Annotated in this window: 48 protein-coding genes, 1 tRNA gene, 2 rRNA genes, 1 other RNA gene, 1 pseudogene and 1 riboswitch (1 of these 54 running past the window's edge); of the genes and pseudogenes, 32 read left to right on the top strand and 21 right to left on the bottom strand. The window is 42.5% G+C overall.

Going from position 1 to position 57671, the window contains the following annotated elements:
* Nucleotides 1-24: 24 nt before the first annotated feature.
* From rrf (EES38_RS03755) to rrf (EES38_RS03765), 3 genes are all read left to right on the top strand, one after another.
* A 5S ribosomal RNA gene (gene rrf / locus EES38_RS03755) occupies nucleotides 25-140 on the top strand.
* A 54-nt stretch (nucleotides 141-194) separates the two neighbouring features.
* Nucleotides 195-270: transfer RNA gene (locus EES38_RS03760), tRNA-Thr, on the top strand.
* 7 nt (nucleotides 271-277) lie between these two features.
* Nucleotides 278-393: ribosomal RNA gene (gene rrf / locus EES38_RS03765) — 5S ribosomal RNA — on the top strand.
* A 134-nt stretch (nucleotides 394-527) separates the two neighbouring features.
* On the opposite strand, the gene leuD is transcribed toward rrf (EES38_RS03765), so the two are convergent.
* The 7 genes from leuD to EES38_RS03805 form a co-directional block, all read right to left on the bottom strand.
* A complete protein-coding gene (leuD, locus tag EES38_RS03770; protein WP_124935860.1) occupies nucleotides 528-1130 on the bottom strand; it encodes a 3-isopropylmalate dehydratase small subunit in 603 nt (200 codons plus the stop codon).
* A gap of 14 nt (nucleotides 1131-1144) precedes the next feature.
* Nucleotides 1145-2551: a 3-isopropylmalate dehydratase large subunit gene (gene leuC, locus EES38_RS03775; protein WP_124935861.1), complete on the bottom strand. Its 1407-nt coding sequence runs from the start codon at nucleotides 2549-2551 to the stop codon at nucleotides 1145-1147.
* 62 nt (nucleotides 2552-2613) lie between these two features.
* On the bottom strand, nucleotides 2614-3705 hold the full coding sequence (gene leuB / locus EES38_RS03780; RefSeq protein ID WP_124935862.1) for a 3-isopropylmalate dehydrogenase: 1092 nt from the start codon (nucleotides 3703-3705) through the stop codon (nucleotides 2614-2616).
* Nucleotides 3706-3780: 75 nt separating this feature from the next.
* On the bottom strand, nucleotides 3781-5334 hold the full coding sequence (gene leuA, locus EES38_RS03785; protein ID WP_124935863.1) for a 2-isopropylmalate synthase: 1554 nt from the start codon (nucleotides 5332-5334) through the stop codon (nucleotides 3781-3783).
* Nucleotides 5335-5632: 298 nt separating this feature from the next.
* On the bottom strand, nucleotides 5633-5962 hold the full coding sequence (locus tag EES38_RS03795; protein ID WP_208020397.1) for a DUF2149 domain-containing protein: 330 nt from the start codon (nucleotides 5960-5962) through the stop codon (nucleotides 5633-5635).
* Nucleotides 5940-6416, bottom strand: a complete 477-nt coding sequence (locus EES38_RS03800) for a MotA/TolQ/ExbB proton channel family protein (protein ID WP_124935864.1) — start codon at nucleotides 6414-6416, stop codon at nucleotides 5940-5942. Before EES38_RS03800 ends, EES38_RS03795 begins: the two co-directional genes overlap by 23 nt.
* 3 nt (nucleotides 6417-6419) lie before the next feature.
* Entirely contained in the window at nucleotides 6420-10718 is a 4299-nt protein-coding gene (locus EES38_RS03805) for a cobaltochelatase subunit CobN (protein ID WP_124935865.1), read from the bottom strand.
* A gap of 108 nt (nucleotides 10719-10826) precedes the next feature.
* Nucleotides 10827-10988: riboswitch (cobalamin riboswitch) on the bottom strand.
* A gap of 136 nt (nucleotides 10989-11124) precedes the next feature.
* On the opposite strand from EES38_RS03805, the gene EES38_RS03810 reads away from it, so the two are divergent.
* The 5 genes from EES38_RS03810 (at nucleotide 11125) to ilvN (ending at nucleotide 16636) form a co-directional block, all read left to right on the top strand.
* Nucleotides 11125-11652, top strand: coding sequence for a phosphatase PAP2 family protein (locus tag EES38_RS03810; RefSeq protein WP_124935866.1), 528 nt, complete (start codon nucleotides 11125-11127; stop codon nucleotides 11650-11652).
* A 5-nt stretch (nucleotides 11653-11657) separates the two neighbouring features.
* On the top strand, nucleotides 11658-12704 hold the full coding sequence (locus EES38_RS03815; RefSeq protein ID WP_124935867.1) for an MJ1255/VC2487 family glycosyltransferase: 1047 nt from the start codon (nucleotides 11658-11660) through the stop codon (nucleotides 12702-12704).
* 360 nt (nucleotides 12705-13064) lie between these two features.
* Nucleotides 13065-14018: a transcriptional regulator LeuO gene (gene leuO, locus EES38_RS03820; RefSeq protein WP_124935868.1), complete on the top strand. Its 954-nt coding sequence runs from the start codon at nucleotides 13065-13067 to the stop codon at nucleotides 14016-14018.
* Nucleotides 14019-14420: 402 nt separating this feature from the next.
* A complete protein-coding gene (locus EES38_RS03825; RefSeq protein WP_124935869.1) occupies nucleotides 14421-16142 on the top strand; it encodes an acetolactate synthase 3 large subunit in 1722 nt (573 codons plus the stop codon).
* Nucleotides 16142-16636, top strand: coding sequence for an acetolactate synthase small subunit (gene ilvN, locus EES38_RS03830; protein ID WP_124935870.1), 495 nt, complete (start codon nucleotides 16142-16144; stop codon nucleotides 16634-16636). The genes EES38_RS03825 and ilvN overlap by 1 nt, the downstream gene beginning before the upstream one ends.
* 71 nt (nucleotides 16637-16707) lie before the next feature.
* Here the strand turns inward: ilvN and pdxR are convergent, their stop codons facing one another.
* The 3 genes from pdxR to EES38_RS03845 all read right to left on the bottom strand — a co-directional run bounded on the left by pdxR (nucleotide 16708) and on the right by EES38_RS03845 (nucleotide 21863).
* Nucleotides 16708-18486: a MocR-like pyridoxine biosynthesis transcription factor PdxR gene (gene pdxR, locus EES38_RS03835; RefSeq protein ID WP_124935871.1), complete on the bottom strand. Its 1779-nt coding sequence runs from the start codon at nucleotides 18484-18486 to the stop codon at nucleotides 16708-16710.
* Between the two features lie 519 nt (nucleotides 18487-19005).
* On the bottom strand, nucleotides 19006-20388 hold the full coding sequence (locus EES38_RS03840; protein WP_208020398.1) for an aspartate aminotransferase family protein: 1383 nt from the start codon (nucleotides 20386-20388) through the stop codon (nucleotides 19006-19008).
* Nucleotides 20389-20435: 47 nt separating this feature from the next.
* On the bottom strand, nucleotides 20436-21863 hold the full coding sequence (locus EES38_RS03845) for an NAD-dependent succinate-semialdehyde dehydrogenase (protein ID WP_124935872.1): 1428 nt from the start codon (nucleotides 21861-21863) through the stop codon (nucleotides 20436-20438).
* A 220-nt stretch (nucleotides 21864-22083) separates the two neighbouring features.
* Here EES38_RS03845 and EES38_RS03850 point away from each other — a divergent pair, with 220 nt between their 5' ends.
* The 3 genes from EES38_RS03850 to EES38_RS03860 are packed head-to-tail and all read left to right on the top strand — an operon-like array spanning nucleotide 22084 to nucleotide 25089.
* Entirely contained in the window at nucleotides 22084-23103 is a 1020-nt protein-coding gene (locus EES38_RS03850; RefSeq protein WP_124935873.1) for a TRAP transporter substrate-binding protein, read from the top strand.
* Nucleotides 23104-23153: 50 nt separating this feature from the next.
* The gene (locus tag EES38_RS03855) at nucleotides 23154-23774 is read left to right on the top strand and encodes a TRAP transporter small permease subunit (RefSeq protein ID WP_124935874.1); all 621 of its coding nucleotides are present in this window, start codon (nucleotides 23154-23156) and stop codon (nucleotides 23772-23774) included.
* Entirely contained in the window at nucleotides 23764-25089 is a 1326-nt protein-coding gene (locus tag EES38_RS03860) for a TRAP transporter large permease (protein ID WP_124935875.1), read from the top strand. Before EES38_RS03855 ends, EES38_RS03860 begins: the two co-directional genes overlap by 11 nt.
* A gap of 121 nt (nucleotides 25090-25210) precedes the next feature.
* Here the strand turns inward: EES38_RS03860 and EES38_RS03865 are convergent.
* The 6 genes and pseudogenes from EES38_RS03865 to EES38_RS03890 all read right to left on the bottom strand — a co-directional run bounded on the left by EES38_RS03865 (nucleotide 25211) and on the right by EES38_RS03890 (nucleotide 29970).
* Nucleotides 25211-26544: pseudogene (locus tag EES38_RS03865) on the bottom strand (IS4 family transposase).
* Between the two features lie 133 nt (nucleotides 26545-26677).
* Entirely contained in the window at nucleotides 26678-27907 is a 1230-nt protein-coding gene (gene serA, locus EES38_RS03870; RefSeq protein WP_124935876.1) for a phosphoglycerate dehydrogenase, read from the bottom strand.
* A 242-nt stretch (nucleotides 27908-28149) separates the two neighbouring features.
* On the bottom strand, nucleotides 28150-28806 hold the full coding sequence (gene rpiA, locus EES38_RS03875) for a ribose-5-phosphate isomerase RpiA (RefSeq protein WP_124935877.1): 657 nt from the start codon (nucleotides 28804-28806) through the stop codon (nucleotides 28150-28152).
* 55 nt (nucleotides 28807-28861) lie between these two features.
* On the bottom strand, nucleotides 28862-29455 hold the full coding sequence (locus EES38_RS03880) for a 5-formyltetrahydrofolate cyclo-ligase (protein WP_124935878.1): 594 nt from the start codon (nucleotides 29453-29455) through the stop codon (nucleotides 28862-28864).
* Between the two features lies 1 nt (nucleotide 29456).
* A non-coding RNA gene (gene ssrS / locus EES38_RS03885) (6S RNA) lies at nucleotides 29457-29639 on the bottom strand.
* Between the two features lie 19 nt (nucleotides 29640-29658).
* The gene (locus EES38_RS03890) at nucleotides 29659-29970 is read right to left on the bottom strand and encodes a cell division protein ZapA (RefSeq protein WP_124935879.1); all 312 of its coding nucleotides are present in this window, start codon (nucleotides 29968-29970) and stop codon (nucleotides 29659-29661) included.
* 237 nt (nucleotides 29971-30207) lie between these two features.
* Between EES38_RS03890 and EES38_RS03895 the strand changes: the two genes are divergently transcribed.
* The 3 genes from EES38_RS03895 to EES38_RS03905 are packed head-to-tail and all read left to right on the top strand — an operon-like array spanning nucleotide 30208 to nucleotide 33220.
* Nucleotides 30208-30786 (top strand): YecA/YgfB family protein, encoded by a 579-nt coding sequence (locus tag EES38_RS03895; RefSeq protein ID WP_124935880.1) that lies wholly within the window; start codon nucleotides 30208-30210, stop codon nucleotides 30784-30786.
* A gap of 12 nt (nucleotides 30787-30798) precedes the next feature.
* On the top strand, nucleotides 30799-31983 hold the full coding sequence (gene ubiH, locus EES38_RS03900; RefSeq protein ID WP_124935881.1) for a 2-octaprenyl-6-methoxyphenyl hydroxylase: 1185 nt from the start codon (nucleotides 30799-30801) through the stop codon (nucleotides 31981-31983).
* Nucleotides 31984-32002: 19 nt separating this feature from the next.
* Entirely contained in the window at nucleotides 32003-33220 is a 1218-nt protein-coding gene (locus EES38_RS03905) for an FAD-dependent 2-octaprenylphenol hydroxylase (RefSeq protein ID WP_124935882.1), read from the top strand.
* Nucleotides 33221-33267: 47 nt separating this feature from the next.
* On the opposite strand, the gene EES38_RS03910 is transcribed toward EES38_RS03905, so the two are convergent.
* The 3 genes from EES38_RS03910 to ygfZ form a co-directional block, all read right to left on the bottom strand.
* Nucleotides 33268-33477 carry a DUF1107 domain-containing protein gene (locus EES38_RS03910; protein ID WP_124935883.1) on the bottom strand — a complete coding sequence of 70 codons (210 nt, stop codon included), beginning with the start codon at nucleotides 33475-33477 and terminating at the stop codon, nucleotides 33268-33270.
* Between the two features lie 283 nt (nucleotides 33478-33760).
* Nucleotides 33761-34225, bottom strand: a complete 465-nt coding sequence (locus tag EES38_RS03915) for an aminoacyl-tRNA deacylase (RefSeq protein ID WP_124935884.1) — start codon at nucleotides 34223-34225, stop codon at nucleotides 33761-33763.
* Between the two features lie 10 nt (nucleotides 34226-34235).
* Nucleotides 34236-35198: a tRNA-modifying protein YgfZ gene (gene ygfZ / locus EES38_RS03920; RefSeq protein ID WP_124935885.1), complete on the bottom strand. Its 963-nt coding sequence runs from the start codon at nucleotides 35196-35198 to the stop codon at nucleotides 34236-34238.
* Nucleotides 35199-35351: 153 nt separating this feature from the next.
* On the opposite strand from ygfZ, the gene EES38_RS03925 reads away from it, so the two are divergent.
* Nucleotides 35352-35612: an FAD assembly factor SdhE gene (locus tag EES38_RS03925; protein ID WP_124935886.1), complete on the top strand. Its 261-nt coding sequence runs from the start codon at nucleotides 35352-35354 to the stop codon at nucleotides 35610-35612.
* The gene (locus EES38_RS03930) at nucleotides 35584-35997 is read left to right on the top strand and encodes a hypothetical protein (RefSeq protein WP_124935887.1); all 414 of its coding nucleotides are present in this window, start codon (nucleotides 35584-35586) and stop codon (nucleotides 35995-35997) included. Before EES38_RS03925 ends, EES38_RS03930 begins: the two co-directional genes overlap by 29 nt.
* A 4-nt stretch (nucleotides 35998-36001) precedes the next feature.
* Here EES38_RS03930 and nadB read toward each other — a convergent pair whose 3' ends face one another.
* A complete protein-coding gene (gene nadB, locus EES38_RS03935; protein ID WP_124935888.1) occupies nucleotides 36002-37603 on the bottom strand; it encodes an L-aspartate oxidase in 1602 nt (533 codons plus the stop codon).
* Between the two features lie 419 nt (nucleotides 37604-38022).
* On the opposite strand from nadB, the gene rpoE reads away from it, so the two are divergent.
* From rpoE to acpS, 11 genes are all read left to right on the top strand, one after another.
* The gene (gene rpoE / locus EES38_RS03940; RefSeq protein ID WP_124935889.1) at nucleotides 38023-38595 is read left to right on the top strand and encodes an RNA polymerase sigma factor RpoE; all 573 of its coding nucleotides are present in this window, start codon (nucleotides 38023-38025) and stop codon (nucleotides 38593-38595) included.
* A 32-nt stretch (nucleotides 38596-38627) separates the two neighbouring features.
* On the top strand, nucleotides 38628-39221 hold the full coding sequence (locus tag EES38_RS03945) for an RseA family anti-sigma factor (protein WP_166434206.1): 594 nt from the start codon (nucleotides 38628-38630) through the stop codon (nucleotides 39219-39221).
* 14 nt (nucleotides 39222-39235) lie between these two features.
* A complete protein-coding gene (gene rseB, locus EES38_RS03950) occupies nucleotides 39236-40201 on the top strand; it encodes a sigma-E factor regulatory protein RseB (RefSeq protein WP_124935891.1) in 966 nt (321 codons plus the stop codon).
* Nucleotides 40198-40677 carry a SoxR reducing system RseC family protein gene (locus tag EES38_RS03955; RefSeq protein WP_124935892.1) on the top strand — a complete coding sequence of 160 codons (480 nt, stop codon included), beginning with the start codon at nucleotides 40198-40200 and terminating at the stop codon, nucleotides 40675-40677. Before rseB ends, EES38_RS03955 begins: the two co-directional genes overlap by 4 nt.
* Before the next feature lie 153 nt (nucleotides 40678-40830).
* The gene (gene lepA, locus EES38_RS03960) at nucleotides 40831-42624 is read left to right on the top strand and encodes a translation elongation factor 4 (RefSeq protein ID WP_124935893.1); all 1794 of its coding nucleotides are present in this window, start codon (nucleotides 40831-40833) and stop codon (nucleotides 42622-42624) included.
* A gap of 92 nt (nucleotides 42625-42716) precedes the next feature.
* Complete coding sequence (gene lepB, locus EES38_RS03965; protein ID WP_124935894.1) at nucleotides 42717-43613, top strand: signal peptidase I; 897 nt, start codon at nucleotides 42717-42719, stop codon at nucleotides 43611-43613.
* A 33-nt stretch (nucleotides 43614-43646) separates the two neighbouring features.
* Entirely contained in the window at nucleotides 43647-44324 is a 678-nt protein-coding gene (rnc, locus tag EES38_RS03970; RefSeq protein ID WP_124935895.1) for a ribonuclease III, read from the top strand.
* The gene (gene era, locus EES38_RS03975) at nucleotides 44317-45285 is read left to right on the top strand and encodes a GTPase Era (protein ID WP_124935896.1); all 969 of its coding nucleotides are present in this window, start codon (nucleotides 44317-44319) and stop codon (nucleotides 45283-45285) included. The genes rnc and era overlap by 8 nt, the downstream gene beginning before the upstream one ends.
* Before the next feature lie 82 nt (nucleotides 45286-45367).
* The gene (gene recO / locus EES38_RS03980) at nucleotides 45368-46099 is read left to right on the top strand and encodes a DNA repair protein RecO (RefSeq protein ID WP_124935897.1); all 732 of its coding nucleotides are present in this window, start codon (nucleotides 45368-45370) and stop codon (nucleotides 46097-46099) included.
* Nucleotides 46096-46827: a pyridoxine 5'-phosphate synthase gene (gene pdxJ / locus EES38_RS03985; protein WP_124935898.1), complete on the top strand. Its 732-nt coding sequence runs from the start codon at nucleotides 46096-46098 to the stop codon at nucleotides 46825-46827. Before recO ends, pdxJ begins: the two co-directional genes overlap by 4 nt.
* Before the next feature lie 23 nt (nucleotides 46828-46850).
* Nucleotides 46851-47231, top strand: coding sequence for a holo-ACP synthase (gene acpS / locus EES38_RS03990; protein WP_124935899.1), 381 nt, complete (start codon nucleotides 46851-46853; stop codon nucleotides 47229-47231).
* On the opposite strand, the gene barA is transcribed toward acpS, so the two are convergent.
* Nucleotides 47228-50014 carry a two-component sensor histidine kinase BarA gene (barA, locus tag EES38_RS03995; RefSeq protein ID WP_124935900.1) on the bottom strand — a complete coding sequence of 929 codons (2787 nt, stop codon included), beginning with the start codon at nucleotides 50012-50014 and terminating at the stop codon, nucleotides 47228-47230. The genes acpS and barA overlap by 4 nt on opposite strands.
* 178 nt (nucleotides 50015-50192) lie before the next feature.
* Between barA and rlmD the strand changes: the two genes are divergently transcribed.
* The 5 genes from rlmD to eno form a co-directional block, all read left to right on the top strand.
* Complete coding sequence (gene rlmD, locus EES38_RS04000) at nucleotides 50193-51506, top strand: 23S rRNA (uracil(1939)-C(5))-methyltransferase RlmD (RefSeq protein WP_124935901.1); 1314 nt, start codon at nucleotides 50193-50195, stop codon at nucleotides 51504-51506.
* Nucleotides 51507-51584: 78 nt separating this feature from the next.
* A complete protein-coding gene (gene relA, locus EES38_RS04005; protein WP_124935902.1) occupies nucleotides 51585-53807 on the top strand; it encodes a GTP diphosphokinase in 2223 nt (740 codons plus the stop codon).
* A gap of 67 nt (nucleotides 53808-53874) precedes the next feature.
* A complete protein-coding gene (gene mazG / locus EES38_RS04010) occupies nucleotides 53875-54684 on the top strand; it encodes a nucleoside triphosphate pyrophosphohydrolase (RefSeq protein WP_124935903.1) in 810 nt (269 codons plus the stop codon).
* 191 nt (nucleotides 54685-54875) lie between these two features.
* Nucleotides 54876-56513 (top strand): CTP synthase, encoded by a 1638-nt coding sequence (pyrG, locus tag EES38_RS04015; RefSeq protein ID WP_124935904.1) that lies wholly within the window; start codon nucleotides 54876-54878, stop codon nucleotides 56511-56513.
* Nucleotides 56514-56591: 78 nt separating this feature from the next.
* On the top strand, nucleotides 56592-57671 hold the 5' portion of the coding sequence (eno, locus tag EES38_RS04020; protein ID WP_124935905.1) for a phosphopyruvate hydratase. Its footprint extends 216 nt past the window's final position; only the first 1080 of its 1296 coding nucleotides appear in the window; the start codon lies at nucleotides 56592-56594; the stop codon falls past the right edge of the window.

Below are 57671 nucleotides of genomic sequence, written 5' to 3' on the forward strand. Positions count from 1 at the left end.
CAGCTTTCTGAATTAACAAATTTGCTTGGCGACCATAGCGATTTGGACCCACCTGATTCCATGCCGAACTCAGAAGTGAAACGAATTAGCGCCGATGGTAGTGTGGGGTCTCCCCATGTGAGAGTAGGACATCGCCAGGCTTTTATTTCTAAAGAGCCCGTTATATTAACGGGCTTTTTTAATGCATTCTCTATGCTGATATAGCTCAGGTGGTAGAGCGCATCCTTGGTAAGGATGAGGTCCCCAGTTCGAGTCTGGGTATCAGCACCAGTTTTTGCTTAGCGACCATAGCGATTTGGACCCACCTGATTCCATGCCGAACTCAGAAGTGAAACGAATTAGCGCCGATGGTAGTGTGGGGTCTCCCCATGTGAGAGTAGGACATTGCTAGGCTTTTATTCAAAACCCAGTCATTTGACTGGGTTTTCTCGTTTCTGTCATCTGTAATTCTTCAGTCTATTTAGACATAAAAAAGCCCGATTTTGAATCGGGCATTTATTACTAGTTTTTTGTGGTCAAGTGGTTACTTAAGCAAGAAACGCTGGAATGTTAGCTTCATATTCAGCAATTTTTTCTTCATGTTGCAAAGTTAGACCGATGTTATCTAGGCCATTTAGCAGACAATGACGACGAAATTCGTCGATTTCAAAGCCATATTCTTTACCATTCGCAGACACTTTCATTGCTTCTAGATCAACAGTGATTTCAGCACCTTCATTTGACTGAACAAACTGGAATAGTTCATCTACTTCTTGTTCTGTAAGTCTAACTGGGACCATCTGGTTGTTGATAGAGTTACCGTAAAAGATATCCGCAAAGCTTGGCGCAATCATAACTTTGATACCATAGTCAGCCAATGCCCATGGAGCATGTTCTCGAGATGAACCGCAGCCAAAGTTTTCGCGGGCAAGAAGAATGCTGGCACCTTTGTAGCGAGGCGCATTTAAAACGAATTCTGGATTCGCTTGTTGGCCTGCATCGTCAAGGAAGCGCCAATCATGAAATAGGTGCTTACCAAAACCAGTACGAGTGACTTTTTGTAAAAACTGTTTTGGAATGATAGCGTCAGTATCGACGTTCGCTGCATCAAGAGGAACGACTAGACCTGTGTGTTGTTTAAAACCTGCCATGGAAAAATCCTCTCTTACTTGAATGTACGAATGTCAACGAAATGACCTGCTACTGCCGCTGCCGCAGCCATTGCCGGACTTACAAGGTGCGTACGACCGGCTCGACCCTGACGACCTTCGAAGTTACGGTTAGAAGTCGAAGCACAACGCTCTCCAGGCCCCAAGCGGTCGTTGTTCATCGCTAAACACATTGAACATCCAGGTAAACGCCACTCAAACCCAGCTTCTAAGAAAATTTTATCCAGACCTTCGGCCTCGGCTTGCGCTTTTACTTGCTCTGAGCCAGGAACAACCAATGCTTGCACATGTGAAGCCACTTTCTTACCTTTTGCTACTTCAGCGGCTGCACGCATATCTTCAATACGTGAATTAGTACAAGAACCAATAAAGACTTTATCAATCGGGAAGTCGGATAGCGATTTGCCAGCTTCTAGCCCCATATAGGCGAGAGCTTTTTCAGCTGAGGCTTTCTCTACTGGATCAGAGAAACTACCAGGAGAAGGAATGATAGCGTCTACAGCCATAACCTGACCTGGGTTGGTACCCCATGTAACTTGCGGTTTAATGTCGGCCGCATTTAGAGTGACTACTGTGTCAAACTCAGCATCAGCATCTGATTTTAGGGTTTTCCAATATTCAACAGCGGCATCCCAATCAGCACCTGTTGGAGCGAATTTACGGCCTTTAACGTAGTTAAATGTGGTGTCGTCCGGCGCAATAATACCTGCTTTAGCGCCTAGTTCGATTGCCATGTTACAAACGGTCATACGACCTTCCATTGACAAGTCAGTAATAGCTTCACCACAGAACTCAACAACATGCCCTGTACCACCAGCTGATGTTGTCTCTCCAATAATAGCAAGCACGATATCTTTTGCTGTAATACCCGGAGCTACCTTACCTTTAACTTCAATCTTCATTTTTTTAGCACGAGCTTGTTTCAGAGTCTGCGTTGCTAAAACGTGTTCTACTTCTGAAGTACCGATACCAAATGCCAATGCACCAAAAGCACCATGAGTTGCTGTATGTGAGTCTCCACAAACGATAGTCATACCTGGTAGCGTAATACCTAGCTCAGGGCCCATAACGTGAACGATGCCCTGGTATTTGTGGTTTAAGTCATAAAGGGTGACACCAAATTCCTGGCAGTTCTTAGATAGGGTTTCCATCTGGATACGCGCCATTTCACCAGAAGCATTGATGTCTTTGGTGGTAGTTGAAACGTTGTGATCCATTGTCGCAAAGGTTTTGCTTATTTGGCGAACAGGGCGTCCTTTCTCTCTCAGACCATCAAATGCCTGAGGGGATGTAACTTCGTGCACTAAGTGGCGATCGATATATAAAATCGGGTTCTCGCCTTCTGCTGCAACAGCGATGTGTGCATCGTATAATTTTTCGTATAAAGTTTTTGCGTTTGACATTGCTTCTTCCTTGAGCCCGAAATGGGCCATTGGGAGTGCAGGGAAGTACCCTGCACAAACGTTTATGCGTTTTTAATGTATTCCGCGATCTTGTCGCCCATTTCAGATGTCGATAGTGCTGGGTTACCAGCTGAAAGATCGGCAGTTAGCTCGCCATTTGCTAGGGCTTTGCTGACTGCTGCTTCAATATCTTGAGCTGCAGCTTCTTCACTAAGGCTATAACGCAGCATCAGAGCCGCAGACAGAATCTGAGCTACTGGGTTGGCGATATTTTTGCCTGCGATATCAGGTGCAGAGCCACCCGCAGGTTCATATAAACCAAAATTGCTTTCGTTTAAGCTAGCAGAAGGTAGCATACCCATAGAGCCAGTGATCATCGCACATTCGTCAGATAAGATGTCACCGAAGATATTGGAACATAGCATAACATCGAACTGTGCTGGATCTTTGATCAACTGCATGGTTGCGTTATCAATATACATATGGGTTAGTTCAATATCAGGATAGTCTTTTGCTACAGACTCAACGACCTCACGCCACAGAATTGAGCTTTGCAGAACGTTTGCTTTATCAATTGAACACACTTTTTTACGGCGCAGACGAGCTGACTCAAAGGCAATTTTAGCGATACGTTCAATTTCATAGCGGTGGTAGACTTCTGTATCAAAGGCTTTTTCGTTCGCCCCTTCACCTTCACGTCCTTTTGGTTGCCCAAAGTAGATACCGCCAGTCAGCTCACGCACGACAACAATATCAAAACCTTTCGCGCTGATATCGGCTCGTAGTGGAGAGAACGCTTCTAATCCACTGTGGATTTGAGCTGGGCGAAGGTTACAGAATAGCTGGAAATGTTTACGTAAAGGAAGAAGTGCGCCACGCTCAGGCTGCTCATTTGGTGGCAGGTGTACCCATTTAGGTCCACCGACAGAACCGAACAGAACGGCATCAGCCTGTTCACAACCTTTAAGGGTATTATCTGGTAATGGCGTGCCGTGGTTATCTATCGCGATACCACCCACATCATACTCTTCTCGCTCAAAAGTAATGTTGTGTTTGTCTTGAATTGCATCAAGAACTTTGTGTGCCTGTTGCATTACTTCCGGTCCGATACCATCACCAGGTAGGACAGCGATTTTATACGTTTTGTCTGTCATGGGAGTCCTTCACTCTTTTATCTTGGGTCCTGTCAGGTGTCCCGTTTGAGTGGGACACCACTGACTTAGGAAAATTTATACTGTCTGTATTTTTTCTTTATTTTGTTTGATTTCTTCGATCTGATCTGCGCGGTGAATGCTATTGATTACATGCAATAATGCTTCACCAGAGGCTTCAATAATGTCGGTGGAGATACCCGTACCGTGATATTTACGTCCTTTGTAATTGGCGATGATATCTGCTTGGCCCAAACCATCTTCACCTTCGCCTTTAGCGGTAAGGTCAAATTTGTCGAGTACAATATCATAACCTGTAACTCGATAGATACATTGATACAATGCGTCAACAGGGCCATTACCCACAGCCGCTTCAGCTTTTTCTGTATCACCGCACTGCAGTTTGATACTGGTTGTCGCCATTACACTACCTGACTGGACGCTTATATAATTTAGTTTGTAATAATCGTCTTCATCTTTGATGTTAGAAAAGTACATTAAAGACTCAAGATCGTAATCGAACACTTGTCCTTTGCGATCTGCTAGCTTTAAGAAGTCTTGGTATAGAGTATCCAGATTATAATCACTTTCGTTATAACCCATCGATTCCATATGACTCTTCACGGCTGCGCGGCCACTGCGGCTAGTCAAGTTGAGCGCTTGGTTTTTAAGGCCAATTGACTCAGGAGTCATGATCTCGTAGGTATTTTTATTTTTAAGCATTCCATCTTGGTGAATACCTGACGAATGACTAAAGGCGTTAGCACCCACGATGGCTTTGTTGCTTTGGATAGGCATGTTACAAAGCTGACTTACCATTTTACTTGTACGGTAAATCTCTTCGTGTTTCAGGCCTGTATGAACACCTAGTAGCTCTTGACGAGTTTTGATGATCATTGCTACTTCTTCAAGAGCCGTATTTCCCGCTCTCTCACCAATACCGTTGATTGTCCCTTCGACTTGTCGAGCACCAGCCTGAACAGCTGCGATTGAGTTAGCAACAGACATACCCAAATCATCGTGACAATGTACAGAAATCACTGCTTTATCGATGTTAGGAACACGATTAAACAGAGTTTGAATAATACCACCAAACTCTCCGGGTACAGTATAACCGACGGTGTCAGGTATATTCACAGTTGAAGCACCAGCATTGATCGCAGCCTCAACCATACGACATAAGTTATCGATTGGTGTACGGCCTGCGTCTTCGCACGAGAATTCAACATCATCAGTGTATTTTCTTGCGTGTTTTACCGCATTGACACCCATCTCAACAACCTGATCATAGCTGCGGCGTAATTTATCCTGAACATGAACTGTTGATGTTGAAATAAATGTATGGATACGAAATGCTTCAGCCACTTTTAATGCTTCGGCTGCTGCATCGATATCTTTCTCAACAGCGCGAGATAGAGCACAAACACGACTATTTTTAAGGTGACGAGCAATGGTTTGAACCGATTCAAAATCACCAGGAGATGAAACAGGGAAACCTGCCTCGATAACATCAATACCTAAACGCTCGAGAGCAAGAGCAATCTGCAGCTTTTCCTTTACTGTAAGGCTTGCTTGCAATGCTTGTTCACCGTCTCTCAAGGTGGTATCGAAGATAATGACCTGATCGTTCATGTTTGCTCCCTAGACCGCTAAGTTAATCGTTTACTTCCAGATTTTGGCTATAAAAAAACCCGCATTTGAATGCGGGTTTGTGTATTTCTTGTTGTGGTGTTTTTCGTCCACAGCCTACCCGCGCGATTTTTTCACGATAAGGAGGAGGCCCAGCAGGAGAGAAAAACGAGAAGTCATGTTGTTACTTACTTTCCACAATTTTAAAACTAATGAATTAGTACCGTACTTGGCTGTTGACGTCAACCCTAAAGTTGATTTTTTGCTCATATTTATTCAATTCACAGCCATATACTTTAGATTATTGGCCGATGAGTATGAGTTTTCCTGTTTTAGCGTCACGATACACGGTACCTACCGATTCCATTCCATTAGCATCACCTTTCTGCCCATTTATACTTTGGGGTAGGTCTATGAGCTCTTCGCTGTTGTCTACTTCAACTTCAGTTAGATTGAAATGTTGTTGGATATCTTTACTCTGACTGATAAGAGCAACCAATAATCCCAGAGCAAATACCAACATAACATCCATGATATTAGCAAAGCCGGTTAGGGGGTCAGTGTCTTCGTTTTGAAAACGTCCACCATGCATAAGGCGTTTAGTCGTTTTAACTGGCTGTGATTGTTTCATTGTTCACTCTCTCTTCCAGTGCATCTTCCATTGATAACAACAATAACTCGTACCAGCGTCTGCGAACCCTACCTAATATATAGCCAACCAGACCTATCGTCAGGCCCAGCACCGTTGTATCAAAGGCAACCGTCATTGCTGTAGATAATTGACTTAGCTCTCCATTGGAAAGCGCAGCCAATCCGGGACCAAGAGGGATAAGGGTCCCCATTAACCCTAAAATAGGGCCACTTCTAGCGAGAAGATCGACTCTTTCTAGCCGTTTAGCCGCATAACTTTCGACGGTAAGAAGTTCGAGGTGTGACAATTTACTTAGTGCGCCAAATCGTTCGCCAATAAAGAGCCCTAATTCCCAAAGAATCAGAATGATGCATACCGCTAACGCTACTAGCACCGGGTAGAGTAACCAACCAACAATATGGTGAAGAATACCGATCGTCATACCATGAAACATCTATTATTTCCCTTTTAATCGTTGGTGATTAGTCATACTGCGATAAAAACCGAAAGCAACAATGACCAACATTATAAAAGCAAGAGCAAAGAAGAGTATGTTGGGTTCTGTTTGCTGACTTGTTTGTTGCTCCTTACCTTCATTCTCTGCGGGCTTCGCTTGTTGTTTGACCGTAATCTCTTTCGCTGAGTGTACTTCTTGCGTGTGTTCCGGAGTGCGTTTCTCTTGTTCAAGCAATTTGCTGAGATATTGCCAGTCTTCTGCCGACAAGTGCTGCTCTAGCCATGGCATCATTGGATGTTCTGGTGTGGTGTGCCCGCTTCCCGGTAGTCCATTTTTCTTTACCAAATCAACAAATTGCTTTGCAATCTGTTGGGTTGTTGTTTCATCGGCATGCCAGAAGTCTTTATAAATTGCCACTAACATAATCGCAAGCATATTGGCTTTTACATGCGCATTATTGCCTTGTTCAAGAAACTGGTTAAGTTTGAGGTTGTATCGATCGTCAAGATAGACGGATTTAACCTCTTCCCACGCCCAGTCGCCAACTAAAGTTGGATTAGTCACTTGCCAGCCCCAAAGGTATTCTAAAAATTCACTCCCCATGGTTCTTGCGCCTGCGTAGCCGTGCTGCATTAGACCTTTAAGCCACTCTGGGTTAAGGAATCTTCCACGAAGCTCCTGACGTAAAGCTGTACCTAGTTTCTCTGTGGTGACATGATCGGGATTTGAATGATCAATAACATAATTATTTGGAGCTTTGCCCGATAAGGTTTCGACCGCTAAACTCAAGCCTCCCAAATAATCAAAAGCGTCATTGTTGTCGATCAAACCGTACAAGTTACTCGAGCGACCGAAGTAGGTATTATCGACATTAGACAATAAATGGCGAAAAGTATCTTCAGCTGCAACGCCAAATTCGCTTTGTGAATAGCCATGCCCGAGTCGGCGCATGTAAACATCCGCCAGTTCTTTTCTTTGCTGCCAGGCTCCTGAACGCTCAACTAATCTGTTCACACCTGCTCCATAACTACCTGGTGCGTCGCCAAAAATTCTCAGAGTCGAAAGTTGAGCAACCTCATTTATTGGAAAGCCCGATGCTAATTGCTTTCTGGCGTCGGAAACCCAATGAGCGGCAACTAAGTTCTGTTCTAGAGGCTCTTCACCATCTTTTCTCACTTTACCAAGAGGCTTAAGCGACAAGTTCAATAATTCAGTTAACGCTGGATATTGTTGAATGATAGTTTTTGCTGAAGCATCGAGGGCCATCAAAACCGCATTGTCCAGTAAGTGCATTTGCTGACCATAAAGATCTCGGAATAAACCTGACGTCGTGAATAAGAAGTCTCGACGTTTTCTGCCATCAGTCAAAGCTTGCCATTTAAGGCTTTTTACTAGCCCTCGACTGTTCCACTGAGGCTCAAGACCCAGCATATCAAGTGCAAACGCGATCATAACTCCTTCATCCCTAACGACATCAGATGCCCATAGAATCAGAGCTTCACGTTTGTCTGCAGCGATTGGGTTCGCCTGTCTTGATTCTTCAGCCATTTGCTTTCCAAGCTTCCAGGCAATCTGACTAGGAATTAAGCTATTATCAAGAGCGTAAAAATTGCGACCTGTTGGTAAACTTTCTGGACTGCGAATGGGATCATTGCCTTTGCCAGGCGCAATAAAGTGGCCGTTTAATCCATTGAGCAGGGCCTTCATTTCTTGTTCTGGCGAGGAAATCAAGTTGTGTTTTGTTTGGTCTGAGAGCTGTTGCCCTTTGGGCGTCATCGATGACAACATCATATTTATGGCCTTTTCATGCCAAGGCTGACCAAAAATATGCAGCCCATACGGCATAAACTGTTCCTGTAAGTTTGTCAGGTAGTGTCCAATTTCGTGGACCAGCATTGCGTCATCGACTTCGTCAAAACTGATTCCTCTCACTTCTAACTCAGCAGACATAGACTGAGTTAATTCTTCTTTGAGGTTAAGGCTATCTACCTTACTTCTTATTTGAGTGATTAAGCTTTGAGTCAGTGCTTTATTGTTACTGTCATGATTCGCTTCATAACTTTCAACTAATTGTCTGAGCTGCAGAAGATCATCGTACAGCGGGGTACTTTCCAGAGGAGGAGTGAGGTGATCAATCATTACCGCCAATCCGCGTCTTTTCGCTTGAATGCCTTCACCTACACCATCGACGATATAAGGATAAATGCCTGGAACATCGCTCGCTATTATTCGTGAGTAGTCATCGTTTGCCAGTCCGACAGAGCGATGCGGTAAAAATTCATAAGTTGAATGACGACCAAGATGCACAAAAGCATCAGCTTTGAATTCATCGCGTAGAAAATGATAGTAGGCTAGGTACTGATGTGTTGGGGGAAATGCGAGATTTGCGTGCAGCAGTTCTTCATTGATCTCCCAACCTCGTGGCGGTTGCGGGCTAATAAAAACATTACCAAACTGGATTCCGGGAATCAGAATATCCGTATCCATAACCATTACATTGCCAGGTACTTCTCCCCAGCCACCTAACGCTTCAATACCAGTTGTTCTAAGCGATGTGATTATTTTTTCTGCTGTCGTCCAACATGGTAACTGATCGGTTTTATCAATCATGGACTGATAACATTGGCGAAGTCTGCCGAGTAACTCAAGCGCTCTTTTTCTGGCTGGATGATTAACGCCTTCTACCAGATGGAACATTTCCTCCATCGTATTGGATAGTAACTGTTGAGCGTAATGCGTTGAACCGGAGCGGACTGCAGATTTCATTTGTTCATTGAGTCTACCGAATGGGCCTTCAATCATTTCTTTTTGGATGACACTGGGGAGTGTCGAAAAATAATGATTGTAATCATCCTGAGTGACATGGGTAATTTTAGGACTCATTATTTTCAGAGCATGATGGTCGTTAGGTAAGTTGACCGCACGATCCTGAATTTCGTCCAGAAGTGCTTCTTGTGATTCGGGTAATTTACCTACGTTATACCCCTCTTTTTTTAGTCTCTGGAGAATGTTCCAGAGACTAGCGGGGACATCTAAATTATCCGCTCCAATGTTGTGTCTTCCTGGTGGATGATTGTAATAAATCAGTGCAATTTTTTTGTCGCTGTTAGGCTTCGTTTGTAACGTATACCATTTGTTAATACGCTCAACAATCGTGTTAATTCCATCAATATTGTTACTGATCGGTTGGATCTCTAGACCAGATTGGGGATCGATTGTCTTCTTACCAGCGAAAGCCACGATAAGAGGTTGGCTGGCACCTTGCATTTCTGGCATAGCGACTTGGTAGTAAACTTTATCTACTGCGATACCATCAGATGACTGGAGCCATTGTTGATGAGTCCTATCGCGAAGCTTTATTCCTTTTATTATCGGTACATTCAACTCTTCTAGGATATGGGTCGCTTTTTCTCTTCCTTCTCCTCCACCGATAACAAAGTCTTGAAGCATGACTATGGCAGATAAATTCTGTTTAAACTCGCTTAGAGCTGATATTGCTTCCACGCTAGGATCGCCCCATGAAGCAAGTGCAACTAAACACTGGATATTGTTTACTGTGAGCTGCTTACAGAGCTGCTTAAAAACTTGAGAGTCACTGGGTCGGACTGATCCTGAGTGATCAATAAGAGCAACGATTGGCTGAGATGGGTTGAGCTTGGGGAGCGTCTCTGAGTAGTTGTCAGCAAACCACCATTGAAGTCTTGGATTCAGCTCCGGCTGTTGAATCTCAACGTGGTTATTGACTTGATGAGCCATCCACATAAGTAATTTGGCTGTATTTGAAACGCCTCCTGCTTGCCAATAGCTACGTGCATCTATCCATCCCGCTTGTTTAGGGTAGTTGAACAGGAGTTTGGCTTTCCATTTCATTAAATTATCGCTGGGTCTTGTCGCGGCTAAGTGACGCAGAACGTCATCACTCGTAAATAGTTGCGTTCCTGAGGATTGGCTGAGCTGTATCAAACGATGATCACTACTGAATATCATGAGGTGATTTGGCTTTACTGTACGGATGTCGTTGGTCAGTTCGGCAACGATAGCCCCGAAAAGGCCAATACCAATCGTGTAATCAGCGTTCGCTAACAAGCTGTGTCTGTCATTAGCGGATAATGACAACCACTGATTGTCTGTTCTTGCTTGAATAGCGGTATTTTTGTGCTGATTTTTGAACTGTGCTATTGCCTCTGAGACCGTTTCTGCATTCCGTTGAGATATGATCAGTAGCAGATTGGGGGATGACAGTTTTGCATGGACTCCGATACTCCACATTATTACTATCAGCATACAAAAATAACGCATTTAAGATCCTTAAGGGTAACCGCCTCAAGGGAAACGTGACTGAAAACTGACTTCGCAAAATTGAAGAAAAAGGTAGGCGAAACAGCGCCAGGTATTCCCGCCCGGTTTGTAGAATTTGAATATGTGCCGAGTATCTGACTCACGGTATTGTGCCGTTTACAGTTGCGGGTACAGTATCGGAATTTCACCGATTTCCTCGGGAATAACTATTTTATTAACTGAATCGTCAGTTATAGAAGTTTCAATAAAAACAGTCAATGTATAATTATTATGATTTTCATTACTTTCTTATATCGTAAACGCTTCTTTGCTTAATTCGTCTGAATTCATCAACAAGAAAGAAAATAGTCACTTGGCTGTCATGATTCCTGTTTAGCTTCTATTCCAAGATAGAGGAGAAATGAGTATGAGAGTCATGGAACCGATCGTTAGATTTGATCTGGCATTTTCATTGTTTTGTTTGCGGCATCGCTGCTACCAAAAAATTGCAGTAACTAGTAAATGGGTCTCGCGTTCAGGTGATGGTCACATCTATGCTTTATTAGGAGTAAGTGCTTACTTATTCGATGGTTCAAGAGGAATGGAATTCCTCTATTCAGGGCTTGTGGCATTTGCAATTGAATTACCGGCTTATGTACTGCTGAAACGTTCCTTTCAGCGAAGACGGCCCCATGAGTTTTCATCGCTGGTTACCGCTTTTATCACCCCTTCCGATCGCTTTAGTCTGCCATCAGGCCATACGACGGCCGCCTTTTTAATGGCTTCTCTCCTTAGTTTCTATTATCCAACGCTATCTATGTTGTTTTTCTCATGGGCTAGCTGCGTCGGTTTGGCCAGGATTTTATTGGGAGTCCATTTTTTTACTGATGTAGCGATTGGCTGTGCGTTGGGCTTGATCTGTGCTCAGTGTGGTTTATTGCTTGTTGTGGGGTAAAGTGATTGAAAATTTTGTATGGCGTTCAAGGTACAGGTAACGGGCATATAGCCAGGGCTCGGGCGATGAGTTTATCACTCAGATATCATGGAGTTGACGTTGACTTTTTTTTCTCTGGTCGGTCGCCTGAACGCTATTTTTCTATGGAGTGCTTTGGTCAATATCGAGCAAAAAGTGGCTTATCTTTTGTGTCTAGTGGTGGAAAAGTTGATTACGTAAAGACAGCGATGAAGAGTCGCTTTTGTCGTTTTTTACTGGATATTCATCAGCTTGATTTATCGAGTTATGATTTAGTTCTCAATGATTTTGAACCCATCTCGGCATGGGCTGCAAAACGTCAGAAAAAACCATGTATTAGTATTAGCCATCAAAATGCATTTCGATATCAGGTACCCCTGAAAGGGGCGAGTTGGCTAGATCGAAAAATCATTACTAACTATGCGCCAGCAGACCATTATGTTGGGCTTCATTGGTATCACTTTGATCAGATGATTCTTCCTCCAATCGTTCATCATGCTCAGTATCGAAATGAAAATAAAGGGTTTGTTCTTGTTTATCTGCCTTTTGAAAATGTAGACGACATTTATGAGTTGCTCTTTCGCTTTTCAAATTATCAGTTCATTTGCTTCCATCCAGACATTAAGTCGAGTGAAATGCAAAATAATGTCCATTTTTATCCGCCTTGTCATGATGATTTTCAACGGTATCTGTATGCATGTTCTGGCGTTATCGCTAATGGAGGATTTGAACTGCCGTCTGAAGCCATGTCTCTCGGTAAAAAGCTGTTGCTTAAACCGCTTTCTGGTCAATTTGAGCAACAGAGTAATGTTGCGACATTAGAAATGCTAGGGTTAGCGAGTACGATGGATAAGTTAGATCCTTCGGTTGTTCGGCATTGGTTAGACGAGCAATCGGGCGAGAAAGTTTCCTATCCGGATGTTGCAAATGCGATTACTGAATGGGTGTTATCAGGTCATTGGGATAATCATCAGCAACTCTGTGAGTCACTTTGGAAACAAGTCGACTTTCCTAGCTATGTTTCAATCAACTGAATAAATAATATTTAATTGGCATATCTATTGATATTTGATTATTTGATGTGTGAATGTCGTAAGTTGCCACGGTTGATGAAGTATTTGTTGTGTGAATTATTTTCTATTTAAACATAAAATCCAGCTTTTTATATTTTTTTATATTTTATCAATGTATTGATTTTTATGGTTTTATTTTTTAAATTTATAAAAAGTGATGACTTTTTGTCAATCGAGTTGCTTATCACTGACTAATTGAAAGATAGTAGATTTCACTCGGGATATATCAAAGCAGTCAATATATCCCAGTTGAAAATAACTACATTATTCAGATTGTGAATTTAATTTGTAATTCGCATATTCTAGTGAGGAGCATCTCGGATGTTAGACAAAAATGAAGTCGCACAGTCGCTAAATAGTCATCGTATGGAAAGCACACTAAGAAGTGTGGATCTTAACTTATTAACCGTATTTGATGCAGTTATGCAAGAACAGAATATTACTCGTGCAGCACATAACCTGGGTATGTCTCAGCCAGCGGTAAGTAATGCCGTGGCACGTTTAAAAGTTATGTTTAATGATGAACTGTTTATGCGTCAAGGCCGAGGCATTCAACCTACTCAGCGTGCTCGTCAGTTGTTTGGTCCTGTGCGTCAAGCTTTGCAGCTTATACGTAATGAACTACCAAGTTCTATTTTCACTCCTGAGTCATCTACACGAGCGTTCAACTTAGCGATTTGTAGTCCAAATGACTTACGATTTGCACCAAAAATCTTTTCAACACTGCACGAACAGGCTCCTCATGTGAAAATGCATCTAGAAGCCGAATTTGACAGCCATTTGATAGACCGTCTTCGCTATCAAGAAGTCGATTTTGTTATCGACTACGCTAAGTTTGATCAAGAAGGCTTTGCAAGTTCTGAGTTATTTATAGACGAGCTTGTGATTGTGGCTTCTAAAGTGCATCCCCGCATTCAAGGACAAATTACAGCTGAGCAGGTTGTCTCTGAAAGTCATGCTATGCTCTCTCAGACATACGGCATAAGAAGCTTTAGTGAACAGGCTTATAGAGATATCGATTGCCATGCTCACTACGAAGGAACCAGTCTAAGTAATGTATTGTACGTGGTGAGTCAATCTGAACTTATCACAATTGCACCTCGTTGGTTAGTTGAAGGTTCGCCAAATCGTAACTCACTGCAAATCATCGAGTTACCATATAAAAATAACTCTATCTCGGGTTATTTGAACTGGCATCGTTCGAGCGAAAAAGATAAAGGACATTGTTGGTTGAGAGATCAATTATTGACCATCTGTAGCGAGCTCGTTAAATAACGATTCAGACTCATTGTTTAAAGCAGGCTAAGAGCCTGCTTTTTTTGTTTTTAAAACCTTATTTATTTTAATGGTTTATCTTATTTGGAAGAAAAATATAAAAATTTTTAACTTTATTAACTGTCTGTATCGAAATTTAAATCTGATTACTTTTTATTTTATGGAGTTAAGTTTTATTCAATCCAATATTTACGAGATTACAGAGAAAATGTGATAAATGTTGCATTAGATTTATACTTAATATCGAGTTAAAGTCACATCCGAATTCCTTGGATTTACTGCCTTGGAATGCATAGCTGATGAAGTAACAACATTTCATTTAGGCTACGAATAAGCCCTAGACTATGAATCACCAAGCTCACTGGCTAACCATGCTTTTTGGGTATTTGGTAAGGAGACAATATGGCAAAACTATCCGGTGCGGAGATGATTGTTCAATCTCTGATCGAAGAGGGTGTAGAGCAGATCTTTGGTTACCCAGGCGGCTCAGTCCTTGACATTTATGATGCACTTCATGCGAAGAGAGATGAAATCAAACATGTTCTCGTTCGTCATGAGCAAGCAGCAACACACATGGCCGATGGCTATGCCCGAGCTACTGGTAAGCCAGGGGTTGTGACTGTTTGTTCTGGTCCTGGCGCAACTAATACCGTTACTGGTATTGCGACTGCGTACATGGATTCTATTCCAATGATTGTTATTTCGGGTAACGTTCCAACCAACCTGATTGGTAATGATGCTTTTCAGGAATGTGATATCGTTGGTGTATCTCGACCTATCGTTAAGCATAGCTTTCTAGTCAAGAAAGCAGAAGATATCCCTGAAACAATTAAAAAAGCGTTTTACATCGCGAGTACAGGACGACCTGGACCGGTTGTCATTGATGTACCAAAAGACGTGATGAATCCGCAAATCAAGTTTCCTTACGAATATCCTAAATCGATTAAAATGCGTTCTTATAACCCAACAACAACAGGTCATAAAGGACAAATTAAGAAAGCACTGTCAGCGTTATTAGAAGCGAAGAAACCAGTACTTTACATCGGTGGCGGTGCGATTATTTCTGGTGCGGATAAGCAAATTCTCAAGTTATCAGAAACGTTGAATCTACCTGTTGTTAGTACTCTAATGGGACTAGGTGCTTTCCCAGGAACGCACAAGAACGCGCTAGGAATGCTCGGTATGCACGGTGTGTATGAAGCTAATATGGCCATGCATAACGCCGATCTTATTTTTGGTATTGGTGTTCGTTTTGATGATAGAACAACGAACAATATTGAAAAGTACTGCCCAAATGCCAAAGTGATGCATATAGATATCGATCCTTCGTCAATATCGAAAAACGTTCGAGCGGACTTACCTATCGTTGGTTCAGCGGATAAAGTTCTCGATACGATGCTTCGCCTATTGGTGGAGCAAGGTGGAACTAATGACGCAAAAGCGTTGGATTCATGGTGGACGGACATCGAACAATGGCGAGATCGCAACTGTCTTGCTTATGAGCAAGATTCAGAAACAATTAAACCTCAGCAGGTAATCGAAACTTTATACAAACTGACCAATGGTGATGCCTATGTAGCGTCAGATGTTGGTCAGCACCAGATGTTCGCTGCGTTGTATTACCCATTTAATAAGCCTCGTCGTTGGATTAACTCTGGTGGCCTGGGAACGATGGGATTTGGCCTTCCAGCTGGAATGGGTGTGAAGTTTGCCAAGCCTGAAGAAGAAGTGGTTGTCGTGACTGGTGACGGTAGTATTCAAATGAATATTCAAGAATTGTCTACGGCACTTCAGTACAATATCCCAGTAAAAATTATTAATCTCAATAACCGTTTCCTTGGAATGGTTAAACAGTGGCAGGACATTATCTATCAAGGTCGCCACTCAAACTCTTATATGAGTTCTGTACCTGATTTTGCAGCAATAGCTGAAGCTTACGGTCACGTTGGTATCCGTATTAATAAGCCTGAAGAACTTGAAGATGGCTTGAAGAGAGCACTCGAGCAAAAAGATCGTTTGGTGTTTGTGGATATTAATGTTGATGAGACCGAGCATGTCTACCCTATGCAAATTAAAGGCGAGGGTATGGATAAAATGTGGCTAAGCAAAACGGAGAGAACCTAATGAGACATATTATTTCACTATTATTAGAAAACCAGCCTGGTGCATTGTCTCGAGTTGTTGGTTTATTTTCTCAGCGTGGTTTCAACATTGAAACACTGAACGTCTCTCCGACAGAAGACTCAACGTTGTCTCGTCTGAATATTACGACTAAGACAGATGAAATGCAGTTAGAGCAGATTCAGAAGCAGTTGCATAAGTTGATTGATGTGCTCAAAGTTCAGGAAGTATCTGAGTTCGATTATATTGAACGAGAATTGATGCTTGTTAAAGTAAAAGCATCTGGTGCATTAAGAGCTGAAGTCCAACGTACGTCTGATATTTTCCGTGGACAGATAGTCGATATAACGGCGAATCAATACACAGTTCAGATGACAGGTGATACTGCTAAGTTAGATGCATTCGTACAGGCAATGTCTGAAATAACCGAAGTTATTGAAGTAGCGAGAAGTGGTATTGTTGGTATTTCTCGTGGTGATCGTGGTTTAAAAGCTTAACGCTTGCGATTGGTTCAACAAATTAAATGTAAATGATGAGGAAGCCAGAATTTGATTCTGGCTTTTTTTATCTAAAGAAACGTAGCATCACCGATATAAAAACCCTCTTCATCAAAGCGTTTCAATTTTCCGTCGTCTACAACAATGGTGATTCTTCTAATATCCGCAAATTGCCAATTACGCCACTGGTAGACAAATTGATTGTTTTCTACCCACCAATAGCCCTCATCTTCGTCATTTGGTCGATCAGATAAGCCGGTCATTTTCCCATCTGGCTGAAATGAAATACGATAGGGAATATTGAAGCAGTCTTTGGTGAGCATTGTTTTATCGGTTAATAGCTCCTTTATTTCGTTACTATCTAGGGCAGGAGCCTGGCATTCTTCCAGCCGTTCAATCGGCATAACTTTTTTAGCCAGACTAGACAGTAAGGCAATTCCCTCTCGGATCTTATCGTTTTTTATCGACTGGAAACTAAGACGAAAGCTACTGCTTTGATTATGTTCATAATAGTACTGAGCTCCACTATTTATAAGGATACCTGCTTGCTCAGCGAGTTGTTCTAACTTTTCTGAATCAAAGCCTTCCTTGTAATTTATCCAGAAAGCCGTACCAGCTAGAGATGGGGTCACACCCGATTGAGGGAAATAATAATTCATCGCTTTTTCGATCGTCAGCCATTTCTCTCGATAGCGCTTAAGCATTTTCTGCATCAAAGCATCGTAATAGCCAAGGCTTAAAAATAGCGCGAGTGTTTGACAGTTATTTTTGGGCGGTAAACTATGAGAACGTAGCTGCATTCGCTTGATTTGCGATATAAGCGGAGGAGAAGCCACAATATAGCCGATACGTAACCCAGGGGCTATTGTTGATGTAAAACTAGATATATAAATGATTCGATCACTTGGGTACTCCCCTCGAAGAGGTGGAGCAGTGTTTTCCATAAAATTCACATCGTGCTCAAAATCGTCCTCAATAATTAATAAGTCATTCTGTTCTGCTGATTCAATTAATCGTTTGCGACGTTCAGATGATAATCTAACTGTGGTTGGAAAATGATTACTTGGGGTCGTGTAAACGATCTGAGCATCTTGAAGTCGATCATCAATGATCATCCCTTTTTGATCGACATCGATAGGCAGTATTTTTGCTTTTCTTGCCTGAAATTGATGATGAGCTTCAGGGTAACCCGGGTTCTCCAGTGCGACAGTCGTTTTTTTATTGATAAGTAATTTGGATAGGTAATAAAGACTGTTTTGACAGCCATGAGTGATCGCTATCTGATCCGAATTGACAAAAATCCCACGTTTCGTCAAAACTCTAGTGCGAATTTGCTCTATGAGATCCTGATAATCCGAATTATTTGATGTCCATAACTGATGGTTAGATCGATTAAGAGATTGAATACTGCATTTTCGCCATTCTATAACTGGGAAAAGATCTTCATCAACCATTCCACCGACAAAGAGGTATTTGTAATGTTTAAGATCCTTTGCTACGTATGCCGATGTCGCGTGTTCTGCATTGAGATAGCGAGACCAATCAAGAGATGTATGGACGTAAGGCTTAGATTGTTCAGCGGCTTTCGGTGCAGATATCTCTAAGTTAGGGTTTACGAAATATCCTTTGCGCTCAACGGATACGAGAATACCATCTTCTGTAAGTTGCTCATACACGCGTAGAATTGTATTGCGTGAAACATTAAGATCCTGTGCGAGTTTACGTGAAGAGACCAGACTGTTTTCTTTCGGAATAAAGCCGTCAAAGATCGCTTTCGCGATACTACTTTTTATTTGATCTTGTAGGGTACGATCATCATTATGATTTATATGGATATAATGGCTTAGCATGTGTATTACTATTCCGGTATTTCAGTCTTATCTAAGCTTACTCATTAAAGAGTGAAAGATATAGGACTAGCGCTACCTCTTTCTCGATTCTTAGATGAGCTAAATGAATACTCGATATTTTATCGAATTCAATTACTGGCTGTAGGTGATTAATTGGTTTACATCAGTTTGATAAAGTGTGTATTTGCTTTTGACTCACTTAGATCCAACATTGTTACTATGAAATATATCAATGAACCATAATGAGGCACCAATTTGGTGCAAGTAACCAATTTGGTGAGGTGATGGTTCTGTACTGGTTTAACATTAACCGCAGAGTATTAGAGAACTGTGCGAATCTTTGTATGAGATTATAGGTAAACTGGATCCATACAAGCAAACATCCTGCCAGCTTTCTTTTAATGGGAAACCAATAACGTCGATAGAAAAATGAGAAAGGTGAAGAGGAATTGGGAAGTATTAATATATTCGAAATAGAACCGGCTCCAAATGATGGAGCCGGTAGTAATTATTACCAACTTATTTGTTAGTAAATTTCTCGATAGCTGCTTCCATGATTGAAAGACCAGCTTCTAGCTGTGCGTCTGTAATAACGAGCGGCGCAAGGAAGCGAACAACGTTACCGTATGTACCTGCGTTTTCGATCATTAGACCGTGAGCAATACATTCCTCAATAAGGTAGTTCACCATTTCTGGGTAAGGTTCTTTAGTTGCTTTGTCTTTAACGAATTCGATACCAATCATTGCACCAAGACCACGAACATCACCAATGTATGGGTTGTTGCTCATCCATTTAGTGTAACGTTCAGTAACAGTAGCACCGATTTCTTGAGCACGTTCTGCTAGGTTATCACGCTCCATTACTTCGATGACTTTAAGTGCAGCAGCACAAGCAAGAGCGTTACCACCGTATGTACCACCAATAGTACCAGCTGGAGATGCTTCAACAATCTCAGTACGTGCAGTGATCGCAGATAGAGGAACACCACCTGCAATTGATTTTGCTGTAGTGATGATATCTGGATAAGCACCAGCTTCTGCCCAATAGTTAGAAGCAAACATGCGACCAGTACGACCGAAACCAGTTTGAACTTCATCAGCGATAAGAAGAATACCTTCTTTATCACATAGTTCTCTTAGCATTTTAACCCAAGCGATAGGTGCTGGAATGAAACCACCTTCACCTTGTAATGGTTCTAATACGATAGCGGCTACTTCATTAGCTGGAGAAGCTTCTTCAAACACTTTTTCAATTTTCTGTTTGTAGTAAGCAAGCATTTCAGCTTCATTCATCTCTTTTTCTGCGCGATATAAATAAGGGTAATCTGCACGGAAAATGCCACCAGGTAGTGGACCTAGACCTCTTGCGTAAGCTTTCTTAGACGTCATAGACATTGTAAGGAAAGTACGACCGTGGAAAGCTCCGGAGAAAACGATAATGTTTGAACGCTTAGTGTAAGAACGAGCAAGTTTGATCGCGTTTTCGTCAGCTTCTGCGCCACTGTTAGCGAAGAACGTTTTCTTTTCTGATCCTTTAACAGGAACGATTTCGTTCAATTTTTCTGCTAAAGCAACATAGCCTTCATGAGATACGATGTTGAACATACCATGGAAATATTTTTCTGATTGTTCTTTTACCGCTTCAACTACTTCTGGATGACAATGGCCGATGTTTAACACACCTACACCGCCAATCCAGTCAAGAAGAAGGTTACCATCCAAATCCTCAATAATAGCGCCTTGAGCTCGTTTCATTGCAATTGGATAGATACAACGAATAGCACTAGGGTTCGCTTTGTTTCTTCTCTCTTTAAGAGCCTGAGTTTTTGGGCCTGGAAGGGCAACATTAACTTGAGGTAATTGATCTTTTAGCATTCCGTTTTCTCCTATGATTTTCATCATATTTTCCCTGTGGGGACTTTGATAGTTAGTACTTTGACTTATTTCGGTTAAAAACCACCAAAGCATAGGTATTTTATGTTGAGGTACTCATCGATACCTTGCTTAGCACCTTCACGGCCAAAGCCTGATTGTTTTACACCACCAAATGGTGCGACTTCGTTTGATATAATGCCTTCGTTGATACCAACCATACCGTATTCCAGTTTTTCGGCTATCGTGAAAGCACGATTCAGAGCACTTGTGTAGAAGTAACTAGCTAGACCATAAATAGTGTCATTCGCTTTTGTTACTAATTCTGCATCGTCTTTGAATCGAATAATTGGGGCGATAGGGCCAAACAGCTCTGTTTGAACAATATCCATGTCTTGCGTTACTTCAGTTAAAATTGTTGGTGATACAAATAAACCACCTAGATCTTCACCGCCCAAAGCGACTTTAGCGCCTTGTGATTTAGCCGTTTCGATATAAGAAAGTACGCTGTCTTTTGCTTTTGCATCAATAAGTGGGCCAATTTCAACACCAGGCTCAATACCGTTACCCACTTTAAGTTTTGCTACTGCAGCTGTGAATTTTTCAACGAATTCATCGTAAACCGATTCTTGTACGTAGAAACGGTTAGCACAAACACACGTTTGTCCTGCATTACGGAATTTCGATGCAACAGCACCTTTAATCGCTGAGTCAATATCAGCATCATCAAATACAATAAATGGCGCGTTGCCACCAAGTTCCATAGAGGTCTTTTTAACTGTCTCAGACGTCTGTTTGATAAGGTAGCTACCCACTTGCGTTGAGCCTGTGAATGACAGCTTTTTGATGTCATCATGACTGCAAAGAATGTCACCAACAGCGACTGACGAGTGGTTGTTAACAACGATAAGAAGCTCTTTTGGTAAGCCAGCTTGGTATGCAAGCTCAGCGACAGCATAAGCTGAAAGAGGTGTTTGATTTGCTGGCTTAACGATAAAGCTACAACCTGCTGCAAGAGCTGGTGCCGCTTTACGAGTAATCATAGCAATAGGGAAGTTCCATGGCGTGATCGCCGCGGCAACACCTACTGGTTGCTTAATTGTCATTAAGCGCTTATTTGATGTCGGTGAAGGAATTGTGTCACCGTACGTTCTTTTTCCTTCCTCGGCAAACCATTGGATGAAAGACGCACCATACATCACTTCGCCTTTCGCTTCAGCCAGCGGTTTTCCTTGCTCTAGCGTCATGATACGAGCTAAATCGTCAGCGTTTTCAACAACAAGATCATACCAGCGTTTTAGAATTGCGCTGCGTTCTGATGCTGAACGTTCTTGCCATACTTTTTGAGCTTGTTTTGATTGCTCAATCAGTCCAACAATTTCCTGTGTTGGTACTGATGGGATATAGGCAAGGACGTCATTTGTTGCCGGATTTAACACTGCGATAGCATCTTCACTCGAATCACACGTCGATTGAAGAAGAGTTTTGTTAACAATTTGGTCCATCTTTGTATCTCTTCTGTTAGCTGATACTGCGATGTTAGATCCAGAACCATTAAATAACTAAGTACCAGATGGGGGAAAGGTGTGGTACCAGTATTAATTACTAACTGGTACCATAGGAATGTTAATATTGGTTCTATCGATTTAACAATTGTTTCTTCATATTGTCGGTGAAACAAATTAGTAACAAACGAGTAACTATACAGGAAGAGAGGATACCTCCATGTTCAGTTTAAAGGGAAAGAAACTCGCTAAAGCAGTGTTAGCAGTGACTTTAGGTGTAAGTGCATTAGCAACATCGGCTTCTAGTTTCGCAGCAGATTTTAACTGGCGTTTTGCTAATTTATACGGTCGTGGTACAGCGTTTGGTCAGGTTTATGAAGACTTGGCAAAGAACATCGAAACGATGTCAAATGGTCGTATTGCAGTACAAGTTCTATATTCTGGTGAAGGTGTTGGTACCAGTGGCATATTCAATGCTGTAAAATCTGGTCTCATCACTATGGGTGCACCATTCCAACCAATGAATGCTGGTGAGTTTCCTGCTGGTGTTGTAGAAGTTGGTTTGCCTGGTGGTACTTCAGATGTGGGTGAACTTATGACTCTATTCCACGAGCGTGGTTGGGGTGATGTGCTGAAAAAAGCATACGGTTCACAAGGCATGGTATGGTTGGAACCATACATCCAGCCACCAGTTTACATCATCACTAAAGAGCCAATTAAATCTATCGAAGATTTCAAAGGCTTAAAAATCCGTGCGCCAGGTGCATACGGTAAATTCCTACGTAACTTAGGTGCATCTCCAGTATCTCTTGCTTGGAGTGAAATCTATACATCTCTTGCAACGGGTGTTATCGACGGTTCTATCGGTTCTAACATGATCGACCACCGCGATGGTAACCACGTTGAAGTTGCTAAATACATGTACTCTCTACCAATCGCAGGTGCACAGGTTCTACCTATCCTCGTTAACCAAAAAGCTTGGGACCAGTTACCAGACGATCTAAAAGCGATTGTTAAAGGTGCAACAGCAGAGCATGCAATTGAGCAGATCACCAAATCTAAACTGTGGGAATCTCAAGCTGTAACAGAAATGGAATCTAAAGGCCTAAAATGGAGCCCAGAACCATCTGAAGCAGACAAAAAAGCATGGAAAGAGGCTGGTCAGTCTCTAGCAAAAGAATATGCAAAAGAAGACCCTTACTCTAAACAACTAGTTGATATTTTAGAGAAGCAGCAATAAGGAAATGGTAAGGTGAGCGCTCGCTCACCTTATCTCGTTGGAGAGTGAGTATGATTCAATCGATATTAAAAGGATATTGCCACCTTATTCGATTCATTGTTAGTTTGATAGGAAAATCAGTCTCTTATCTTCTTCCAGTGTTGGCGGGCATCGTGTGTTTTGAAGTCTTTGCACGGTATGTTCTGGAAAGGCCAACGATCTGGGGTTATGACACCTCATTATTTATTTTCGGATACATAGCAGCACTTGGCGGTGCGTATGCACAGCAAAAAGAAGCGCATATCAACGTCGATATCGTTTATGCAAAAGTATCTGAAAAAACGAAACGTATTTTTGACCTAATTACATGTGCACTGGCTATTTTCTTTCTTTGGGTTATGGCTCATACCTGTTGGGATATGTTCATGCAAGCCCTTAAGTATGGATATAAAACCAAGAGTGAGTGGGCTCCACCTATGCACCACTTCTGGCTAATGATTACGGTATCAGCGGCTATTTTCATCGCTCAGTACACAACCGATTTTATTTGTAATGTTTACTATTTGCTTACTGGAAAAGAGTTGCTAGAAGAGCCTCATCAAGTAAGTGAGTTATCAGATCAGCCATTCAAACTAGATAGCCAGCAGTTAGAAAAGCCTGCATTTGACAAGGAGAGTCCAAATGGGAATTGAGACATTAACCCTGCTTCTTTTGGCTTGTATCCTCACCGCATTCGTTTTGGGAGCGCAGGTAGGCTTGGCACTTGGTGGTATCGCCATGGCTGTCGGCTACCTAGTTTGGGGGGAAGCTCTATTCAATATCGTACCAACTACGGTAGAAAGTACTTTCTTTGACTTTATTTTGCTCGCAATCCCACTGTATATCTACATGGGTCAAATTCTGACGCGGTCCGGAATTGGCGATGCGATGTTTAACGCAAGTCAGCTTGTTATTGGTCGTGTACGCGGTTCTCTTGCAATCAGTGTTATTGGCGTGTGCTCAATGATTGGTGCTATGGTTGGTATCATTGGTGCGGGTATTATGACATCGAGCAGTATCGCCTTAAAGCCAATGCTGGATCGTGGTTACGATAAAAAACTAGCACTGGGCGTTATTATGGCTGGTGGTTCACTAGGTATCCTTATTCCACCAAGTATCCCGATGATTATGTTTGCCTCATCGACTCATAATTCTGTTGGTAAGATGTTTTTAGGCGCGATGGTACCAGCTTTAATTACCATTATTATGCTGATTACTTACGTTATTATCTCTTGTAAGTTAAATCCGGAACGCGCTCCTCTGGATAGCGATTCTGATGATTATGAAATGCCTAAAGGCTACGAGCTGTTTAAAACAATTCGTGATGGTGCTTCATCCCTAGCTCTCATTGTTGTCGTATTAGGCAGTATTATTGCTGGTATTGCTACGCCAACAGAATCTGGTGCACTCGGTGTGCTAGGTGCTATCTTACTCGCCATTTTATTTAAACGTTTCAAACCTGCAATGATCCAAAAAGCAGGCGCTCAGACTGCCATTTTAGTCAGTGTCGCAATGTGGATTATTCTGGGTGCATCGGTGTTCAGTAATTTCCACTTACTGATGGGTATTCAGGGTATGGTGTCTGGCTTTGCAAAAGGTTTAGATCTACCACCAATCGTTATCATCATGATGTTCCAGGTAATCATGCTGTTCCTGGGCTTTATCATTGATGAATTCATTATCGTTTTGATGTGTGCTCCGATTTTTACCCCAGTTGCTGTGTCATTAGGCTACGACCCAATTTGGTTTGGAGTTCTGATGATCCTTAATATTGTTATTGCAGTACAGACACCACCTTATGGATTCGCTCTTTTCTATCTAAAAGGGATTGCACCAAAGGGTGTATCCATGATGGATTTGTATAAAGCCGTACTACCATTCATCACTGTACAGTTTATTGTCTTGGTGATTTGTATGCTTTTCCCTGATTTAGTTACTTGGTTACCTAATCTGGTCATGAATAGTTAGCCTAGCTAAAAACGACATTTGGTCCTTTGAATATTTGCCTCAGTTCTACCCTGAGGCCTTTTTGTCTCTATTTCTAACCAATTATAAGACAATAAAAAGCCACCGTTGAGGTTAACTCCTATCACTTAACGTGCTTGGAACGAACTGAATAGCGAGTCTTACTTATACGAACGGTCCTTGATTTGGGCCGTTTTTTCGTTCTGGCAGAATGTAACGCTTCGCTCGCTCTCGCATAGCCCTCAACTTTTTAGGGATTGAGCCGGGTGAGGCTATCGCACACCACATAAGCTTATCTTGGATGTCGCGAAGTGCCATCATAAAACTTATCCGGAGCGGTGACACTTTTGCTTCTCTGGCTATGCGGCTAATTTCTAAACGAACTAGATTATAAGCGATCAGTATTCCCCATACCTCTTGTTCTATCCCTTCGACAGACTGGCTTCGAAGAAGAAGTTTATCCTCCAGCATGTCGTGTTTTATCTCTCCATAACTGCTCTCAACTTCCCAACGTTAGAAGTAGACATCCAGAAGGGATTGAAGAGCGTATTGGCTATCTATCAGAGAAGTGAGTACCCCTTTTATAGGGTTAGGTTGCTCTGATTCAGGATACAAAGCTAATCTTGCTTGCTATTTCTCTGGACGACTTGGCTCTTGCTTGCGCGCATGTTGTGAAACATCCATCTCGACAATTAAATCACGTTCTTCTTTGTCTAGTTTCCGAATGACTTTATATTGTGTATTCGATTTTATTGGGGTCATCCAGTGGCTCGAGCCATGTTGACGCTGCCAGTTAATCATCAGCTCAGCACTTAAATAGCATCGGTCAAAAATCGTGAGGGAGTTAGGCATCGTTGATGAGATTAACTGTTTGGCATAGCTCACTTCTCCTATTGAGCTGGGACCAAAAGCGACATCATGAAGTAAACGACTACGAAGAGAGCAAAGCGCGCATAGCCGAACAATAGGGTATTCGGTATGATGACTTTTAGTGTACTTTATATACTGATAATGCTGAGCGAGTGCTTGGGTATAATGAGTTCTAAACTGAGTCCCATCAACTGAAAATAATCGTAAACCGAACCATTTGTCCTCACTATCTTCAGACTGGGTCCAGCGCTGTGCTGTCATGGTGAATAGCGTTTTTAGTGGTGGCTCCGCCGTGAGGCGTTTTCTCGCTTGAGGAATGGCACTTGGGGCAATGGATTCACCTAAAGCGTTGGAGAGTTTTAGGTCTAACTTGTCTAACACATCAGTGATCGGTCTATCACGATACAAGCCAATCCCGACGAGCAACCAAACGACTCATTCAGCAGGCAGCTTCCGTCTTCTCATACTGGCTTTATTGGTTTCATCAAGTGCTTTATTTATCCATTCCAATGGCAGCTCCTTTTGAAAAAGCGTGAGTGAATCAGGGGGTGCCAAGTCATCGACATCAACAAGCCAGTGAGCCGACATAAAAAATACCCTCAAACTTAAATGCTTGAGGGTATTTTCAACCAACCACAGGATCGTTCAACTGATCATTTGCTTAACTGATCGGTGTTAACCGTTGAGGTGGCTTTTTATTTTGTCAGTGGTCACTATATGATTAGTGAAGGATACGCGCACGAATGGTGCCTTCGATTCCTTTTAGTTTCTGAAGTGCTTCTTCAGAACGCGCTGTTTCTACGTCAATAACAACATAGCCAATCGTTGGGCTAGTTTGTAGATACTGTGCTGCGATGTTGATGTGTTCTTCCGCAAAGTAGTTATTGATTTTATTCAGGATACCTGGGCGGTTTTCATGAATATGAAGTAAGCGAGAACATTCACGTAGGCCTGGCAACGACACTTCTGGGAAGTTCACGCTTGATAGTGTAGAGCCATTGTCTGAGTACTTCGCAATTTTACTTGCGACTTCGGTACCAATGTTTTCTTGAGCTTCTTGTGTTGAACCACCAACGTGAGGAGTCAATAGAACATTGTCATATTGAAGAAGTGGTGATTCAAACGGGTCTTTATTCGTTTTTGGTTCTGTTGGGAATACATCAACAGCTGCGCCTGAAAGATGGCCAGACTCGATGACTTCACATAGTGCGTCGATATCAACAACAGTACCACGAGCTGCGTTAATGAAAATAGAACCTGGTTTCATTAGTGCAAATTGCTCTTTACCCATCATATTCTTTGTTTCATGAGTTTCTGGAACATGAAGAGAAATAACATCACATTTGTTCAGTAATTCAGCCATTGTTGGGACTTGAATTGCATTACCTAGTGATAGCTTATTTTCGATATCGTAGTAGTAAACACTCATACCTAGGTTTTCAGCTAGGATGCTTAGCTGAGTACCAATGTGGCCGTAACCAATAATGCCAAGATTTTTACCACGAGCTTCGTAGCTGTGATCTGCACTTTTTTTCCAGATACCGCGGTGAGCAAGAGCATTTTTCTCTGGAACGCCACGAAGAAGAAGAATGATCTGACCTAGCACAAGTTCAGCCACACTACGTGTGTTAGAAAACGGCGCGTTAAACACTGGAATACCGCGTTTGGCTGCTGCATCTAGGTCAACTTGGTTGGTACCGATACAGAAACAACCAATACCAACTAATTTTTGAGCGGCATCGATAACTTCTTCAGTCAGATCGGTACGTGAACGGATACCAACGAAGTGAGCGTCTTTGATCGCTTCAATAAGTTCATCACCGCTTAGGGAGCCTTTGTGATACTCAATATTTGTATAGCCAGACGCTTGCAGTGCTTCTACAGCTGACGTATGTACGCCCTCTAGAAGTAAAATTTTTATTTTATCTTTTTCCAGTGATACTTTGGCCATTATTCTCGTCCTTAACAATCGAAAGGTGGGCAAAAACGAGGCGCACAGGTTGCTGTTGTTCAAAATTCAGCATTTTTGCGTTACGCAAACGTTTTCCTTGCGCGTCTTCTGGCCATTAAACTACCAAAAAATGAAGAAGAATGGTAAGAAAATTACGTCATAAGGAATAATTTTATTGTGTAAAAAAAATGAAACGGCGCCTTAAGGCGCCGTTTGTTCAAAATTGGTAGAAAACTCTATGATTATTCCTCGATTTTTGCTCCATTAGGTGTACCTGTGATGATGACATCAGCACCACGATGAGCAAAGAGGCCATTAGTGACGACACCAGGAATATTATTTATCTTAAATTCCATATCTTTAGGATCAGTAATCTTCATATCTTTGACATCGAGGATAATATTACCGTTATCGGTTACAACACCTTCACGATAAACTGGGTTGCCGCCCAGTGAGCGCAATTGACGTGATACCTGTTCTCTTGCCATTGGGATAACTTCAACAGGGAGAGGGAATTTACCCAAAACATCAACAGCTTTAGTTTGATCGACAATACAAACGAATTTCTCTGAAATAGCGGCAACTATTTTTTCACGTGTTAAAGCGGCACCGCCACCTTTGATCATATCGCGAGTCGCATTGATCTCATCAGCACCATCAACATAAACGTCTAACTTTTCGACGTCATTACAGTCAAAGACTTCGATACCTAAACCTTTTAGTTTTTCCGTTGATGCGATTGAACTTGATACGGCACCTTTTATATCGTTTTTCATGGTTCCTAAAGCATCGATAAAGTGATTCACAGTGGAACCCGTACCCACTCCGATGATTCCGCCTTTAGTAACGTATTTTAGAGCAGCCCAACCGGCTTCTTTTTTCATTTCGTCTTGAGTCATGTCCGTCTCCGCGTGACCATAATTTCTTGGCCGCGATTATAGCGATATTCGGAGCCTATTCCCAATTCCATATGTTGGTTGGGGTCACTATTTTGGGTAAAGGTATATCCCAGGACTCGATAGGTAGTTCATCGACGAATTGACAGTCATGAGCCAGGCCAATAGGAATTGCCCCCTGACCGGTATTAAACCAAGGTTCAAGCGTTCTGTCATAATAACCACCTCCCATTCCTAGCCGATGTCCTCGACGATCAAAGCCGACTAGAGGAGTAAAGATAATATCTAGCTGATTAACCGGAATGATATCGTCTTTTTTTAACCGCGGTTCTAATATGCCATAACGATTTGAGACCATCTCAGTGTCTTTTTGATATTTTAAAAACAATAGCTGGCCTTTAGAAAAGGGATGAATAACGGGAAGATAGATAGATTTATTGTTATTCCACATCCATTCGATTAGTGGATGTGTGTCCAATTCGCCATCTGTTGATAGGTACAGAGCAAAATGCTGACCATTTTCAACCTCAGTAAGCTGTGTGCACTGTTGAATCAGATTTCGGCTTGCCAGTAATTGTTCAGAAGCGGAAAGGTCTCTCCGTTGCTTTCTGATATGCTGGCGGAATTCTTGGCGAGTTTGTTGTATTTGCATAGGGTACCCCGGGATGCCGTCGCAGATTTTGACCCTTGAACCAGCTGGTTCAAGGCGGGCCAGCAATGATAACCGTAGGCTTCTCGGTTCGAGCCGAGCTTGCTCAATAGCTACCAAGTACCAACCCTCGTTTTTTGCTTATCGGCTCAGGGACGTAATCCACTGACTAACACCCCAGGGTAAATTCTTGTTTTGCTGAGAGTCTACTGTTGCTGACTTTTGGTCACTTTATTTAGAGCGTGTTCCAACGATACACTAAGTTGCTCTATTCTTTCCAGTAGGCGATGTTCGCTGTGTTCACTCTCTTGTCTGAACTGCTGGAGTTCATAACAGATGTTCAGCGCGGCGATGGTCAGAAGTTTGGTCTCATTGTTAACCTTAGTACGCTCACTCATCTCATGCAAACGGCTGTTCAGCTCATGTGCAGCAGCAATCAACGACTCTTCTTGTCCTTTAGGACAATTAACTCGGGTTGTGTTTCCTAAGATTTTTACTTCTACCGCTTGATTACTCATGATCTATGAACTCATAACGCGCTGATAATAGATGGGACTCTCTGTCACCACCGAGAACGAAACTATAGGTAAACGCCGATTAAGATTCAAGTCTTTCACTCACATCGTAAGTAAATGGACAGTTAAAAACTCATATCTTGGACAATTTGTTTAAATGCTGCGCATATCGACTACACCATTATTTCCGGTATAACGCCGTTAGTGGTAGGATTACTTTTATTTTTAGCTGGGTTTCTTATGAGCCAAACATCACTTCCTGACTACGCAACTTACCAAACCGTATTGTCGTCTGCCTCTCTCTCTGTTTCTGCAGCGGAGACTCATGGCTTGTTGGTCGGCATGTTAGCTGGTGGACTCAATCCAAAAGATAAAAGTTGGCAGCCTCTATTGTTCGATTATTCTAATGATGGCATGGGATGGCCGATCAGCGCACTAAATGAGACTGAATCGCTGCTGACTTTTTCTGCCGGTGAGCTGATGGATAATAAATTCACCTTTTCTTTACTACTTCCTCAAGACGATTCTAATGACGCACTGTTTGAACGAGCTGATGCGGTATGTGAGTGGGTAAATCACTTTATTTCAGGTCTGGGGTTAATCAGTGCGGATGTCAAATCATCTAGCGAAGATACGAAAGAAGCACTCGCTGACCTTGAGGAAATCAGCAAATTAGGCATTGATGAAGATGACGATTTGGATGAGCAGAATCAATTGCTAGATCAAGTGGTTGAGCATATCAAAGCGTGTGTTCTTACAATTCATGCTGAGTTTGGCGTGCGGCAAGAAAAGGCACAGGAAAAGCCCACTCTTCACTAATAAGGACCTATTGTGAAAACGTATGATGTCGTCATTGTCGGTGGGGCTGTTGTTGGTGGCACTCTTGCTCTTTCTCTGAGTAAACTATCAAAGTCAACGTTATCTATAGCTGTCATCGAAGCTCATTCTTTTGATCCTTCTGTTCAAGGGGGATTTGATGGCCGTTCAATCGCCCTGTCGTTAGGAACGCATGATTTATTAAAACGCTTTGGATTATGGTCAGAAATAAAGCCATTTGCCACGCCAATTTCACACATCCATGTTTCAGACCGAGGTCATGCTGGTATGACCGATATTAGCGCTGAAAGTTTGCTCGTACCCGCTCTAGGGTATGTTGTCGAGTTGGCTGATATTGGAAATGTATATCAAAAGCAAATTGGACAAAGTAATAATATCGATTTCTATTGTCCCGAATCTATATCTGAGTTGGTTCAGCGCCAAGATTATGTGTCCGTTACGCTTTCTTCTGGAGTTGAAATAACAAGTAAACTGGTTGTGGCTGCTGATGGTACTGGCTCGCAGTGTTGTCAGCTACTTAAGCTAGAACGTCAGTACTTAGACTATGGACAAACAGCCATTGTTGCTAATGTGACAACGTCTGCTCCTCATCAAGGGAAGGCCTTTGAACGCTTTACCGATGAAGGTCCTGTTGCCTTACTTCCTATGTCAGAAGGGCGCATGTCGTTAGTGTGGTGTGTAAAACCCGAACGGGTTGAGCGTCTTTGCTCTTTGAATGACTCTGATTTCTTGTCTGATTTGCAAGAGCGTTTTGGTTGGCGCTTGGGTAAATTTGAAAAGGTCGGTACTCGACATTGCTATCCATTAGGGTTGAGTGTCAGAGAACATACCGTATCGCACCGTTTCGCTGTTGTTGGTAACGCATCACAGACGCTACATCCTATTGCTGGTCAGGGATTTAACCTTGGTATTCGAGATGTGGCGACATTACTTGAGGAAGTTATTGGGCATGAGGCAGAGATAGATAAAGGATGTTATTCAATTTTAAGCCGATATCAGGAAAGAAGAGCCCCTGATCAGCAAGAGACGATTAGACTGACATCAAGCTTGGTACATCTTTTTTCAAACTCGTTTTTTACAGCGCAATTCGGACGTAACATCGGCCTTATGATTGCAGATAACGTTCCTGGTTTAAAACAGCCATTAATCCGCCGGACTCTCGGCAAGATTCCACGATAAATAGGAGAAATTGCTTCATATGATGCAAAGTTTTGATATCACAATTATTGGTGGAGGTATGGTTGGCCTTTCATTAGCGGCTGCGTTAAAAAATACCGATATGCGTATTGCTATTATTGAAGGGCTGGAGCCTGTTTCTGAAATTAGTGAACTACCTGATAACCGAGTTTCAGCCTTAAGTCGTGCCAGTGAGATCATGTTAAGAAATATTGGTGCATGGGAAGGAATCGAGAAAAGAAGATGTGCGGAATACAACCAAATGCACGTTTGGGAAAAGGACAGTTTTGCTTCTATCAAATTCGATGCTGAGTCTCTATACCAACCCAATTTGGGCCACATTGTTGAAAATCGAATCATTCAGTTGGCATTGCTCGAGAAAGTTCAACTGCAGGAAAATACGACGCTCTTTATGCCATCTCGATGCCAAAATATGACGATTGGTGAGAGTGAAGCTTGGATTACTCTAGAGAGTGGCGAAAGTATCACGACTAAATTAGTTGTTGGAGCTGATGGTGCTAACTCTTGGGTGCGACAACAAACGGATATTCCATTAACACATTGGGATTATGGGCACACAGCGATCGTTACAACGGTAAAAACCGAGTTACCCCATGAGTCGACAGCTCGTCAGATATTTACTCCGGCTGGGCCATTAGCATTCTTACCCCTCAAAGATGAGTACCTATGTTCTATTGTATGGTCGGTAGAGCCAGATAGTGCCAAGCAATTGCAGGGCTTAAGTGACGTCGAGTTTAATAAGTCATTAGTTGCCGAATTCGATAATCGTCTTGGGTTGTGTGAAGTACAAGGAGAGAGAGAAAGTTACCCTTTGAAAATGCGTTATGCCCGAGATTTTGTTCGGGATCGAATTGCTTTGGTTGGAGATGCTGCGCATACTATCCATCCATTAGCCGGACAAGGGGTAAACCTTGGTTTCCTTGATGCAGCCAGTTTAGCCGAAACATTGATTGGGCTGTGGCATGATAATGAAGATATCGGTAAAAAGAAAAACTTACGTGGTTACGAACGTTGGCGTAAAGCTGAAGCCGTAAAAATGATTGCAGTGATGCAAGGGTTCAGAACTCTTTTCTCCGGAGATTTTCCATTGAAAAAGTTGGTCAGGGGAATAGGGATGTCGGTCTTTAACGAGATTGGACCCAAAGACGACATTATGAAGGTGGCTTTAGGGTTAAAGGGCGAATTGCCAAAATTAGCAAAAGAGTCACTAACACAATAAATTAAAAGGGCCTCTTGGGGCCCTTTCTTTCTTTTCATGACGTAAACTTAAATTAAAGCCAACTGACGTATTTTCATTATTTCCTGATTCACTTCTTTGACCGTTTGGAAGTGCCTTTCTTCAGCCTGTTCAGGGAGGATCAGCTTACCTTGATCAAATTCGAACTTACCGACTCCATAAATATAGATTCGGCCTTTAAATAGGCGACTTATGTGTTTAGCGATCATACTTGGAGTGTATAGCTTAAACAGTCTCATTATTATTATGTCCTTTTGTTTCTGACGCTTAGAAAATTATAGCGAGTCAATTACTAAAAATTGTGACCTTTATAGAGGGAAATATAACTAACTCTTTTTTATTTATGTTTTTGTGCTGCCATTTGCGAATTTTACGTATAAACGCCTAAATTGTGTGAGCTGACAGACAAAATATCGTCATAACTCATTGCTGAGTTCGGGCACTATTAAGCCTACGTTATATGACAGTTAGAAGAAGGTAAGATGTCGTTTTTATTGAGATTATGCTGTGCTCTTAATCTCTTTATCGGGTGATAGAGGAGATTGTTGGGGAGACTAGATTGACGAGATCGCTTAAAGTAAGTGCCAGTCCAGCCATTTTAGAACCGGAACTGATCGTTACCTCGGTTTCTAAAAATAGCGCGTCATCAAATACGATAGGTATGTGTTGCGGAATACATAGAGGAGTGACAGTACCAATGTCATAGTCGATGATCTCTTTGACTTGCTCTTTTCCAACACAAGTCATTCGGCGCCAGCCTAATAGCGCTCTGACTTTCTTGGGATCGACTGATTTATCACCAGGAACACAAGCCAGCGCGTAATTATTTCCCATATCTCGCAGCAGAATACACTTAACCATTTGCTCAGTGCGAATACCGCGCTGCTGCGCGGCATCCTCCACACTGATCGCCTCTGTTTGGTGAGGTAGCCAGCGAAACTGGACTCTATTGTTTTGCAGGTGAAGCGTGACTTTAGTTGGGGTCATGAGCGTGATACTATTCAGCTTCTTCCAGTTGATAAGGCATTGGTTCCAATATCCATTCACCTTCTTGATCTTTTGCTCTGAACTTAGTCTCACTGTCTAGATTGTTAGGAAGTACAATTTGACCGATAACTTTACCGCTAGGGTATCGAATAAATGCGATCAGGTTGCCGACACTACGCCAGTTTTCGCCAACAGAACGTTCTATTTCAACGTTTTCTGGACTGGTAGAAAGGTTTCCACTTATTGTGTAGAGAGCCCTCTTATTAATACCTCGGTATTTGGCTCTTGCAACGGTTTCCTGTCCGGTATAACAGCCTTTGGTGAAACTGATTCCATCTATCGCTTGCAAGTTTAGAGCTTGAGGTATGTGGGTGTTTTGCTCCTGAGCATTAAGAACTGGAATACCATGCTTAATTTCCTGCTCCAGCCACAGCAGTTCGCTGACTATTTTATCTGCCAATTGCTCAACAATAGATTGTGCCGCGTCATCATCAACAACGAGTAGCCATCGTTGGTCATTAATTTTTACCGCGGTGCCTCCAGAAATCGAGCGGACATCTCCTTGTTCGGAGCTGAGAGTCTTAACAAACGATTCAGCGTCTGCGCCAAATATTGCCAAAAGGTTATCCTCAGATTCGGTGATTTCTATCTTGGAAAATACGGCGTATTTTTTTAGCTCTTTCAGTTCTGTGTCGATGACTGATTTTGGCTGGACCATCGCGTATCCGTCTTTGTGATGAAACATACGGAAAATAGACCAAACTTTACCCTTTGCATCACAATGTCCCGCAAATGTGACATCATGAGCTGATAAGCTGGCTACATTGCAGGTAATCTGACCTTGCAGGTAGGATTTTTTATCGGCTCCGGTTGCTGTAATTAAGCCCCAAGTCGATAAATATGCGAGAGCTAGATCGGTTTGTGCTGCACTTTCTTGTAGAGTGAGTGACTGAAAACGATTTTTCCAATCCATAATTGATTTCCCATAATGTAGAAACTGTTACCCTATGGTAAAACGGAAATGTCTTTTTGTCAGCTTGAACGGGAGTGTGACCAAAACAGTAGTTGTTGGTTTAGCCCCTTGATACACTGAAGAAAAACAAGGTCTAATAACGAGGAATTTGTGATGTATACAGCCGAAGAAAAAGCAAGAATTAAATGGGCATGCCGTAGAGGTATGTTAGAGCTGGATGTTGTAATTATGCCTTTTTTTGAGGATTGCTTTGAGTCTTTGACTGAAAACGAGCAACAGGAATTTGTTTCTCTTCTTGAGTGTGATGATCCCGATCTTTTTAAATGGATCATGGGGCACGGTCGTAGCGAAAATTTGGCTCATGCATCAATGGTGGACAAAATCGTTGCCTACAACCTTAGTAAAGTCCGTTAATTTTTATTGTCGGTCATCTAGGACTCGGTGGTTATTAGAGCTGGCTATTTGTCAGCTCTTTTTATTAGCATTGACTGTTACATCAACACCGCTGCCGTTAACCTTTTTCCTGATTGGCTATCTATTTCGACAATGGGATAAATGTGCCATTTTCCTTCCACAATTTATTGGTTATGTACACCATGAGTGTAGTGGTGCCTGGAAACAGAATAAAAAAACTGAGGTTGTTGAAGACGTTGATACCACATTCTCGCAATGGTGTTTAATTATTCGCATGGAAAGTGGTGTGAAAATGATACTTTGGCGTGATAGTTGTAGTGACTGGGTTTATCGCTATGTTGTGGTGACTGACAAGCAGAGGCGATATACCTCTGCTTTGTCTTGAGGTGTTATGGCTCAAGTATTGTTGAGCCACTGACATCGAGTTGCTCTGGGTAATCGAGTGTATAGTGAAGTCCACGACTTTCTTTTCGCTGCATGGCACAGCGGACCATCAATTCGGCTACCTGGAGTAAGTTTCTTAATTCGATAAGGTTATTTGATACTCGGAAATTACTATAGTATTCATGAGTCTCTTGTTGTAATAGATGGATTCGTCTCAGCGCTCTCTCCATTCTTTTATCGGTTCGGACAATACCCATGTAGTCCCACATAAATAATCTGAGTTCGTGCCAGTTATGCTGGATCACAACCTCCTCATCAGAGCAAGATACTTGGCTCTCATCCCATGCAGGAAGATCGGTAGCTATCGTTGCAGTGTCCAATTTTTCAAGAATATCAGCTGCTGCAGAGCGAGCATACACGACACACTCAAGCAGAGAGTTGGACGCCATGCGGTTTGCACCATGTAATCCTGTGTAGCTGACTTCTCCTATAGCGTATAAATGGTCAAGATCAGCTTGTCCTTGTTTATTCACCATGACACCACCGCATGTATAGTGCGCGGCAGGAACAATTGGTATCGGCTCCTGAGTCATATCAATATCGAGTTCTTTCAAACGAGAATAGATCGTAGGAAAATGCTTTTCGATAAAATCGGCTGGTTTATGGCTAATATCAAGGTACATGCAGTCTGCACCAAGGCGCTTCATTTCGTAGTCGATTGCCCGGGCAACGACATCTCTCGGTGCTAACTCTGCACGTTCATCAAAGTCAGGCATAAATCGAGAACCATCAGGTCGACGCAGATAAGCACCTTCACCACGGAGTGCTTCGGTTAAGAGAAAATTACGTGCGTCTGGATGATACAAACAGGTAGGATGGAATTGGTTAAATTCAAGGTTAGCGACTCGACAGCCAGCACGCCATGCCATAGCGATCCCATCACCAGAGGAAATATCTGGGTTAGAGGTGTACTGATATACTTTAGATGCGCCACCTGTTGCTAAGACAATGAACTTTGCAGCAATGGTTTCAACATGTTCTATATTTCGGTTCCAGACGTAAGCGCCAATCACCTTTTGTTTGCCATCTGATGCGTTTTCTTCGGTGATGAGATCTAACGCGGTATGACGTTCCAGTACGGTAATGTTAGGATGATTAATCACATTATCTTGCAGAGACATTTGTACGGCCATGCCTGTAGCATCTGCGGCGTGTAAGATACGACGGTGGCTATGACCACCTTCTCTGGTCAAATGGTACTTAGGATGTTTTTCATCGCTATCTTCCTCCAGATCGAAAGGAACGCCACCATCAATAAGCCATTGAACGCTTTTCTTTGCATTTTCTGCAATGAACCGAACCGTATCTTCTTCACAGATACCAGCACCAGCAATTAATGTATCTTGTACATGCGACTCGATACTATCGGTCTCGTCGAATACTGCTGCAATACCACCTTGAGCGTAATAGGTCGAGCCTTCGCTCCATGGTCCTTTACTTAAAACGATAACTTTGCAATGTTGGGCGACTCTCAAAGCAAGAGTCAAACCAGCGGCCCCGCTCCCGACAATTAACACATCACAATGATGTTCTCTTTTCGTACTCATAAGATTTTTTATCCTGAATCTTTTAAAGAGCGATACACTCTTATCCATTTATAAAGCGTGCTCATAAGTTCAGATAACCTCTATAAGTCTCTATAATGAAAAGAGTTCGACCTATAATGATGGTGATCTGTCGGGTACGGGCACAGAGTTGCTTAATGTTCGCTCTAATGACAATGCTTTGTAAATGCTATTGTAATTAGTTTTTTTTCCGCCAAGATAGAAGAAAAGACGCAAATAAAGAGCCATGATCTAAAAATTAAGTAAATTTAATGAAAAAAGTATTGGCGGAGTGGAACTTATCGTTCGTGCATGAGTCTTAGTATAGTGCTCATGTCAGCGGTGGTGTCAATACTACATTTTGCAGTATTAATGCCCATATCTGAGAAGGTAAGGGAGTAAACATAGGAGTATACGCTCGAATGAACGAGCAGTTAACCGACCAAGTATTGATTGAGCGAGTTCAGAACGGAGATAAGCAAGCATTTAACCTTTTGGTTTTAAGGTATCAAAATAAAGTATGTAATCTTATCTCTAGGTATGTGAGCAATTCGGGTGATGTAGCAGATGTCGCTCAAGAAGCGTTCATAAAGGCGTATAGAGCTATTCCTACGTTTCGTGGTGAAAGTGCTTTTTATACTTGGCTATATCGAATTGCGGTTAACACTGCCAAAAACCACATTGTTGCTCAGAGTCGTAGACCTCCAGCCAACGATGTGGATGCTGAAGACGCTGAATATTATGAAAGTGGTAATGTTTTAAAAGAAATATCGAACCCTGAAAACATTACGTTGTCCAAAGAATTGAAACAGGCGGTGTTTGCAGCAATAGATGCACTACCGGAAGATTTAAAAACCGCAATGACTCTTCGTGAACTGGATGGTTTGAGCTATGAAGAGATCGCTGCTGTAATGGAGTGTCCTGTTGGTACAGTACGCTCGCGTATTTTTAGAGCTCGTGAAGCTGTTGAGAATCGGATTAGTTCGCTTCTTTAACATTTTGAGTTGTTTAATGTATGGTGGAAAGAATGGCTGGGAAAGAAAACATTTCAGCACTTATGGACGGAGAGTTAGTCGATAAAGCGCTAGTGCAGGATTTGACTAACGATTCAGCAATGCAGGAAACATGGCGTAATTACCATTTGATTGGTGACATTATGAGAGGCGATGTCTCTGAGACAATGTCATCTACAGAGTGGAACATTGCAGATAAAGTGGCTTTAGCTCTCGAAGATGAACCTGCTCATGGTCAATTTACGAATGTTACGCCAATTGAAGAACAGCCTCAGCCTCAGAAAGCAAAACGTCATTTGCCTAGCTGGCTAACTCATTTTGGTCAGGTCGCTATTGCAGCCTGCGTCTCTTTTGTGGTTGTTTTGGGTGTACAACAATACGGTGGCTCAGATGATACAACTACAGCTAGTGAACAGCAGTTGCCAGTGTTACAGACCATTCCGATGACGGGTTCTGCTCAGCCAGTCAGTTTGACAAGAGATTCTGTTGAAAATCATTCACAGCAGTCAAGAGCTCAGGAACAGCGTCGTGAAGTGAATGCTATGTTGCAAGATTACGAGCTTCAGCTTCGTCTGAACAGTGAGCAGCATCGCGATACTAACAAGTAATAGTCGGTAGTTGAATGAAGAAGTTTCTGGTCAGTGTGCTAGCACTGTTCAGTCTGAATGCCAATACAGCCTTTGCAGATGATCAGTCTGCAGAGGCTGTATTGCTTCAAATGAACCAAGCTAGTCAACAATTAAATTACGAGTTGTCTTATATCCAAGTTCGTAAAAACGGTCTGGAGCCATTGCTATACAGACACGCTCGTGAAAATGACAAAGTATTTGCCCATCTTCTCTATCTGAGTGGTCCGGTTAGAGAAGTGATTCGCAGGGGCAGTGAAGTCAGCTATATCGAACCTGGCGTCGAACCTTTTTCGGTTGATTCTGGTAAAATGGTTGCACCGTTAATTCCTCTTTTAAATAGTAATATTCAAAAGCTCAGCCATTACTATGATTTTGTTAAAATAGGTCGTGGAAGGGAAGCTGGGGCTCCATGCAATGTCATTCGTGTCGTACCTAAAGATGGTATGAGATATTCCTATGTACTTTGGGTTGATGAACAGCACTATTTACCATTACGTGCGGATTTAGTTGATAGAGATGGTGAAATTTTAGAACAATATCGGACGATATCGTTTTCAATAAGTGATAAGCTGGCTGAACTTATGGCAGGCTTAGAAAAAGTGCAGTTACCCGATGTACTTTCAATACCAGAAAGTACCATCAGTAAAACTTATTGGACGGTCGGCTGGGTTCCTACTGGTTTTTCAGCATTGGAGCTAAACCGATATCGTATGGCTGTGACGGAAAGGCTTGTGGAAAGCCAAATGTACTCGGATGGTCTATTTAACTTTTCGGTGTACGTATCGTCTGAAGATAATTCGTCGCTCCGTAATCAGTTGATACGTCAGGGAAGGCGTACACTACACACATTAGTCAAAGGTGACAAAGAAGTTTCCGTGATAGGCGATATTCCACCGGAAACAGCAAAGAAAATTGCACAGTCTGTTGTCTTTGACAAAAGTAAGGAGATTCAACCATGATGACCGCATTGGCTACTGTGACTTCAGTTTGTTCATCCTCGCAAGGGTTTAAAGTTGAGTTAAGTTGTGAGCAGCAGTCGAGCTGTAGTCATTGTTCATCATCAAAGAGTTGCGGTACTGGCGTTGTGTCGAAAGCGATTGGCAATAAGGTCCTAAAATGGACCTTACAGACGACACAAATTGTGAAAGAAGGGCAAATGGTGGAAATTGGATTTCCTGAAAAAAGCCTTCTGCAATCAGCGGCGCTAGTTTATCTGATGCCTTTGATTATGCTGATTATCGGTGCTATCTGTGGGCAGTCACTTGCTGAACATTATTTTAATAATAATGAGCTAGTGGTTATTGCTGTGTCTTGTCTTTTTGCCTGGTCTGGAATTGAAGTGGCTAAACGACTTTCTAAAAAACTGGAGAAACGCTCCGGTGAAGAAGTGGTATTAGTCAGGATTCTGGGCGAGCCTCTCATGCATTCTCTCTAGCTCTCTTTGAGCAATACTTAATTTATGATGCGAAGCTAAGCGAAATTGGGTAGAATCGCCCTACTTGATAGAAATTAATCAGATGTTTCTCGATGAAGACAGTTATCGAGATATTTTTTTCAAATAAATTTAAGAGTTTAGTCATTCCAGATCATGAAGCACATTCGTAACTTTTCGATTATCGCCCATATCGACCATGGTAAGTCGACACTTTCTGACCGTCTTATTCAAGTATGTGGCGGATTAACTGACCGCGAAATGGCGGAACAGGTCTTAGATTCAATGGAATTAGAACGTGAGCGCGGTATCACTATCAAAGCGCAAAGCGTCACTCTTAATTATAAAGCAAATGATGGTGAGACTTATCAGCTCAACTTCATCGATACTCCTGGACACGTCGACTTTTCTTATGAAGTTTCTCGCTCCCTAGCTGCCTGTGAAGGGGCATTGTTGGTGGTTGACGCTGGTCAGGGTGTTGAAGCTCAGACACTAGCCAACTGTTATACCGCGATCGAAATGGATCTTGAGGTTGTGCCGATTTTAAACAAAATCGACCTTCCTGCCGCTGAGCCAGAGCGCGTAGCGGAAGAAATTGAAGATATTGTTGGTATTGATGCTATTGATGCTGTGCGTTGCTCGGCAAAAACCGGTTTGGGCGTTGACGCTGTTCTCGAAAAAATTGTTGAGGCGATACCAGCTCCAGAAGGTGATCCCGATGCACCTCCTCAAGCATTAATTATCGACTCATGGTTTGATAATTACCTTGGCGTTGTATCGTTAGTGCGTATTAAAAATGGCGCTTTGAAAAAGAACGACAAGATCAAAGTGATGAGTACCGGTCAGGTATGGGGTGTTGACCGTATTGGTATTTTCACTCCTAAGCAAGTTGATACCGAGATGCTCAAAACTGGTGAAGTGGGTTGGGTTGTCTGTGGTATTAAAGACATTCTTGGTGCGCCTGTTGGTGATACGTTGACTCTGGCTAAAAATGGCTGTGAGAAAGCGCTACCTGGATTTAAGAAAGTTAAACCTCAGGTTTATGCCGGATTGTTCCCTGTTTCATCGGATGACTATGAAAACTTCCGTGATGCACTGGGTAAGTTGAGCCTTAATGATGCTTCTTTGTTCTATGAACCAGAAACATCTGCTGCATTAGGTTTTGGTTTCCGTTGTGGCTTCCTTGGTATGCTTCACATGGAAATCATCCAAGAGCGATTAGAACGTGAGTATGACCTTGATCTTATTACGACTGCACCAACGGTTGTGTATCAGGTAGAAAAAACTGATAAAGAGATCATACACGTTGATAGTCCAGCTAAGCTGCCTGCGATCAATGACATTGAAGAAATTCGTGAGCCAATTGCTCGTTGTAATATCCTTGTACCTCAGGATTATCTGGGTAACGTAATTACATTATGTGTTGAAAAGCGTGGTACTCAGGTCGATATGGTTTATCACGGTAATCAAGTTGCTCTGACTTATGATATTCCAATGGCTGAAGTTGTTCTCGATTTCTTTGACCGATTGAAATCTACTTCACGTGGATACGCGTCACTAGATTATGGATTCCAACGCTTTGAAGCATCAAACATGGTACGTGTTGATGTACTTTTGAACGGCGATCGAGTTGATGCTCTGGCAATTATTACTCACCATGAGAATTCTCAGTCTCGCGGCCGATTGCTTGTTGAAAAAATGAAAGAATTCATTCCGCGTCAGATGTTTGATATTGCTATCCAGGCTGCGATAGGTAACCACATCATTGCTCGTTCAACAGTAAAACAATTACGTAAAAACGTTATCGCCAAGTGTTATGGTGGTGACGTGAGTCGTAAGAAAAAATTGTTGAAGAAACAGAAAGAAGGTAAGAAACGTATGAAGCAGATTGGTAACGTTGAATTACCACAAGAAGCGTTTCTGGCTATTCTGCATGTTGGTAAAGATTAATTATTCACTCCAAAAATCAATTTGGGGATAATATTGTTAAGTGAAAGGGTTCCGGCCCTTTCACTTTCGTGTTTTTTAGATAAGGGAAGTCAATGGCGAATACATTTTCACTGCTTTTGGTGATTGTTACTCTGGTGACTGGGGTTGTTTGGGCTCTGGAAAAATGGGTTTGGTCGAAGAAGAAAAAGCAAAAACTCGCAGAAGTTCAGGCACAAACAAATGGGTTGGATACCGATACCAAAGCAAAGATAATGCGTCAGCCTTGGTGGGTTGAAAATAGTGTCTCTATTTTCCCAGTCATTGCTGTTGTGCTTATTGTTCGCTCCTTTATTTATGAGCCATTTCAAATTCCTTCAGGGTCAATGATGCCGACACTGCTAGTCGGTGATTTTATTTTGGTGGAAAAGTACGCTTATGGTTTGAAAGATCCTGTAATGCATAAACAGATTGTTAATGTTGGTGATCCAGAACGTGGTGATATCGTAGTATTTCGTTACCCACCTAACCCAACGGTTGATTACATCAAGCGCGTGGTTGGTTTGCCTGGAGACACGGTGCGTTACAGCAGTCAAAAGCAGGTGTGTATTCAGCCAAAAGGCGAAAGTACGTGTAACCCCGTGCCGATGACAAATGTGAAAGAAAGTGGATTCTATCAAGGTTCTATCCCACTATTGCAGGTAGATGAAAAATTAGGCAGTGTAAAACACAACATATTAATTGACCCTGTGCGTCATGATCGTGTTGATGCTTATCAGCCTAGACCGGGCGTTAATGAGTGGATTGTTCCTGAAGGACATTATTTCGTAATGGGTGACAATCGTGATAACAGTGCCGATAGTCGGTATTGGGGTTTTGTACCAAAAGAAAACTTAGTGGGTAAAGCAGTTGCTATATGGATCAGTTTTGAATTCGACCGGGATGCTGATAGTGCATTACCTTCTTGGATTCCAACTGGTGTCAGATTCAACCGTATTGGTGGTATTAACTAGTAGGCCCTAAGGGCCATAAGACAATAAGAAACAATGAATTCTCACATCAACAGATTAGAAAAAAAGCTCGGATATGACTTCAGTCAATCTGAGCTGTTGGATTTGGCACTGACTCATCGTAGTGCCAATGGTCAACACAACGAACGTCTTGAATTTCTGGGCGATTCAATTTTAAGTTTTGTCATCGCTGACGATCTTTATCACCGTTTTCCAAAGATAAATGAAGGTGATATGAGCCGTATGAGGGCGACGCTGGTAAGAGGGAATACTCTTGCTGAACTGGGTCGTGAATTCGGTTTGGGAGACTACTTAAAATTAGGTCCAGGTGAGCTCAAAAGCGGTGGATTTAGAAGAGATTCTATTCTCGCAGACGCTGTTGAAGCCATCATCGGAGCTATTTATTTAGATAGTGATATCGAGGTAGTACGTAGAATTATACTGGCTTGGTACCAAGAAAGGCTAGACTCAATTAAACCTGGTATTTCACAGAAAGATCCTAAAACTCGATTACAAGAGTTCTTACAAGGTAGAAGAAAACCACTACCTGTATATTCTGTGACTAAAATTAAAGGTGAAGCGCATAACCAAGAGTTTACCGTTTCTTGTGAAGTTTCAGGCATCGGAGAGCCTGTCATCGGAAAAGGCACCAGTCGCCGCAAGGCAGAGCAAGCGGCAGCGGAGCAAGCATTAGAGCAATTAGCAAATGGCTGATAAAGACGAATTTGACATAGATGCATTTTTTGCATCTGAGCCAAAGAAAGAAAGCTCACCGGAAAATCAGCACTGTGGTTTTATTGCCATTGTGGGGAGACCTAACGTTGGTAAATCGACGTTATTAAATGAGTTATTGGGGCAGAAAATATCGATTACCTCTCGTAAGCCTCAGACAACAAGGCACCGCATAATGGGTGTCGATACCGATGGTGATTATCAGGCGATCTTTGTCGATACTCCTGGACTTCATATCGAAGAGAAACGAGCGATTAACCGTTTGATGAATCGTGCTGCAAGCAGTTCATTAAGCGATGTGAACTTAGTTTTGTTCCTTGTTGATGGTACGCACTGGACAAAAGACGATGAAATGGTCTTGAACAAATTGCGTGATACCAACTTCCCAGTTGTATTGTGTGTCAACAAAGTGGACAACGTAAAAGATCGCAATGATGTGATGCTGCATCTTCTCGAAATGTCGAAGAAAATGGAATTTGTTGATGTTATTCCAATTTCTGCCAAGCATGGCAAAAATATCGATGTTATTCGTAAGCATGTCCGCGAGCACTTACCGAAGGCAGTACATCACTTCCCAGAAGAGTACGTAACTGATCGCTCTCAACGCTTTATGGCATCTGAAATCGTACGTGAAAAGCTAATGCGTTTTACTGGGGATGAGCTTCCTTACTCCGTAACAGTCGAAATTGAACGTTTTGACTATAATCCTGAAACGGATGGTTTTCATATCAATGCCTTGATACTGGTGGAGAGAAATGGCCAGAAGAAAATGGTCATTGGTAAGAAAGGTGAGAAGATCAAAACCATCGGCCGCGAAGCGCGTTTAGATATGGAAGAACTCTTTGGCCGTAAAGTGTATCTAGAGACTTGGGTGAAAGTAAAATCTGGCTGGGCCGATGATGAGAGAGCATTGCGCAGTTTAGGCTATATTGATGACCTCTAATCCAAATCGAGCGTAAAAAGAAAGGTTTCTAGTCAACGAGGAGTATTCTACAATACTCCTCGTTTAGTTTATGGGAACAACTATGTCTGAAGCAGGTTTGCAGCGTTGTTTTGTTCTTCACCGACGACCATACAGCGAATCGAGTTTGATTATTGATGTTTTCAGTGAAGAATATGGCCGATTAACTCTGCTTTCAAAAGGAGCGAGGAGCGCACGTTCACATCTTAAAAGTGTTCTTCAACCTTTTACACCGCTTCTTGTTAAGTGGTCTGGTAAAGGGGAGATGAAGACTCTGCGTCAAGCGGAAGCCATCAGCCTTGGCTTGCCTTTGCATGGTATTAATCTCTATTCTGGTATGTACGTTAACGAACTGCTTGCCCGAGTTATACCGATGGAAGTGGCCTATCCTGGTTTATTTTATGATTATCTTCAGGCATTGACTGAATTAGCTCAAACTGAGAATCCAGAGCCTGCGCTGCGGCGCTTTGAGCTAGCATTACTTTCTTTCCTCGGCTACGGTGTGGATTTTCTACATTGCGCGGGAACCGGGGAGCCAGTTGTTTCCACAATGACATATCGCTATCGCGAACAAAAAGGATTTATTGCCTCCGTCCGGCGAGATAACCTTTCCTTCTCCGGAGAGGAGTTAATCGCCATCAGTGAACGTCGATTTACGACGAAAGAACAGCTGCAGGCGGCAAAGCGTTTTACGCGCATAGCATTGAAACCATTTATTGGTAGTAAACCATTAAAAAGCCGGGAATTATTTATCGCAACGACCGGCCTATCGAGATCACGGAGTATAGGAAAATGAGCTCAATTTTATTAGGTGTCAACATCGATCATATTGCAACATTACGTAATGCGCGTGGCACTAAATACCCAGATCCAGTGCATGCGGCTGAAATTGCTGAACGTGCCGGTGCGGATGGTATTACAGTTCATTTACGTGAAGATAGAAGACATATTAAAGATCGCGATGTGTTCATCCTTAAAGATACCATCCAGACACGTATGAATCTTGAAATGGCAGTGACAGACGAAATGGTTGCTATTGCAGTCGAAGTAAAGCCGGATTTTGTGTGCTTGGTTCCTGAAAAGCGTCAAGAGTTAACGACCGAAGGCGGATTGGATGTTGTTGGTCAGCTTGAGAGAGTAAAAGCGGCTACGGCAAAATTAAGCGCTGAAGGCATTAAGGTCTCTTTATTCATCGATGCAGACCGTGAACAGATAGATGCGGCGAAAGCGTGTGGTGCACCGTATATTGAGCTGCATACCGGTCATTATGCTGATGCGAAAACAGTTGAAGATCAGCAAGATGAGCTTAAAAAAATTGCAGCAGCAGCCAGTTATGCCGCTGATCTAGGCATTATGGTGAACGCAGGTCATGGTCTGACATATCACAATGTTGCCGCTATAGCAGCATTGCCCGAGGTTCATGAATTGAATATTGGCCACTCTATCATTGGTCGTGCTGTTTTTGATGGCTTGGCAACCGCAGTAAAAGATATGAAATTGGCGATGATAGAAGCACGCCGTTAATTTATACACAAGGTGAGTTAGACGTGGCAATCATTGGTCTTGGTACAGATATCGCTGAAATTTCGCGTATTGAGGACTCACTCAAGCGACTAGGTGAACGTTTTGCCAAGCGTATTCTGTGTGAGCCGGAGTTTGAGACATATTCGGCTTGTAAGCAACAACACCGTTTTCTCGCTAAACGATTTTCGGTCAAAGAAGCAGCGGCTAAAGCTCTTGGAACGGGAATTGCGAAGGGCGTAACCTTTCACGATTTCGAAATTCAACATGATGAGTGGGGCAAGCCTCTACTTGTCTTGCATGGAGTTGCAGCTGATATAGCAGAACGGAAAGGTGTAAAATTTCGACACGTATCTATCTCTGACGAGCGCCACTATACGGTGGCGACCGTCATTCTTGAGTCTTAATTACTGAGAAAAAGATGAGACTGTGAAACTACTTTCTCCATCTCATCTTGTAACTCAAACAGTTCTGGCTCCAAGTCATTAAAAGAGCTTCCTGAACGAAGTGCTTGCTCAAGTTGCGCACATATTTTTTTCAGCTTAGGTACACCACTGTAAGAGCAGCTACCATGAAGCTTATGGACGTGATGTATTAACGTTTCTTGATCAATGCTATTTTCCAACGCAGAAGCAACAATACTGTCGACTTCTGGTATGTAATCCACCAGCATTTTTAACATATCTTTGGCGAGGTCTTCTTTATTGGCAGCTTGCTTCAGTGCGGCAGGCCAGTCGATCACATTATCAACAGATTTAGGTTCTGTATTTTGCTGGACGTTTTCGCTTCCCATTAAAGGACTTATTTTCTCGTGCTCATGCTCGTGAGGATGAGGATTCCAGTGAATTAACACTTGTTGAAGAACGTGCTCCTCAATTGGTTTGGTTAAATAGTCATCCATTCCTTCGCTGAGTAATCTATCTCTCTCCCCGGTCATTGCATGTGCTGTTACTGCAATCACAGGGGTCTTAGCATTCATTTCGATATTTTTAATTTTCTGGCAAGCGGTTACGCCATCCATTTGCGGCATCTGGATATCCATCAGAATTATATCGAATTTCTGTGCCTGAGCTTGAGCCACTGCTTCTTTCCCGTTGGTACAGGAAACAACATCTGCCACTCGCTCTTGAAGCAGAGCAGTAATGAGTTTTAGGTTGGCAGGATTGTCGTCCACTGCCATAACTCGCAGTGGCATTTTTTCCGGGATCGCGATAGTGGTTGGTGCAACCTCGATAATATCTTGTGCCGGATGTAAATCGAGAAGAGCCTGCAGTAATTTTCTTTTGGCTAACGGTTTGGTCAGGCACTTCACTGGATAGTGACGCATCAGGTGATCTGAAAGCGCTAATTCAGTACTCGGCGTACCAATTAGTAGCGTTGATGTCATAGACAGCGCTTTTTCAATTTCACGACAGACAGTTTCTTGCTCAGATGGCAACGATGGGGATAAGTTGTAAATGACGTAATCATAATGACTATTATCATTGGGTAATTCACCCATGTAAGACACATCCATTCCAGCTAAGGATAGCGTACGTTGAATGATGGAAGCGGATTGAATATTTTGCTCAACCAACAGAACCGTTTTATCAGTAAGCTCAGTCGAGCTATACCAACCGCCGACTGGAATTTCAGTTCCTTGCAGTTTGATAGTGAACCAAAAGGTTGAACCTTGGTGAAGACGGCTGGTGAGACTGATTTCTCCGCCCATCTGACCAACCAATTTCTGTGTGATAACTAAGCCTAAGCCCGTTCCGCCATAGCGTCGAGATATGCTGGCATCTGCTTGGCTGAACGCTTGGAATAGTTGTGCTTGCTGACGTTCTGAAATACCAATACCTGTATCTCGCACCATAAATTGTAGCTCGACGGATTCATCTTTTGCGGAACGCATTTCGACACTGATATCAATGTTACCCCGTTCAGTAAACTTAATTGAGTTACCCACAAGGTTGGTCAGTATTTGTTGAATACGTAATGGATCGCCAATCACGCCAGCAGGGATCTTTGGATCAACCTTGAGGGTGATTTCTAACCCTTTTTCGTGTGCACTTGTTGCGAGTAGATCGACGACTTCTTCCAAACTTTCCTGGAACTCAAACGGAATATTTTCCAGAGCGAGTTTGCCCGCTTCCAGTTTAGAGAAGTCGAGAATATCGTTAATGATACTCAATAAATTATTCGCTGATTTCTCAATAGTTTGTAAGTAATCACTTTGGCTATTTGTCAGCTTAGTCTTAAGCATCTGTCTCGTAAACCCGATCACACCGTTAAGAGGTGTTCGTAGCTCGTGAGACATGTTAGCCAAAAATTCTGATTTAACCCGAGCGGCTTCCTGCGCTCGTTTTTTCGCGATATCCAGTTCAACGTTCTGAATCTCAAGTTGTTCTAATGTTTCACGTAAGTCTGATGTGGCCTGATCAATACTATGCTGCATTTCCACGTGATACTCGGAGAGGGAAACTGCCATGGCATTAATCCCCATTTTGAGGTCATCGAGTTCTCCATGCATTTTCCCTTCAATCCTCACATCAAGATGACCACGACGAATTCGGTCAACAACATTTTTCATGTGAGTGATAGGGCGGGTAACATCATGCATTAAGCGGAAAGCAAACACTGCAGAGAGTGCAAGTCCAAGGACCAACACTAATATGGCCAAGAAGATTTCCTGATACTGCTGAAGTCTTAAAGGTGATAAGTCGAGTTCAATAGCAATATAGCCGAGCACAGGAATATTTTCTGCATTTGTTCGTCCATCAGATAACTGACTCTCTGCCAATATCGGGGTACGTAGAATCAGCGTATTATTGTCTTTCATCTCGGCACTGCCTAAGGTTGGGATACGCTTATCCTTAGGGTACATAAGAGATTCAAAATTAGGATGGAAGTTTGAGGTAACAAAGAGCTGATGACGATTATCGAATACGGCAATACTGCGAACAAATTTTGAATTTTTTCTGTGTGCGTAGCTAATGATACGTCGTACTTCTTCTCTGCTTTCATTTCTCAGGGCGCCTTCGCTAGCAATTGCCAGAGGTTCGATGATGTTAGAGCCGGCTGTAATAACCTGTGCTTCGAGATCGTGATAGCGGTTATACGAGAAAAAGGCGCTAAGAAGTAGTCCAATTATCAGTGTCGGAGCGAGTGTTAATGTAATAACACGGGCGCGTAAGCCATATCTGGTCATTATTATCTAAACATCATCGTGTGGATATGGGAAAATACCTGAAATATCTGCAGAGCCATCAGGTAACGTCAATACTGGCTAGCTTAATAGAGTCTCTGCTCTTCGACAATCACTCGTTTCAATAATAGTGAGATTCCGGGCAATAACATGCGGTGGTTCCCGCTATAGGCAATAGATAATGGCACGTTTTTTCCAACCAAAGAAAAAAGAACAGATTAACAAAAAGCATCAGTCGATCGATGTGATCCGCATAGATCATCAGGGTAGTGGTATCGCGTATCAGAAGAGTAAGCCTATTTTTATTGATGGTGCGTTGCCGGAAGAGAATGTCTTATTCCAGTTGACTGAAGATAAAAGTAAGTACGCTAGAGGGCAGCTTATTAAGGTTTTAAAAGCGAGTCCTGAACGTGTGGAACCTGTGTGCGAATATTATGACCGTTGCGGTGGATGTCAGATGCAGCACCTAGAGCATTCAGCTCAGGTAAAATATAAACAGCAAACGCTGATGCAGCTTATGACTAAGTTTGCTGGTCAATCTTTATCGCTTTCTCAACCTATATTGAGTAGCGAGCTTGGGTATCGCCGTCGCGCACGTTTTAGTATTAACGGGAACCCTACAAAACAGAAACTAGACATCGGTTTTCGACAAAAACAGAGTCAGGATATCGTCGATATCAAAGCATGTCCGGTTCTCAATGACTCTATTAATACCCAATTGACTCATGTTCGAGATTTGCTTCAATCATTGCCTCGACCCAACATTCTTGGTCACGTTGAACTGATTCAAGCTGACAATACTTTAGTGATACTACTAAGGCACACTAAGCCACTGAATGAAAAAGAGGCTCAGATTTTAATGGCTTCTGTGTCAGAGGGGATCTCCTTCTATACCATGCCTGAATCAGACGTTGTTGATCTGCTTTATGGTGAAAAGCCTTTTTATGATGATGGTGGTGTTGAAATTCCGTTTCAGCCCAACCATTTTATTCAGGTCAATAAAGCGGTAAACCAGAAAATGGTTACTCAGGCAATCGACTGGTTAATGCTTGAAGATAGCGATCGCGTTTTAGACCTGTTCTGTGGCGGTGGCAACTTTAGTCTGCCAATTGCGAAAAAGGTCAATAGTGTTGTTGGCATTGAAGGTGTAGATGCTATGGTTAAACAAGCACAATTCAATGCTCGCTGCGCACAGATAGATAATGTCGAGTTTTATCAGGCGAACCTTGAAGAGGACATGACACTAAGTGAGTGGGGACGTAAAAAATTTGATAAGATATTACTCGATCCTGCTCGAACTGGAGCAAAAGGTATTATTGAACAATGCTCAGCTCTTGGTGCAAAACGTATTGTGTATGTGTCGTGTAATCCAGCGACATTAGCCAGAGATGCTCAGTCGCTGTTAGAGCAAGGATATAAACTTGATAACCTGGCAATGTTGGACATGTTTCCTCATACAAGTCATTTAGAATCAATGGCACTATTTGTGAAATAAATTGCCTTAAGTTAGGTTGTCGATAAATCAGTTGGCTTGTAAAAGTAGATAGAAAAACAAAACTAGGACGAATTATTAATGGTTGCTGTACGAAGCGCACATTTGAATCAAGATGAACTCTTTGAGCTGGATAAGTGGATATCGAGCTTACGTCAGGAGCAAAAAGTTGCCCAGAAGCTCAAAGACGTCTATCAGCAGATGGAAGCGATAGTGGTAAATAACCCTGATGGCCCTTTGCTTTTATGGCGTGGACGGGAAATGGTCGAAATATTGATTACGTTATCAATGGATCGACCTACGCTCGTTGCAGCATTATTATTTCCGATTGCTTCTAGCCGACTCATTGATCGTGAAGAACTGATTGAGTCCTATGGTAAAGAAACACTCAAATTGATCGATGGCGTTGAAGAGATGGCTGCAATCGGTCAGTTAAACGTCACCTTTCAGGGAAGTGAAGCCTCTGCTCAGGTTGATAACGTAAGGCGCATGTTGCTTGCGATGGTGGATGATTTCCGTTGTGTTGTTATTAAGTTAGCGGAACGGATCTGTAACCTTCGAGAAGTGAAAAAACAACCCGATGAAGTACGTCGTATTGCGGCAAAAGAGTGTGCCAATATCTATGCACCTCTTGCAAACCGTTTAGGTATAGGCCAACTGAAATGGGAAATGGAAGATTACGCATTTCGTTATCAGCAACCGGAAACCTACAAACAGATAGCGCAGCAGCTTTCAGAGCGTAGAATTGTTCGCGAACAGTACATTAAAGATTTCGTTGATGATCTTCGTCGTGAAATGCATGAATCTAATATCAATGCAGAAGTGAGTGGTCGCCCAAAACACATTTACAGCATCTGGCGCAAAATGCAGAAGAAAAACTTGGCCTTTGATGAGTTGTTTGATGTTCGCGCCGTAAGAATTATTGCTGATCAGCTGCAGGACTGTTACGCCGCGTTAGGTATTGTTCATACCAAGTACAGTCATCTGCCAAGCGAATTTGATGATTATGTCGCTAACCCAAAGCCAAATGGTTATCAGTCTATTCATACTGTGATTCTTGGGCCTGAAGGGAAAACCATCGAGATACAGATTCGTACTAAGCAAATGCACGAAGACTCTGAACTGGGCGTTGCTGCACACTGGAAATATAAAGAAGGCAGTTCCGCTGGGCGAAGTGGTTACGACGAAAAAATTGCCTGGCTGCGTAAGTTGCTTGATTGGCAAGAAGAGATGTCGGACTCCGGAGAGATGTTGGACGAACTTCGTAGTCAGGTATTTGATGACCGTGTATATGCATTTACACCTCGTGGTGATGTTGTCGACTTGCCAATGGGGGCTACGCCTCTTGATTTTGCTTATCATATCCACTCCGAGGTTGGCCATCGTTGCATTGGTGCCAAAGTCGGTGGGCGCATCGTCCCGTTTACTCACCATTTGCAGATGGGAGATCAGGTAGAGATCATTACGGCTAAAGAGCCGAACCCTTCTCGGGACTGGCTCAACCCATCGTTAGGGTTTGTTCACTCCGGGCGTGCTCGAGCAAAAATTAACGCTTGGTTTAGAAAGCAAAGTCGTGAGAAAAACCTCGAGGCAGGAAGAGAGATTCTTGAAAATGAACTGGCAAAAATAGGTGCGACGCTCAAAGATGCCAGTGAATACGCGCTCAAGCGATTTAATGTCAACACGCCGGATGAACTTTATGTCGGGGTCGGCAGTGGTGATCTGAGAATCAACCAGATCGTCAACCATATCAATGCATTAGTGAATAAGCCCACAGCGGAAGAAGAAGACAAGCTTGCACTAGAAAAACTTCAAGAGGGCGGTACTAAGCCAGCGGCCTATACCACCCCAAGTAAAGATGCCGTTGTCGTTGAAGGCGTTGATAATTTGATGACGCATCTTGCTCGTTGTTGCCGACCAATCCCTGGAGATGACATCAAGGGGTATATCACTCAAGGTCGGGGTATTTCGGTTCACCGTAGTGACTGTGAGCAGTTGGAAGAACTGAGTCATCATGCTCCAGAACGTATTATCGATACCGTATGGGGCGGTGGCATGATCGGCTCTTATATCATTCCCGTTCGTGTTGAGGCGATGGAGAGAAGCGGTTTACTAAAAGATATTACGTCCTTATTGGCGAACGAAAAAATTAAAGTGTCGAGTATGAGAAGCCGTTCTGATCATAATCGACAGATTATCTATATGGACTTTGAATTAGAAGTTCCTAGTGTTGAAGTTTTGACCCGTGTTTCTAAACGTATAGAACAAACAAAAGATGTGTTGTCTGTGAAACGTTTGGGATAGCCAGTCACTAGTCTAATCAGCGAGGCTAATGCCTCGCTTTTTTATTTGTGGAAAGGAGTTAGCAATTATGGCCAGTCCAATCGAAGAGCTACAAACCATAATGGAAAAGCTTCGTGATCCGGAAACTGGGTGTCCGTGGGATAAAAAGCAGTCCTTTGACACGATAGTCCCATGCACAATCGAAGAAACGTACGAAGTTGTCGATGCAATCAATAACCGTGATTGGGCTAATTTGCGTGAAGAATTAGGGGACTTTGTGTTTCAGGCAATTTTCTATTGTCAGTTAGCTAAAGAGCAGTCACTGTTTGATTTCGATGATGTGATATCGGAACTGAATGAAAAATTGGTTCGCCGTCATCCGCATGTTTTCGGCGAAGAGCAGTTTGCAAACGATGACGAGATTCGGGCTAACTGGGATAGAATAAAGCAGCAGGAAAAAGCCAGCAAGTCACAGCCAGAAGACAACAGTATTCTCGATTCGATTCCTCAATCTTTGCCTGGGTTGAGTAAGGCGACAAAAATTCAGAAAAAATGCGCTAAATTTGGCTTTGATTGGCAAAGTCTCGGTCCTGTTGTCGCTAAGGTTCATGAAGAAATCGATGAGGTCATGGAAGAGGCTGTTCAGGTTTCTATCGATCAAGAAAAGTTGGAAGAAGAGGTTGGTGACTTGCTTTTTGCTGTCGTAAATCTCTCTCGCCATCTTAAGTGCGATCCTGAAGTGGCGCTGCAAAAGGCGAATCTTAAGTTTACGCGACGTTTTAAAGGAATAGAGTCTATAGTCTACCAACAAGGTAAAAATCTCGATGATTTTTCTCTTGAACAACTGGATGCTTTTTGGGAACAAGTAAAAGTTCTTGAAAAACAAAAGAGTAAGTAGATATTTCGGTCAAATTGACGGGCCCGTTACTTTTGGGCTACAAGATGTTAATCTCTTCAATTGATTTGACGCAATAAAGAAAAAATTTGAGTGTGATAAGTTTCACGTTGTGGCGGTAAAGGGCTTCTGGTATAGTTTCATCCCGTCCAGAAGAAACCCATTTCCCTCATTCAACCAATTTCAGGTTAAACATGACGACAAAGTATATTTTTGTTACTGGCGGGGTTGTATCCTCTCTAGGTAAAGGTATTGCAGCCGCATCACTTGCAGCGATCTTAGAAGCGCGTGGTCTTAAAGTGACCATGATGAAACTTGATCCATATATTAACGTGGATCCAGGCACAATGAGTCCAATTCAGCACGGTGAAGTATTCGTTACAGAAGACGGCGCGGAAACAGACTTAGATTTAGGCCATTACGAACGTTTTATTCGTACTAAGATGACCAAGCGTAACAACTTTACGGCAGGCCGCGTTTATGCGGATGTTCTGCGTAAAGAGCGTCGCGGTGACTATTTAGGTGCAACCATTCAGGTTATTCCTCATATCACAAATGCGATTAAAGAGCGTATCGTTGCTGGTGCTGAAGGCCAAGACATTGCTATCGTTGAAATTGGTGGAACGGTTGGTGACATTGAGTCTTTGCCATTTATGGAAGCCATTCGTCAACATGCGGTCGAAATCGGTCGTGAAAATGCGATGTTCATGCACCTGACATTGGTTCCTTACCTAGCAGCAGCAGGTGAAGTGAAAACCAAACCAACTCAGCACTCAGTGAAAGAGTTGCTTTCGATTGGTATCCAACCAGATATTCTTGTTTGTCGTAGCGATCGTATGATCCCTGCGAACGAACGTAAGAAAATCGCACTTTTCTGTAACGTAGCAGAGAAAGCGGTTATCTCAATGAAAGATGTGGATTCTATCTATAAGATTCCTCAGTTAATTAAATCTCAAGGTCTTGATGACTTAGTTTGTGCTCGTTTTGGTATTACAGCTCCTGAAGCTGATTTGTCTGAATGGGAACAGGTTATTTATGAAGAAGCTAACCCAACAGGCGAAGTCACTATTGGTATGGTGGGTAAATATACTCAGCTACCTGACGCTTATAAGTCTGTGAATGAAGCATTGAAGCATGCTGGTCTTAAGAACCGTCTTAGTGTAACAATTCAGTACGTTGACTCTGAAGATCTTGAGACAAAAGGTGTTGAGCTTTTAGAAGGTCTTGATGCGATCCTAGTTCCTGGTGGTTTTGGTGACCGTGGTATCGAAGGTAAAATCATCGCAGCCCAATATGCACGTGAAAACAAGATTCCATACCTTGGTATCTGTTTAGGTATGCAAGTCGCGTTAATTGAATTTGCGCGTAATGTTGCTGGTATGGAAGGGGCACATTCAACAGAATTTAACAAAGAAACTAAATTCCCTGTGGTAGGCTTGATTACCGAATGGGTAGATTCTGATGGTCATGTTGAAGAGCGTACTGAAAAATCGGATCTGGGTGGCACAATGCGTCTTGGCTCGCAATTATGTCATTTAGAGAAGGGCACTAAAGCCTACGAATTATACGGTAATGCGCAAATCCATGAGCGTCATCGTCATCGCTACGAAGTAAACAATGTTTTACGCCCACAAATTGAAAAAGCAGGACTGAAAGTTTCAGGTTTGTCGGCGGATAAAAAACTGGTTGAAGTGATTGAGAACCCTAACCACCCATGGTTTGTTGCTGCTCAGTTCCACCCAGAGTTTACTTCAACTCCTCGCGATGGACACCCACTATTCAGCGGCTTTGTAAAAGCGGCTGGCGCAAAAGCGCGTGGAGAATTTGAGTAATTAAAGGACATGGGAAGTCGTTGACTGACTCGGCTTCCCTTTAAATTTGACATTTATATTCAATGAGAGGAAACATTAATGTCTAAGATCGTTAAAGTTCTAGGTCGTGAAATTATCGACTCACGTGGTAACCCTACAGTTGAAGCTGAAGTTCACCTAGAAGGCGGTTTCGTAGGTATGGCTGCTGCTCCATCTGGCGCATCTACTGGTTCTCGTGAAGCTCTTGAGCTACGTGATGGTGATAAATCACGTTTCCTAGGTAAAGGCGTTCTTAAAGCTGTTGCTGCTGTAAACGGCCCAATCGCTGAATCTCTAATCGGTAAAGATGCTAAAGATCAAGCTACAGTTGACCAAATTATGATCGACTTAGATGGTACTGATAACAAAGCTAAATTCGGTGCTAACGCGATCCTAGCTGTATCTCTAGCGAACGCTAAAGCAGCCGCTGCAGCGAAAGGTATGCCTCTATACGAGCACATCGCTGAACTAAATGGCACTCCTGGTGTATTCTCAATGCCTCTACCAATGATGAACATCGTTAACGGTGGTGAGCACGCAGATAACAACGTAGATATCCAAGAATTCATGATTCAGCCTGTTGGCGCTTCAACTCTTAAAGAAGCTCTACGCATTGGTGCTGAAGTATTCCACAACCTAGCAAAAGTACTTAAAGCTAAAGGCCTAAGCACTGCTGTTGGTGACGAAGGTGGTTTCGCTCCTAACCTAGAATCTAACGCTGCTGCGCTTGCTGCAATCAAAGAAGCGGTAGAACAAGCTGGCTACGTTCTAGGTAAAGACGTGACTCTAGCGATGGACTGTGCATCTTCTGAATTCTATGAAAACGGTGTGTACAACATGAAAGGTGAAGGCAAGACTTTCACTTCTCAAGAGTTCTCTGATTACCTAGCTAAACTATGTGAAGAGTACCCAATCGTTTCTATCGAAGACGGTCAAGACGAGTCTGACTGGGATGGTTTCGCATACCAAACTAAAGTTCTTGGTGACAAAATCCAACTTGTTGGTGACGATCTATTCGTAACTAACACTAAAATCCTTAAAGAAGGTATTGAGAAAGGTATCGCTAACTCAATCCTAATCAAGTTCAACCAAATCGGTTCTCTAACTGAGACTCTAGCTGCAATCAAGATGGCTAAAGAT

It is taken from the genome of Vibrio viridaestus (assembly GCF_003856525.1).
Taxonomy (GTDB): Bacteria; Pseudomonadota; Gammaproteobacteria; order Enterobacterales; family Vibrionaceae; genus Vibrio; species Vibrio viridaestus.

Bases quoted from the DNA above. Each gene is read 5' to 3' on its own strand.
- leuD (WP_124935860.1), bottom strand. From the start codon at position 1,130: ATGGCAGGTTTTAAACAACACACAGGTCTAGTCGTTCCTCTTGATGCA.
- leuC (WP_124935861.1), bottom strand. From the start codon at position 2,551: ATGTCAAACGCAAAAACTTTATACGAAAAATTATACGATGCACACATC.
- leuB (WP_124935862.1), bottom strand. From the start codon at position 3,705: ATGACAGACAAAACGTATAAAATCGCTGTCCTACCTGGTGATGGTATC.
- leuA (WP_124935863.1), bottom strand. From the start codon at position 5,334: ATGAACGATCAGGTCATTATCTTCGATACCACCTTGAGAGACGGTGAA.
- EES38_RS03795 (WP_208020397.1), bottom strand. From the start codon at position 5,962: ATGAAACAATCACAGCCAGTTAAAACGACTAAACGCCTTATGCATGGT.
- EES38_RS03800 (WP_124935864.1), bottom strand. From the start codon at position 6,416: ATGTTTCATGGTATGACGATCGGTATTCTTCACCATATTGTTGGTTGG.
- EES38_RS03805 (WP_124935865.1), bottom strand. From the start codon at position 10,718: ATGCGTTATTTTTGTATGCTGATAGTAATAATGTGGAGTATCGGAGTC.
- EES38_RS03810 (WP_124935866.1), top strand. From the start codon at position 11,125: ATGAGAGTCATGGAACCGATCGTTAGATTTGATCTGGCATTTTCATTG.
- leuO (WP_124935868.1), top strand. From the start codon at position 13,065: ATGTTAGACAAAAATGAAGTCGCACAGTCGCTAAATAGTCATCGTATG.
- EES38_RS03825 (WP_124935869.1), top strand. From the start codon at position 14,421: ATGGCAAAACTATCCGGTGCGGAGATGATTGTTCAATCTCTGATCGAA.
- ilvN (WP_124935870.1), top strand. From the start codon at position 16,142: ATGAGACATATTATTTCACTATTATTAGAAAACCAGCCTGGTGCATTG.
- pdxR (WP_124935871.1), bottom strand. From the start codon at position 18,486: ATGCTAAGCCATTATATCCATATAAATCATAATGATGATCGTACCCTA.
- EES38_RS03840 (WP_208020398.1), bottom strand. From the start codon at position 20,388: ATGATGAAAATCATAGGAGAAAACGGAATGCTAAAAGATCAATTACCT.
- EES38_RS03845 (WP_124935872.1), bottom strand. From the start codon at position 21,863: ATGGACCAAATTGTTAACAAAACTCTTCTTCAATCGACGTGTGATTCG.
- EES38_RS03850 (WP_124935873.1), top strand. From the start codon at position 22,084: ATGTTCAGTTTAAAGGGAAAGAAACTCGCTAAAGCAGTGTTAGCAGTG.
- EES38_RS03855 (WP_124935874.1), top strand. From the start codon at position 23,154: ATGATTCAATCGATATTAAAAGGATATTGCCACCTTATTCGATTCATT.
- EES38_RS03860 (WP_124935875.1), top strand. From the start codon at position 23,764: ATGGGAATTGAGACATTAACCCTGCTTCTTTTGGCTTGTATCCTCACC.
- serA (WP_124935876.1), bottom strand. From the start codon at position 27,907: ATGGCCAAAGTATCACTGGAAAAAGATAAAATAAAAATTTTACTTCTA.
- rpiA (WP_124935877.1), bottom strand. From the start codon at position 28,806: ATGACTCAAGACGAAATGAAAAAAGAAGCCGGTTGGGCTGCTCTAAAA.
- EES38_RS03880 (WP_124935878.1), bottom strand. From the start codon at position 29,455: ATGCAAATACAACAAACTCGCCAAGAATTCCGCCAGCATATCAGAAAG.
- EES38_RS03890 (WP_124935879.1), bottom strand. From the start codon at position 29,970: ATGAGTAATCAAGCGGTAGAAGTAAAAATCTTAGGAAACACAACCCGA.
- EES38_RS03895 (WP_124935880.1), top strand. From the start codon at position 30,208: ATGAGCCAAACATCACTTCCTGACTACGCAACTTACCAAACCGTATTG.
- EES38_RS03905 (WP_124935882.1), top strand. From the start codon at position 32,003: ATGATGCAAAGTTTTGATATCACAATTATTGGTGGAGGTATGGTTGGC.
- EES38_RS03910 (WP_124935883.1), bottom strand. From the start codon at position 33,477: ATGAGACTGTTTAAGCTATACACTCCAAGTATGATCGCTAAACACATA.
- EES38_RS03915 (WP_124935884.1), bottom strand. From the start codon at position 34,225: ATGACCCCAACTAAAGTCACGCTTCACCTGCAAAACAATAGAGTCCAG.
- ygfZ (WP_124935885.1), bottom strand. From the start codon at position 35,198: ATGGATTGGAAAAATCGTTTTCAGTCACTCACTCTACAAGAAAGTGCA.
- EES38_RS03925 (WP_124935886.1), top strand. From the start codon at position 35,352: ATGTATACAGCCGAAGAAAAAGCAAGAATTAAATGGGCATGCCGTAGA.
- nadB (WP_124935888.1), bottom strand. From the start codon at position 37,603: ATGAGTACGAAAAGAGAACATCATTGTGATGTGTTAATTGTCGGGAGC.
- rpoE (WP_124935889.1), top strand. From the start codon at position 38,023: ATGAACGAGCAGTTAACCGACCAAGTATTGATTGAGCGAGTTCAGAAC.
- EES38_RS03945 (WP_166434206.1), top strand. From the start codon at position 38,628: ATGGCTGGGAAAGAAAACATTTCAGCACTTATGGACGGAGAGTTAGTC.
- rseB (WP_124935891.1), top strand. From the start codon at position 39,236: ATGAAGAAGTTTCTGGTCAGTGTGCTAGCACTGTTCAGTCTGAATGCC.
- EES38_RS03955 (WP_124935892.1), top strand. From the start codon at position 40,198: ATGATGACCGCATTGGCTACTGTGACTTCAGTTTGTTCATCCTCGCAA.
- lepA (WP_124935893.1), top strand. From the start codon at position 40,831: ATGAAGCACATTCGTAACTTTTCGATTATCGCCCATATCGACCATGGT.
- lepB (WP_124935894.1), top strand. From the start codon at position 42,717: ATGGCGAATACATTTTCACTGCTTTTGGTGATTGTTACTCTGGTGACT.
- rnc (WP_124935895.1), top strand. From the start codon at position 43,647: ATGAATTCTCACATCAACAGATTAGAAAAAAAGCTCGGATATGACTTC.
- era (WP_124935896.1), top strand. From the start codon at position 44,317: ATGGCTGATAAAGACGAATTTGACATAGATGCATTTTTTGCATCTGAG.
- recO (WP_124935897.1), top strand. From the start codon at position 45,368: ATGTCTGAAGCAGGTTTGCAGCGTTGTTTTGTTCTTCACCGACGACCA.
- pdxJ (WP_124935898.1), top strand. From the start codon at position 46,096: ATGAGCTCAATTTTATTAGGTGTCAACATCGATCATATTGCAACATTA.
- barA (WP_124935900.1), bottom strand. From the start codon at position 50,014: ATGACCAGATATGGCTTACGCGCCCGTGTTATTACATTAACACTCGCT.
- rlmD (WP_124935901.1), top strand. From the start codon at position 50,193: ATGGCACGTTTTTTCCAACCAAAGAAAAAAGAACAGATTAACAAAAAG.
- relA (WP_124935902.1), top strand. From the start codon at position 51,585: ATGGTTGCTGTACGAAGCGCACATTTGAATCAAGATGAACTCTTTGAG.
- mazG (WP_124935903.1), top strand. From the start codon at position 53,875: ATGGCCAGTCCAATCGAAGAGCTACAAACCATAATGGAAAAGCTTCGT.
- pyrG (WP_124935904.1), top strand. From the start codon at position 54,876: ATGACGACAAAGTATATTTTTGTTACTGGCGGGGTTGTATCCTCTCTA.